We start from the raw sequence: 57671 nt of genomic DNA on the forward strand, positions 1-57671 counted from the left end.
ATGAAGTGATTTCCCCGCGGCTGCCCCTAAGGAGGAGTGTGGTGAGGAAACCTTCCTGTTTGACAGAGACAAGGTCTGCCTGATCCAGAAGCCGAGAAAGCTGTTCTTCTTTCAGGATACATTGTAGTTTCTGCGTTTTATACTGCATGGAATGAATATCTCTGGACAGCAGTACACCACCTTTGTGCAGGATGCCGATTTGGTCACAGAAATCTTCCAGTTCCTTCAGATTATGTGAGGCAATGACCGGAGTCAGAGGGCGCCGCTTCATTTCTGATTTGATCAGGGCCGTCACAGACTGCCGGATGACAGGGTCGAGACCGTCAAATACTTCGTCACAGAAGATGTAAGGTGTTTCTGCACATATAGAGGCAAAGACGGCAATCTGTTTTTTCATGCCTTTTGAAAACGTGCGTATCTTGCGAAACCTGTCAAAATCAAAATCATCCAGAAGGTCCAGATAGCGCCCTAAGCAAAATGATGGGTAAAGGCCCCTGTAAAAACGCCCCATAGCTTCAGGGGACGCATTGGGGAAAAAATACTGCTTGTCAGATAAATAGAAACAGTTTTCTTTCACACGGGGATTGTCCCAGATATGTATACCGTCAATCAGGATCGTGCCTCCGTCTGGTTTTAAGATACCTGACAGCATGCGGAGCAGAGTGCTCTTCCCGGCACCGTTTGTCCCGAGAAGGCCGAACACCTGACCCTCTGGTATTTCGAGGGAAACGTGGTTCACTGCCGTGATGTCCTGAAAAGTTTTCGTTAAGTCGTTGATTTCTATCATATTCATTCTCCTCTCCGGGTCATTGTAACATAAATTCCCGGAGAGGAAAAGGAGGGCACTGTCAGACCGGGGATACAAACAGGGCGAGATCGGGAGGGTAGTACGTGAAGATCAGAAAACTTACTCCGAGCACGAGTACACAGATAAAATAATAGAATGTGTGTGTTCTGCGTTTATCTGCCAGAACGCACCGGCAGCGTACATACAGCCCGGCCGCTGCACTGATGATAAAGGTGAGGATATCAAGTGGGAGATTATGAGTGCCCAGAATCCCGGTATACGTATAGAAAATGACAGGAATAAGCAGTGTCCCGGCCAGAATACCAGCCAGATCGGCCTTAAGCAGGCGGGGATAGGATTTATAGAGAAAGATATATTCCACAAGAAAAAAGAGAAGCATTGGGAAATACGCAAGCTTCATATGTTCCCATGTGGATTCGCTGACAGGGGCAAACAGGCCGAGGACGAAGTTCTGTCCGGACCATTCATATACAAAGTGCATAAGGCAGCCGGCGGAACTGACAAAAAGTATTCCCGCCAGTGAACAGAGACACAGTTTTTTATGTTTCCGGTAAAAATGTTTCATAACAGCCTCCAGATGGATTGTTTTTCCAGATAGTATATACATAATACACATAATCTATACATAGCATCTTTTGGGCAATCAACGTATAGTCGAATAATGTTGTAATTTGTCGAATTAGAACATGATTCATATGAGATTGTGATACAATTAACTATATCAAAATATGTGGTGCGATACAGGCAGAGCAGAGGAGGGTATTATGAATAGCCTGAAACGGGAGGACCTTGAACCATTAAGAAAGCACCTGAAAGATTTATCAGAATTCATCTGCAGTTCTTATATCGGGGAAGTCCCATATTTTTTCAGATTTATTGAGAATATGTATAATAATCTGGAAATATGTGTCCTGGTTCAATATGAAGGCTGGGAAAGGATAGAATCTCTTTTAATCAGAGACTGGTCTGCTGCAAATCAGACATTGATCGGGATTCCAGATTTTGACATCGCACAGGATGATCCGGAAGTAAAGGAAGTTTTGGTATGCCGCTTCATTGAACTTATTTCTGGTGTGGAGAATTACCTTAAGCGGTGAGAATGGAAAAGAAAAACTGCTCATAAAGGGACAATCTGTCATACGGTCTGCCAAAAGCAAGGCAGAGCGCCGGGCAGGTTGTTTTTTCATTACTTTGCATAAATTATCATATAAAATGAAACTATTCAGAAGGGTGCACCGTCTAATGATTGTAAGCAGCCGACATTACAGGAGGGAAGGAGGGATTTATTTTGAAATACCTCGTTAAAAAAGCACAAAAACGTGACGACCAGGCTTTTGTTGAACTGATGGAGCTTCATAAACAAGATATGTATAAGGTGGCCAGAAGTTATCTGCGTTCCCCGGAGGACATTGCAGATGCCATTCAGGATACGATTATCACATGCTATGAAAAAATTGACGGCCTGAAAGAGCCGAAATATTTTAAGACATGGCTGATACGCATACTGATCAATAAGTGTAAGGATATCATAAGGGCCGGGAAACATGAGTCTCTGCTCGAAGCATTTCCGGAGCAGGAGGAGGTATGTATGGCATTTCAAAATTGTGAATTCGAGGAGCTTATGAACCAGCTGGAAGAGAAATACCGGATCATACTGCTTCTATATTATGCGGAGGGATTTAAGATCAGGGAGATTGCCCAGATTCTTGAGTTGGAAGAGAACACAGTAAAAACAAGGCTCGTCAGGGGACGGAAGCAATTTGAGAAAGTCTACAGACTGGAACCAGCGGTTTCAAGGAGGTAATGAGCATGAAAAAAGAATATTCCAAGAAAGAAATAAAAAGAATCTTAACGAGTGAAGCAGAGATCCCCGGGAATGTGAATAGAGGGATCGCAAATGCTTACAGTGAAATCGGGATGGATACAAAAGTTACGATGAGATATGCAAAGAAGCACCGCGTACTGACTGCCGTGGCTGCCGTAGCGGCACTCGTTGCGGGGCTGTCGATTGTGACCGTGGCTGCGAATAAGTTCTTATCGGCAAACCTCGTGGATAAGGAAGAGGATAAGGTCGGATACAACCTTCAGGTGGACAGGGAAAAGGAGGCGCATGAGATAAAAGTCGAAGCTACCTATATGCCGGAAGGGTATGAATTTGCCAAAGACGGACCTTATGCCGGGAAATGGCGTAATGAGGCTACAGACAAGAGTATGCTGGTCGAGGGCTTCAATGCGGCAGATCTGGACCGGATGGAGCGAATAAACGGTAACGCTTTTATGGACTATCCCCGGGATGAGCACATGAAGAATCTGGAAATCAGTGGAATGAAGGCGGATGTATTTGTCAGTGACGGTTTTTATACAGACAGTGATGATACAGCGAAAAATATTTATCTGTTTAACGAGGAGTTTGGTTATGGTATCTGGATATCATGCAACGATAACCTGCCCGCCGAAGAACTGATAAAAGTGGCTGAAGGATTGAAAGTAACGGTGCTGGATTCTGTAGTTCCATATGCAACAGATGAAGAAATTGAGAAAGATAAGGGCGGTTCGCCGGACTGGGAGGCCTACTATCAGGCCGGTGTTTCCAAGGATGCCATTTATGGGATCGGTGATGAAGTAAAGAACCCGCTATATGACCCGGATGATGCAGAGTCGGCAAAGTTTGAAGAGGACATGCGTTTTACTGTTGAAGATGTCCAGATTAAGGATGCCGTTTCACTGGATGAATATCCGGCTGAAAATTATCCTGATTATGACGCGGCTGCTCAGTGGATAAACCCGGACGGAACCCTGAAGCTTCATGACAGATACAGACTCAGCAGTGAGGGAAAGATTGATGAGGAGTCTCTGGAACAGAATATAGCGTCAAAGTTTGTTGTGGTAAAGATGAAGGCAAAGAACTGCAGCAGGGAAAAGGGAAGGATGAATGAGGAAATGGGGATTCCGATGGCACCGGACCTGACAAATCTGGTTCCGAGAGACGATGGAAATTATTCTTATGCTCCGGATTTTTATTATTCGGCCAATGAGGATTATCATTTACAGTGGGGTTCAGCTAATGGCAGCAGTTTCCCTGTATATTTTGACGGGATGACACATACAGAAGGGATAGAACGGCAGAAATCGGCATATTTCAGGACAGTGGAGCCGGGCGAAGAACTGGAATACACATTGATTTATGTTGTGGATGAGGATCATCTCGACAATTTGTACCTCTGGTTCTACTCTGGATCCGGCTCAACAAATGACTCCATTCTACAGCCTTATGTTAAGATTAATTAAAAGGAGGTAAGATCATCTTCTGCATGCTGAAATAAAAAGGTTGGATTTGCTGCTTCAGATGTTGTTTACACAGACTGAAAAATCTCATATAATAGTAAGGGGCGGGGAATCATCCCGTCCCTTTACTATGACAGAACCAGGAGTCAAAGCGATTGCGCAGGCAGGAGCAAAGACTGACATATGGCAGAGATGCAGGAGGTAGGAACATGCCGTCATTTTTGAAAGATATCACACCATTTTACGGAACAGGGGAACGGAATCAGGATGGTCAGAGTCTGGAGGAGTTTCTGGATGATTATAATCCTTATAGATACAAGACGCCGAGTTGTACGACCGATGCTGCCGTCTTTAGCTGCAGCGGGGAATTGAAGCCTTCTTTAGAGGGATTAAAGGTCCTGCTCGTTAAGCGGAGCAATCACCCGACGATCGGATTCTGGGCTCTGCCGGGAGGATTCATCGATCTGGATGAGAATCTGGACGATACGGCGAGACGGGAACTTCAGGAAGAGACCGGTGTTGAGAATCTGGTTATGGAACAGATCGGTGCATACGGGGATTATGACAGAGATCCGAGGGCGCGTGTCATTACAACAGCTTATATGGCGCTTGTAGATGAGAAGAATGTGCGCGTGAAAGCGGGGGATGATGCGGCTGATGCAGTCTGGTGCAGTGTCTCTATGGATTGTGTGGAAGAATCTGTGGATGAAGATACTATAAGAAGAATCTATAAGCTGCATTTTCTGAATGAGGAAAAGAATCTGGACACCAGCGCGGAGATCCTGCATGTCTGTCACAAGGGACTGATCAGGGAAGAAAAGTTTACGGCCCGAGAGCGGGGGATGATTGCAGGGGACCATGCGGCGATTATTGCGCAGGCCATGACCATATTAAAAGGAAGGCTGAATGACTGATTTTAAAAGAGCAAGGGATTTGATTTCATGATAAAAGGGTATGTACAGTAACGATTTCCGTACATACCCCTTTTTATTTCATAAGCGAAGCTCTATTTTATTTTTTTCGTCTGGTTTTCGTGACCATCAGAATCATGCCGAGGAACAGGAAGGCTATGACCATCCAGGTGATGAAGATGGCCGGGCCCTGTTTGCTGAACATATCATAGTATCCTTTCAGGTAGATGATTACGACGATCCACGGCAGGACATAGGTCATATAACCACGTACTTTTTCCGGAAATTTCATACCCTTTCCGCTGTTTGCCTCCCGGATAAAATTTTTCCAGCCCCATCCGTTTTTATGGGTACAGAAGAGCAGGTATACGACGGAACCGAGCGGCAGGATATTATTCGATACCAGGAAATCTTCGAGGTCCATAACATTTGTCCCTGTCCCGAGCGGCTGGAATCCAGACCAGACGCTGAACCCGAGTATACATGGAATGCTTAAGACCGTAATCAGGAGTATGTTGATCCCTACTGATTTTTTCCTGCTGAAATGGAACAGATCCATGCCAAAGGAAACAATGTTTTCAAATACGCCTACAATAGTAGAGAGCGCGGCAAAGAACAGAAACAGGAAAAACAGGGATCCCCATACCCGGCCGCCCGCCATTTGTGTGAAAATGTTCGGCAGGGTAATGAATACGAGGCCCGGGCCGGCAGCGGGTTCTACATGGAATGCAAAGCATGCGGGGATGACGATCAGCCCGGCCATTAATGCAACAAAGGTGTCCAGAATCACAATGCTTAAGGACTCCCCGGTCAGAGAACGGGATTTGTCCAGATAGCTTCCGAAGATTGCCATGCCGCCCATACCGATACTCAAGGTGAAAAACGCCTGGCTCATGGCACCGAATACAACGTTGCCGATCCCGTTTTCCATCATCTTATGAAAATCCGGCACTAGGTAAAAACGCAGTCCTTCACTGGAACCTGCCAGTGTGACAGAACGGACTGCAAGCACAACCATAATCGCAAGCAGGCAGAGCATGGTTACCTTCATGATCTTCTCCACACCCTTCTGCAGCCCGATGCTGCAGATACCAAACGCAATCAGAACAACGATAACGGTCCACAGCATCAGCGTTCCGGGCGATGCCAGCATATTTTCAAAGCTGGACGATACCTGGTCCGAGGTAACACCGGCAAAGTCCCCCTTTGCCATACGGAAGCAGTAGTAAAGCATCCACCCACCCACCATCGAGTAAAACATCACGAGTATGTAATTACCGGCAATCGCAAACCAGCGCGTAAAGTGCCAGCGCGTTCCCTCCGGTTCAAGGGCATTATAAGAAGTAGCAATGCTTTTCTGGCTGGCGCGGCCGACACTGAACTCACAGACAATGATCGGCATTCCAAGAATTGCAAGGAAAATCAGATATATCAGAATAAAAGCCGCACCGCCGAATTTCCCCGCCATATACGGGAATTTCCAGACGTTCCCCAGTCCGATGGCACATCCGGCAGAAACCAGAATAAACCCAAGGCGGGAACCAAATTTTTCTCTTTTCATACAAAACCTCCCAAGTTATCAGAAAACGGATCGCAAAGGGGTCAGACCCCTTTGAAATTCTTTTTCGCTTTAAACCACAACAGTATATCACAATGTCGTGGAAAAGGAAATGAAAATATTGTTTTCCGGTCCTTGTCGTTGCATACATTTTATGGTAAGATAGTTGGCAGAATGTTAGTACTTGAGGAGGAAACTATGGCAAACGAGACAGTTTCAAAGAATTTTATTGAGCAGGAAATAGACAAAGATCTGGCAGAAGGTGTGTATGACCATGTCTGTACAAGGTTCCCGCCGGAGCCGAACGGGTACCTGCATATAGGACATGCCAAGTCCATTCTCTTGAATTATGGACTGGCACAGGAATATAATGGAACATTCCATATGCGTTTTGACGATACGAACCCGACGAAAGAGAAAGTGGAGTTTGTGGAATCAATTAAGGAAGATATTCAGTGGCTTGGGGCAGACTGGAAGGACCATCTGTATTTTGCATCCGATTATTTTGATCAGATGTATGAATATGCGGTGAAGCTTATTAAGAAGGGCAAGGCGTATGTATGTGACCTCTCACCGGAGGAAATCCGTGAATACAGGGGGACGCTGACGGAGCCGGGCAAGGACAGTCCCTACAGGAATCGTTCTGTAGAGGAAAATCTGGAATTATTCCAGAATATGAAGGATGGAAAGTACAAGGACGGGGAAAAGGTCCTGCGCGCGAAGATTGATATGGCATCTCCGAATATCAACATGAGAGACCCGATCATTTACCGTGTCGCACGTATGTCCCACCATAATACGGGGGATAAATGGTGTGTGTACCCGATGTACGACTTCGCCCACCCTCTGGAGGATGCGATTGAAGGAATTACACATTCCATCTGTACTCTGGAGTTTGAGGATCACAGGCCGCTGTATGACTGGGTAGTCAAAGAGTGTGAATTCGTCCAGCCGCCGAGACAGATTGAATTTTCAAAGCTGTACCTGACAAATGTTGTGACAGGGAAGCGTTATATTAAAAAACTTGTGGAAGACGGCATTGTGGACGGCTGGGATGATCCGCGCCTCGTATCGATTGCGGCCCTGAGGAGAAGGGGGTTCACGCCGGAATCGATCAAGATGTTCATTGACATGTGCGGCGTGTCCAAGAGCCAGAGTTCTGTCGATTATGCAATGCTGGAATACTGCATCCGTGAGGACCTGAAGATGAAGAAGCCGCGTATGATGGCTGTATTGGATCCGATCAAGCTTGTGATTGACAACTATCCGGAAGGAGAAGTTGAGTATCTCGATGTGGCTAATAATCTGGAGAATGAAGAACTTGGCAGCAGGAAGGTTCCATTCTGCAGGGAACTTTATATCGAAAGAGAAGACTTCATGGAAGAACCGCCGAAGAAGTATTTCCGTCTGTTCCCAGGCAATGAAGTCCGTCTGATGCATGCATACTTTGTAAAATGTGAAAGCTTTGTAAAGGATGAGGATGGGAATGTTACTGAGATTCACTGTACCTACGATCCGGAGACAAAGTGCGGAAGCGGATTTACAGGAAGAAAAGTAAAGGGGACGATCCACTGGGTACCGGCTCCTTATGCGGTAAAAGCGGAAGTCAGACTTTACGAGAACCTCGTGGATGAAGAGAAGGGGGTTTATAATAAGGAAGACGGTTCCCTGAACCTGAACCCGGATTCTCTTAAGATTTTGAAAGACTGTTATGTGGAGCCGAGTTTCGGTGATGCGAAGGCCTATGACAGTTTCCAGTTTGTCAGAAACGGTTATTTCTGTATTGACGCAAAAGATTCCGCACCGGACGCGCTTGTGTTCAACCGGATTGTTTCGCTTAAGAGTTCGTTCAGATTACCGAAATAAGGAAGCAAAAGTAAACAAGTATCGGGGCATTTCTCTCTGTTGGCAGCCTGCCGGACAGAGATGCTGCCCGGACAAAGAAAAGGGCAGGTCTTGAACAGAAAGAAGACCTGTCTTTTATCGTGAAACGGAGTGCCTGTCAGGATGAATGAGTTGACGATAAATCTCCAGCCCAAGTCGGAGATCCCTTTGTATGAACAGATTTATAACTATATTAAGAAAGATATCCAGTGTGGCCGGATCTTAAGTGGTGAGAAACTGCCTTCTACGCGGTCACTCAGCAAGTATCTGGAGGTGAGCCGCAGTACAGTGGAGCTTGCTTACGAGCAGCTTCTGTCGGAAGGCTATGTAGAGGCGGAGCCCTGCAGGGGATACTTTGCATCCCAGATTGAGGAATTGTACCAGCTTAAGCCGGCATCCGGGGAAATCGCTGCCGAGCCTCAAAAGGAGAAACGGGTGTATCCCTATGATTTTACGCCAAATGGGGTGGATCTGAAGAGTTTCCCATACAATGCATGGAGAAAATTATCGAGGGAGTGTCTGTTAGACGACAGGGCAGAGATGTTCCGACTCGGTGAACCACAGGGGGAATATGGTCTGAGAAGTGCGATATGCGGATATCTCCATCAGGCAAGAGGTGTAAACTGCCGTCCGGAACAGATTATAGTGGGAGCCGGGAATGATTATCTGCTGATGCTCTTAACGACCGTGATCGGGCAGGAACACAAGGTGGCCCTTGAGAACCCAACCTATAAGCAGGCATACAGGCTGTTTAAAAATCTGTCTTATGAAGTCTGCACTGTGGACATGGATGAGAAAGGGATGGAGATCGCGAAGCTCACGGCGTCGCAGGCAGACATCGCATTTGTCATGCCGTCCCACCAGTATCCACTGGGGATCGTCATGCCGATCAAACGGAGGATGTCGCTGCTGAAATGGGCAAATGAGCAGGAAGGGCGCTATATTATCGAGGATGATTACGACAGCGAATTCCGGTATAAAGGCAAACCGATTCCTGCACTCCAGGGCTATGACAATCATGATAAAGTGATTTATATGGGAACCTTTTCGAAATCGATTGCCCCTGCGATCCGTATGAGCTACATGGTTCTTCCCGGGCCCCTGCTGGAGCTGTACCGGGAGCGGAGCAGTTTCTTAAGCTCCACGGTGTCGAAGGTGGACCAGATGATTCTGGAGAAGTTTATCGAAGACGGCTATTATGAGAGGCATCTGAATAAAACAAGGGCACTGTATAAGAACCGCCACGACACCCTGCTCGGGAGCCTTAAGAATCTGCAGGACCGCTGTGAAATTTCAGGGGAAAACGCGGGCGTGCACCTTCTGCTCCATTTCAGGAACACAATGAAGGAGACAGAACTGATGGAGCGGGCGGCTGCGAGGGGAGTGAAGGTCTATGGACTCTCTGAATATTTTATCGGGCCGCATAAAAATGATCAGGCTACGATTCTTTTGGGATATGCCAATATGAATGAGGAAAAGATTCAGGAGGCGGTCAGGATACTGGACGAGGTCTGGCGTTAATACCGCGGTGGCAGAGGAAAAGAAAAACAGGATTGAGGAAAAACCTCAACCCTGTGATGATTACATAAACTATTCTTTTTCTTCAGCCGGAGCTTCAGCGGCTTCTTCCTTACCGGCAGGTTCCTCTGCTTTCGTATCGGAAGCGGCATCTGCCGTCCGTTTGAGCGGGACATATTCCCTATCTGCAACAGGCTGTAGATCACTGTCTAAGTCAAAATCTTCTTCTTCTGTAGAGTCCTGGGTGTCTTCACAACAACTGTCATTGCATCTGCCTTTACAGAAATATGCTATAATGAGGCCGATTGCAGAACCGATAGCTGCAAGACTTATGAACCATTTAAAAAACTTTTTCAATGAATAAGTCTCCTTTCTATGGGATAAATAACTGTAATTCTTTTCTATTGTAATACTTTTTGTTCATAATTACAATATTGGAAATTAAAATAAAGGTAACTGGTTGAAATGTAATAAGAGATAACATATCTGGACCAACGGAAATTTAACATCTGATAAAGGAGCGTGCACAAAGATATATGAATAATAAAACGGCAAATAAAGCAAAAAAACAGGCGAAGAAAGGCATTTTAAGTGTTGTATTCAGCCGGACTGCATTGATTTTTCTTCTGATACTGGTGCAGCTTTTGATGATGGTAGGAATCGCGACATTTCTGAGAGATTATATCATATACGTTTATAGTGCAATCAATATACTGGGGGCCGTAATCGTTATTTATATTATCAACCAGAGGGGAAATCCGGCGTTTAATATGACCTGGGTGCTGCTGATCCTGATATTTCCGGTATTTGGATGCCTGTTCTACATTTATGTCAAGTCACAGCTTGGTACAAGGTATATCGGCAAACGGCTGGCGAAGTTAAAGCTTGATACATATCCATATATGGAACAAAAGCAGGAGATCATCGACGACCTGAGGCTGAGTAAGCCTGCAAATGCCAATCTGGCACACTATATGAAGCACCAGCTCTGTTTCCCTACATATAGAAATACAAAAGCAACTTTTTTTGCCTGTGGAGAAGAAAAGTTCCCGGTGCTGCTTGATCAGCTTGAGAAGGCGGAAAAATTCATCTTTATGGAATATTTTATTGTAGGGGAAGGGTACATGTGGGATACGATTCTGGATGTACTGAAAAGAAAGGTGAAGGAGGGGGTGGAAGTTCGTTTCATGTATGACGGAATGTGCAGTATTTCCCTGCTTCCCTACAATTATCCGAAGACTATCCGCAAATATGGCATACAGTGTAAAATGTTCAGCCCGATCCGGCCAGTTTTATCCACAACACAGAACAACAGGGACCACAGGAAAATATGCGTTATAGACGGAAAGGTTGGTTTTACGGGCGGAATCAATCTGGCAGATGAATATATCAATAAAAAGGTCCGTTTCGGCTACTGGAAGGATACTGCAATCATGCTGGAGGGTGATGCGGTGCAGAGTTTGACGATGCTGTTTCTTCAGATGTGGAATGCGACGGAGCTGAAATACGGGGAGGAATATAAAAAATACCTGACCTCGATGTCACAGGAGCTTCACAGGGAACTTGGCTTCATGCTCCCTTACGGCGACAGTCCATATGATAACGAGGACGTCGGGGAAGAGGTCTACTTCCATATACTCAATCACGCGAAGAAGTATGTACATATCATGACACCGTACCTGATTCTGGACAATGAGATGATGGATACACTGACGAGAGCCGCCAAAAGCGGGATCGAGGTGGCAGTCATTATGCCGCATATCCCTGATAAATGGTATGCATTTGCCGTGGCAAAAACATTTTACCGGGAGCTGATAGAGGCAGGAGTACAGATATATGAGTTCACACCGGGCTTCGTCCATGCCAAAATATTTGTGTCGGATGATGACACAGCAACGGTAGGAACCATCAATCTGGATTACCGCAGTCTGTACCTGCATTTTGAATGTGGTGTATTCATCTATAACAACCCGGTCGTCAGAGACATTGAGGCCGATTTCCAGAAAACACTGAAGCAGTGCCAGCGGATCACGATCACAGATTTGAATAAGATAAGCCCGTTTATGATGATCTGCGGACGGGTATTACGGCTGATTGCCCCACTAATGTAACTGGAAGTGCACTTTTTCAGAGGGGTCTGACCCCTTTGGAGTTGCTCACGGCACGGTGTGAACAGTAACAAATATCAATCATATTTGGCAAAAAATCGGAAATAACGTTTTACATAATGAAAAAAGTATAGTATAATTCATAGGGCGGTTTGTTCAGCAGGAACAAGACCGCCGGAGTATTTCTGGTTCTCTCACGGATCAGGATGCGGATTGAAATAAGCGATAATGTACGCAGGAGGGTTTGAAATGGTAAAAGCAGTAGTAGGTGCTAACTGGGGCGATGAAGGAAAAGGCAAGATCACAGATATGCTTGGAAAAGAAGCCGACATCATTGTCCGTTTTCAGGGGGGAGCGAATGCAGGCCATACGATCATCAATGATTATGGAAAGTTTGCGCTGCATACACTGCCGTCTGGTGTATTTTATGACCATACAACCAGCATTATAGGTAATGGCGTGGCACTCGATATCCCTGTTCTGTTTAAGGAAATCCAGTCTATCGTTGACCAGGGGGTTCCGGCTCCTAAGATTCTGGTTTCTGACAGGGCGCAGATCGTGATGTCATACCATAAAAATTTTGACGCATATGAGGAAGAACGTCTGGCAGGCAAGTCTTTTGGCTCCACAAAGTCAGGTATTGCACCGTTCTATTCTGATAAATATGCGAAAATCGGTTTTCAGGTAAGCGAACTGTTTGATGATGATCTGCTGAAAGAAAAAGTTGTTCGTGTGGCAGAACAGAAAAATGTTCTGTTGGAGCATTTATACCACAAACCACTGATTAATCCTGACGATTTATATAAAGAATTACTGGAATATAAAGAGATGATCGCGCCATATGTATGTGATGTTTCTCTGTATCTTTACAATGCTTTAAAGGAAGGGAAGAATATCCTTCTGGAGGGACAGCTTGGTTCTCTGAAAGATCCTGACCACGGTATCTACCCGATGGTTACCTCTTCCTCTACCCTTGCAGCTTACGGCGCTATCGGAGCAGGAATCCCGCCGTATGAGATTAAGCAGATTATCACTGTATGTAAGGCTTATTCCAGCGCGGTAGGTGCTGGTGCCTTTGTCAGCGAAATCTTTGGCGACGAGGCTGACGAATTGAGACGGCGCGGTGGAGACGGTGGAGAATTCGGGGCGACAACGGGACGTCCGAGACGTATGGGATGGTTTGACTGCGTGGCTTCCAAATATGGCTGCAGAATGCAGGGGACGACTGACGTAGCATTCACAGTACTGGACGTACTGGGGTATCTGGAAGAGATTCCGGTATGCGTCGGATACGAAATTAACGGTGAAGTTACAACAGACTTCCCTGTGACACATCTTCTCGAAAAAGCAAAACCGGTACTCAAGACACTTCCGGGATGGAACTGCGATATCCGCGGGATTAAGAAGTATGAAGACCTTCCGGAGAACTGCAGGAAGTACATCGAGTTTGTTGAGCAGGAGATCGGATATCCGATCACATTGATCAGCAATGGACCGGGACGTGACGATATTATCTATCGTAAATAACCACAATTGTTAATAGTTTGAATTTATAATGAAAAACAGAACGCTGGGTGTGAAATGCACTGGAGTTCTGTTTTTTTTGCCTTTTTTGTGGTAATTACATGAAAACTATTGACCTTGAAGCAGGTTCAGGGATTACAATAAAGCCAGAAAGAGAGAGGAGGATGGCTTATGAAGATCAAAGATGTTGAGAAGTCTGTCGGGATCACAAGTGCCAATATCAGATTTTATGAAAAAGAAGGCCTGATCGCCCCGCGGAGAAATAATGATAATAACTACAGGGAGTACACAAAAGAAGATGTGGAGCGGCTGCAGCAGATAAAGTTTCTACGTGTATTGGGCGTTTCCGTTCAGGATTTGAGGCTGCTCTTCCAAGGAGAGTATGAGCTGGATGAAATCATTCAAAAACGGCAGGAGGAAATGGAAAAAGAAGCAGAACATCTCCATGAACTTCAGGAGGTCTGCAATACAATATTGAGAACAGGTGTAGATCTGGATCATCTGAATTTCTCCATTCTGGATGAAAAGAGTGCTGGTATAAGAGACCGGCTGGAGCAGGTATTGTACGAAGATGCGGCGGAAGTGGAAATCACAAAGGAGGAGTATTATCGCTATATATGGAAATGGCTGGCAGCGGCCCTGCTGCTGGATACAGTACTTTGTTATCTTTTCTCGGGAGTGATGGAAAAGATCCTATTAATGGGAAGCGCTGAAGTCCATCTGGGTCCGTCCATGATATATCTGGCGAGAGACTTTTGGATTGTTCCGGTTTTGTTGCTGCTCGCCGTGTTCACGGCACTGTCTACAATCTGGACGGCTAAAATGTGGGCACTGTATATGAATTTTATATTAGCGGCGCTGGAACTGCCTTTGTTTGTATTTACGCTGAAATGGATTGTCGATAAAGATTTGAGCGGTATTCGCTTCAAAAGTGCAGGATTATTTGCAGCAGCGGCCCTTTTTGTGGTCATCTTCGGACTGTGTCTGGACAGGTTTGAAAAAATGGACAGAAACTGCGGGTACGGTGCATTGGGAGCACTGGTCTATTCAGGGGGAATCGGCCTGTTGTACTACTTCAACGTGAAAGACTGGGTGTACTGGAGCGTACTCCTGCTGGCCTTTCTGATGTATATTTCCGTAACGACCGTGATGGGGAGCAGGGATAGGATTTCGTATACGAAGTTCGCGGGAATCGTTACGGCAATTAATACTGTTAACTTTGTCGCAGTGATGATTGCGGCCTATGGAAACACAAAAAGCTGGCGCAGGGACGGAAAAGTATTCCGATAGGAAAAATAAGAAATTAATAATATTTGATAATAGAAACTTTAGATTTCTTCCATAACTCTGACACAATTGAAAGGTACAATGAATTCATGCTGACGGGGATGAAAAAATGATTGCCAAATATCGTTTTTTTCAGCATATTTCAGGGTGAGTATTCATATAATAGTAAAGCTGAGGCTTATTAAGAAAAGGAGGTATTTTCATGCGTCAGAACAACAATGGAAGAACTCAAGAGATCATTTCGATGGAAGAATACCTGGTAAGAAGACAGGAAAAGAGAAGGGCTGAGATTGCCAGCGAACCAGCAGGCAAAAGCAGAGCAGCAGATATGAACGCCGCTCTGGAACTTGCACAGATGTACGTATAAGAGGTTACTGATCCTCATCTGGGTCATCCGGTCTTTTCTTTTGAGACAGACGATAAACTAAATTATAAGCATACAACAGAACGGGCAGTAAAATGGTAGCTGCGATGGAAGCCTTAAGCAGATCCATAGATGCAGAATGGTCAACAAAAGCGAAAATCAACGTACTGCCGTATAAACATATGAGAAGAACTGCGCCAATCAGGGCAAAAATGCGTTTAGATTTTTTCATAATAAATCCTTTCTATCCAATACATAATGTAAAGATAGATTTATTATAACTAAAAAGAGCGTGTATTTCAAACAGGAATTGAGGGAATGTACGCGAATGTGGTGAACTTTAATGTATTCCCGCTTCGCAGACTTCCCTCAAATTCATGTTTACTATCAGGAAATTTTGTTATATAATGGGAGCACGAGCGAAATTAAGATAAAAGGAGTTATATACAATGAGTGAGAAATGTTTATTAGATCAGTGGCGTGATATGGCCTACAACAAGGAACTTTCAAAGGACCAGCTGGAGCAGTTCTGGGGAACATATTTCAATATTGAAAAGGGAATTTACGAGCAGCTTCTGGATGCTCCTGATGTAGAAGTAAAAGGAACTGTAGAAGAACTGGCTAAGAAATACGGACAGGAAGTCCTGACTATGGCAGGATTTCTGGATGGAATCAATGACAGCCTGAAGGTTCCGAACCCGATTGAGACGATGGATGCGTCTACGGAAGTAAGTCTTGCATTTGACAAGGAAAAGCTGTACAAGAACATGGTTGATGCAAAAGCGGACTGGCTGTATGAACTGCCACAGTGGGACAATCTGTTTGACGAAGAAACGAAGAAACGCCTTTACCGTGAGCAGAAGCAGTCCGGTACGATCCGTAAGGAGAAGAAGATTGGAAGAAATGATCCATGCCCGTGCGGAAGCGGCAAGAAGTATAAAAAGTGCTGCGGGAAAAACGCATAACAGCTGATGAAGTTATATTTTTTCCTGACAGGATGTTTTTGTCTGATATATTACTTGATCCTATGTTTGTACTCGAGAAAATGGAATTCAACATTCACTGTTTTCTGGCCGCTTCTCGGAGCGGTGCACCTGATTCTTGGTTTTCTGCCTCTGGCGGGAGAAATCAGGAGGGGACTGGCCGTTTTACTAATACTGATATGGGCCGTGTTTCTGTTCGTTGAGGCGCAGATTATAAGGGTTATGTTTAAAAATCTCCAGGACTCTGTCCCGTATATCATTGTACTCGGGGCACAGGTGCGGGGAAGGCGGATTACGGATTCGCTGAAACGCAGACTAGATGCGGCCCTGATTTATCTGGAACAAAATCCGGAGACTAAGGTGATTGTGTCCGGCGGACAGGGGAAGGGCGAAGACATATCCGAGGCGGAAGCGATGGCTGGGTATCTGCAGTTACACGGGATTCGTGAGGAACGGATTATACACGAGGATACATCTACATCGACGTGGGAAAACATGAAGAACAGCAGCCGCATCATCGGGGACTTAGACTTAGGGACTGCAGTTGTGACGAATAATTTCCACCTATACAGGGCACTTCAGCTCGGGAAAAAGGTGGGATTTCAGAATCTATACGGGATCGCGGCAAGCTCCAGCCCGGTCTTCCAGATCAACTATCTTGTGAGGGAATTCTTTGGAGTCGTTAAAATATGGCTTTTAAAAGCAGCCGGGCGGTAGCATTCCTTCATCGCGGAAAGTGGTTGACAAATTTTGAGAAACTGTTAAAATATTAATGCAAACAGGAAATCGGTGTAATCTTCCGGCCAGACCGGAAACTGGTAACTATAGAAATAAGTCTGTAAGGCGTAGTCTATGAGCAACCCTCAAAGATTACCGCCTTTTTCTTTTTATTAAAAAAAATACTCCGCAGGCATGTCCGTCTGGCTCATTGCCCGCGGGAATAAAAGGAGGACTTATTTTATGCCAAAAACAAGATTACAGGGAATTTTATTTGGAGTGTTGATGTCCATTACAATGGCATATGGTATGGAAGTATACAATATAGCTGTAAAGATGGGCTATCATACCATGCCTGGCGGATTCAGCAATATGACAAACAGGGTATTTCTGGATGCACTGGTCGAGGCCGCATATATGTGGATTTTTGTATTCATTTTTTCAAACCTGTGGGGGAACCGGCTCGGACACAAACTTGCCGAACGGGTCATCCGCCACGGGCAGGATAATCCGTTCTATATCACGCTCATGATTTCGGGCTGTACCGTGCTGGTGATGTGCCCGACGATGAGTCTGGTTGCCGCAATTCTGTTTAATGTCATACTGGCACACGCACCAGTCAGCCAGCTTCCGGCCATATGGGCCGGGACCGTGATTAAAAACTTTCCGATGGCGCTGCTCTGGAACCTGTTCGCAGCAGGCCCTCTTACACGGCTGATCTTTAGGAATCTCATAAAGGCGGGCCGTATAGTGAGGGAAAGAAGAACACCGGGACTCGATTACGAAAATCTGGTTGACAAAAATAACCGTGATGTTATAATGGACCTAGATTCGAAATAGTAATAAATGAATGCGATGACGAGACGAGTAGAATGTGAAAGGATACAGAGAGGGAAAGCCCCGGCTGGAAGCTTCCTATCGTGGAAACATTTGAAAACTACCTCCGAGCGGCTGAAAACAGTCCGGTGATTCCGTTACCATCAACTATGAAGTGGTTCTGGCACATATCTGCCAGCTCAATTAGGGTGGAACCGCGAGGCTTTTGATGACTCGTCCCTTTCTGTATTTTTTACAGGGAGGGACTCTTTTTTATTTCATAGGCGAAACTTTATTTTTATTTCTTATTATAAAAATGAGCTTATCTTGAAAGGAGTGAGAATTTGAAAAGTATTTATGATAGTTTTGAATTGAATAATGGTGTAAAAATCCCCTGTGTCGCATTCGGCACCTATAAAGCGGCAGAAGGGAAGACTGCCGGGGTGATCGGTACCGCGATAGAGGCAGGATACCGATATTTTGATACGGCGTCTTTCTATGGAACGGAAGCATATCTGAAAGAGGCGATGGAAAACAGCGGAATTCCAGGGGACGAATTCTTTATTGCATCTAAGGTATGGAAGGATGAGATGGGGTATGAGAACACGAAGAAGGCGTTTTATGCCACACTGGACAGGCTGGGAACGGATTATCTGGATCTTTACCTGATCCACTGGCCGCTGCCCGAGCCGGGATACGCAGATTGGAAGGCACTGGATCTGGATACATGGAAGGCGATGGAGGAACTGTATAAGGAAGGGCTGATCCGTGCAATCGGGCTGAGTAATTTCCTGCCGCACCATATTGAGAATATCTGGCAGAACTGTGAGATATACCCGGCAGTGGACCAGATCGAATTCCATCCCGGATATTCACAGGAGGCTGTCCTTTCTTATTGTCAGGATAAGGGGATTCAGGTTCAGGCATGGAGCCCTCTGGGCAGGGCGCGCTTATCGGAAGAGTCCCTTATCCTTGAACTGGCAGAAAAATACGGGGTTTCTGCTGCCCAGCTCTGTCTCAGGTATGCACTCCAGAGGAATGTCATACCGCTTCCGAAGTCTTCCTCGATAGAGCGGATGAAACAGAATCAGGATATATTTGATTTCGAAATTACTGTGGAAGACATGTACAGGCTGGCAACAATGCCACAGACAGGATGGTCAGGAGAACATCCGGACAGGGAAAGAGTATAAAAAATAAAATAGGAAAAGAGAGGAAAAAGAATGAAGATTACATTAAAAGATGGATCCAGCAGAGAATATGCAGAGAGCAAATCCGTAATCGAGATTGCGGCTGATATCAGCGAAGGCCTTGCAAGGGTCGCAACGGCCGGCGAAATCAACGGAGAAGTCGTTGACTTAAGAACGATGGTTGACCAGGACTGTGAACTGAGTATCCTGACATTCCAGGATGAGAAAGGAAAGGGCGCGTTCCGCCATACTGCGTCTCATATCTTGGCACAGGCAGTCAAGAGATTATATCCGGATACAAAGCTTGCGATCGGACCCTCAGTGGCAGATGGATTCTATTATGATATTGACAGAGAAACTCCACTGACTGCGGAAGACCTGACAAAGATTGAGGCCGAAATGAAAAAAATTGTAAAGGAAAATCTTCCAATTGAGCAGTATACGAAGCCAAGGGAAGAGGCTATCGCATATTTTAAAGAAAAAGACGAACCATATAAAGTAGAACTGATTGAAGATCTGCCGGAAGATGCAGTTATTAGTTTTTATTCCCAGGGAGAGTTTACAGACCTGTGTGCAGGTCCCCACCTGATGACTACGAAACCAGTAAAGGCATTCAAGCTTACAAGCCTTGCTGGCGCTTACTGGCGGGGGAGCGAAAAGAACAAGATGCTCCAGAGGATTTATGGCACGGCATATCCAAAAAAGGCAGAACTGGATGAGTATCTGACCATGCTGGAAGAAGCAAAGAAGCGTGACCACAGAAAACTTGGAAAAGAGCTTGGACTTTTCATGATGAGGGATGAAGGACCGGGATTCCCATTCTTCCTTCCAAAAGGAATGGTTTTGAAAAATACCCTGCTTGATTACTGGAGAGAGATTCACTTAAGAAACGGCTATGTGGAGATTTCAACCCCGATCATGCTGAGCCGCCACCTCTGGGAGACATCAGGACATTGGGACCACTATAAAGACAATATGTATACAACGGTAATTGACGAGGAAGATTTTGCCATCAAACCGATGAACTGTCCGGGAGGAATTCTGGCTTACCAGTCAGAACCGCGTTCTTACCGCGACCTACCTCTTCGTATGGGAGAACTTGGCCTTGTACACCGCCATGAAAAGTCCGGACAGCTCCACGGACTGATGAGAGTCCGCTGTTTCACGCAGGATGATGCCCATATCTTCATGATGCCGGAACAGATCCGCGATGAGATCAAGGGCGTTGCCAGACTGATTGACGAGGTTTACAGTCTGTTTGGCTTTAAGTACCATGTAGAACTCTCTACCCGGCCGGAAGACAGCATGGGAAGTGATGAAGACTGGGAAATGGCAACAGATGCCCTGCGTGGTGCGCTGGATGATCTGGGACTTCCGTATGTGGTAAATGAAGGAGACGGCGCATTCTACGGACCGAAGATTGATTTCCATCTGGAGGATTCCATTGGAAGAACTTGGCAGTGTGGTACGATCCAGCTTGACTTCCAGCTGCCGCTTCGTTTTGAACTGGAATATACAGGGGCCGACGGAGAAAAACACAGGCCGATCATGATTCACCGTGTTGCATTCGGTTCAATCGAACGTTTTATCGGTATTCTGATCGAACATTTTGCAGGAGCATTCCCGACCTGGCTTGCACCGGTACAGGTGAAGGTGCTGCCGATTTCTGACAAATATATGGACTATGGCAAAAAAGTCATGGATACATTAGCTGCGGCGGGAATCCGGGCAGAGCTTGATACGCGTGCCGAAAAAATCGGATATAAGATCCGGGAGGCACAGATGCAGAAGGTTCCGTATATGCTCGTCGTGGGGGCAAAAGAAGAAGAGGACGGGCTTGTATCAGTCAGAAGCCGGTTTGAAGGTGACGAAGGCCAGAGCACACTGGATTCTTTCCTTACAGATATCAGGGAAGAAATCGCGAAAAAGACTGTGCGCGAAGTGAAAACACAGGAATAATTTCAGGATCGGCGGGGCATAATGATACTGATTTCATTAATAAGAAGGAGGTATGATCATGCCAGAATTAAAATGTACTGTACAGACATGTGTACACAATAAGCAGTTTTTATGTGACCTTGATAAAATTCAGGTAGGCGGAAACCAGGCTAAAACAGCAAGAGAAACATGCTGTGACAGCTTTCAGGAGAGGAAAGGGGACAGCGTTTCCAATAGTTATACAAACAGCTACAGCGATGTAACAGGAAAGGCTTCAGACTGCAGCTGCATCGACTGTAAAGCGACAGAATGTATGTATAACGACAACTGTGAATGCCATGCCGGTAAGATCAGCGTAGAGGGAAGCAATGCCTGTCATTGTGAAGGAACAGAATGTGCAACATTTAAGTGCAAAGGCTGAGAAGAGTAAAACGCTTGGTAAAAGTGGAGATTGAAAAAGCAGGTGCCGGTTTGAACCGGTATCTGCTTTTTTACGCAGTCCACCTATATTTTGTTTTTTCAGGAACAATATTCTTTCCCCGGAGTGATGCTTCATGGTTGACTATAATAAGCGGAACGCGCTATAATCATAATATCTGTAAAAAGGAAGGAATTGTATTAAAAAATGAGCGAATTAAAAGAAAGTCCGGAGAAAGAGCAAAAAAAAGAAAACAGCGGTTATTATGCGGCAAGACCTTCTTTTGGTAATAGCGGCCCGTCCAAGTTAAGGCAGAAGTTCAGCAGGGGGATGACAATTTTCGTTGTTATTGCTGCCTGTATTGTTTTTTATTTTGCCCTGCTTAGGCTTCCGGCCATATCCGGGGTATTTAAGGAAATATTCCACGTTCTGAAACCTGTCGTCTATGGTCTGGGGATTGCGTATCTTCTAAACCCTATTGTGAAATTTGTGGAAGCACACTTAAAGCCTGTTCTGGAAAAGAAATTAACAAAGCCAAACCAAATCCATGCGATTGCGCGGGGGACAGGAATATTTGCGGCCGTCGCGGTCCTGCTCCTAGTGATCATTGCCCTGTTTAACATGATGATACCAGAATTATACCGTAGCATCAGGGATATGGTGGTGACGGTTCCAAGTCAGCTGAACCAGCTTGTTGATACGATCATGGAGATGAATACGAAGAATACAACGCTGAATCAGCTGCTGACGAATATCCTGAAGGAAGCCACGGATTATGTCCAGAACTGGATGCGTACAGACCTGCTGACACAGATCAACATCGTGATGTCGAATCTGACCGTCGGTGTGATCAATATTGTCAGTGAAATACTGAATGCACTCATTGGGATTATTATATCGATTTATGTCCTGTTTAGTAAAGAACAGTTTGCAAGCCAGTGCAAAAAAGGGGTATATGCAATTTTTAAGCCCTCACATGCAAACATGATTCTTCATCTGACAATCAAGAGTAATGAAATATTTGGCGGGTTTATCATAGGAAAGATTATTGACTCTATTATTATCGGGGTTTTGTGTTTTATCAGCCTTTCTGTCTTAAACATGCCTTATACACTGCTCGTCAGCGTAATTGTAGGTGTTACAAATGTCATCCCGTTTTTCGGACCATATATCGGAGCGATTCCGAGTGCAATTCTAATTATGCTGTCAGATCCGAAGATGGGAATTTATTTCATTATCTTTATCCTGATTTTACAGCAGCTGGACGGAAATATCATCGGACCAAAGATCCTCGGGGACTCCACGGGTCTTTCCGCCTTCTGGGTAGTGTTTGCAATCCTGTTAGGCGGGGGACTGTTTGGATTCGTGGGCATGATTCTGGGTGTTCCGACTTTTGCAGTAATCTACTATATTGTGAACATGCTGGTAAATCACAGACTGGAAAAAAAGAAGCTTCCTACGGATACGGGCTCTTACGGTGAGAGGAGTTTTGTAGATTCGGACGGGACATATGTACATTCTGATGACAATCCCGAAGTAGCGGAGCCCCGGGAACATTCAAAGGATAAGAAAGAGCCGGAAGATCAGGGGAATTCGGATGAACTAAATAATAGGAAAGAACAGAAGACGAAAGAAGAAAAGGAGAATAAAGATGCCGATAAGAGTACAAAATGATTTGCCGGTAAAAGAAATACTGGAACAGGAAAATATATTTGTCATGGATGAGTACCGCGCTGCACATCAGGATATCCGTCCGATCAGTATAGGGCTCTTGAACCTGATGCCTTTAAAAGAAGATACAGAACTTCAAATTCTACGGTCCCTGTCTAATACGCCGCTGCAGGTGGATGTGACTTTTGTGCGTGTAGGCAGCCATGTGTCCAAGAATACATCAACGAGCCATATTTACAAATTTTATGAGGCGTTCAGTGATATCAGGAATAAAAAGTTTGACGGATTCATCATCACAGGAGCCCCGGTAGAACAGATGCCTTTCGAGGATGTGGACTACTGGGAAGAACTCAAGGAAATCATGGAGTGGACAAAAACCAACGTTACTTCAACACTACACCTGTGCTGGGGTGCACAGGCAGGGTTGTACTATCATTACGGGATTGATAAAGTAAAACTCCCGCATAAAATGTTCGGAGTATTCCGCCACCATGTCAGAAACCGTAAGATTCCACTCGTAAGGGGATTTGACGACATTTTTTATGCGCCTCATTCCAGACACACGACCGTACCGCAGGAACTTCTGGAGGCGGATGAGAGGATAACTATTCTGGCCGATTCAAAAGAGGCGGGCGTTTTCCTCTGCATGGCGCAGGAGGGGCGTCAGATTTTCGTCATGGGACATCCGGAATATGACCGCATAACACTGGATACGGAATATAAGAGGGATAAAGGCAAGGGACTGGATATCCAGGTGCCTGTCAATTATTATCCGGACGATAATCCGGAGAACAAGCCGGAATTGATATGGAGGGCACATGCGAATAATCTATATACGAACTGGCTCAATTATTATGTTTACCAGTTGACGCCTTATGATTTGTATGGGACGCCGTTTTAATATATTGTCCCTGCCATACCTCTAAGTTCAGTTGATAATTTAATAGACTTTACACTAGCCAGTGTGGTATAATACATAACACACTAACTAAATCAATACATACCATACAAAGTGAGGTGAGATATATGGCATTATCAAGTGAGGACTTACAGGCGATCAGCCAATTATTTAACAAACGTTTTGACGAGATAGATACAAAGCTATCCCAAATGGCAACCAAGGACGATATCCAGAGATTAGACAATCGGGTCAGTACATTAGACGATAAAGTCAGTACATTAGACGATAAAGTCAGTACATTAGATGATAAAGTCGATGCCACAAAGCAAGAGCTTATTGACCGCATAAATAAGCTGGAGACAGATGTACTCAATACTTGTTTAGGTTATACAGATGAACAAAACGAGATAATCACAAAAAAGCTTGATGATATTCAGAGTACGGTCAATACGGCTGCCAAAATCAAGACGATAGATAATTCTGTATATGAAATAATTAATAAACGCTTTGAGAAGGTGCAAAAGGAGATAGACGAAATCAAGTTAATGATATCATAAGCACCATAACTACATATACCACGCAATCAAAGAGTGTAATGCCCATTAAGTTATTATGGGGTTACACTCTTTTTATATTGTCATACTACAAAGAAAGCTGCTAATTTAAAAAGCTCTATACAGATAGTTCAAGATAATTAATCCCAACGTTCATTTAATTCCATTTACTTATCATCAAGCGAAAGTTAAAATAAGACTATCGAAAACAACAAAAGTTCCGCGGACGGTGAACCAACAAGAGACAGGTAAACTTTCGTAATCGTTCAGACAGGCCTGCCTGAACGGTTACAAATTTTCTGATAAGAGGAGGAAAGAGGAATGAAAAAAACGGCGATGAAGGCGACAGGCATCATTCTGGCGGTGTCCCTGTTAGCCGCTGGCTGCGGCTCATCAGGCGGTTCTTCGGAGGACGCGAAAAAGAACGATGGGGGAAAGAAAGAGAATGTGACACTGACGGTTGAGGCGAGTCAGGAAATAGTAAACAATATACCATATGCATTCAGCGAAGAGAATATAAAAGCCTTTGAAGAAAAATATCCGGAGATTAAGGTGGAGCTGGTACTGAACCCGGATGCACAGAATACGTCTATACTCCAGACGAAACTGGCTTCCGGACAGCCTTCGGATTTAATTTGTTACAATAAGGTTTCGGCAGAGAATGAACTCGAAATCGCAAAAAACTGTGTTGATTTGTCGGGAGAGCCATTTGTAGGGAACCTTGCGGATAAAGAGATATTAACGGCACCTGACGGAAACATTTATGGATTTGCTTTCGCAGTAAAAACAGGTGGAATGGGAGTTGTGTATAATAAGGACCTCTTTGAGGAGAAGGGGATAGAAATTCCAAAGACCTACGATGAATTTACCGCAGTGTGTGCGAAACTCAGTTCACAGGGGATCACCCCGTTTTATGGACCTTTTAAAGATGTGTGGACGTTTCAGATGTGGACGACTTCGACATGGGGGTATTACGCGGCAAAATCAGAGCCGGACCTTTGGGACAGGCTGAATGCAAATGAGATAGGCTGGGATGAGGTTCCTGCTTTACAGGAAAGTCTGGAAAAGGCTTACAATCTCTATAAAGACGGTTATATGCAGAGCACCGTCCTCTCAGATGACTATAATAGTATTCCGGCGGCCATGAGCAGCGGGGAGTATGCGATGACGGTAGGTTCCAATACGACAGTCAGAGATTTGCTGAATGCATATCCGGATATTCAGTTTGACATGTTTCCATATCCGGTGTATGAGGGTGAAGAGGAATACCTCACGATCAGCCAGCTGGATGCAGAATTTTTCATACCGAAAGATGCAAAACATATTGAGGAAGCAAAGAAATTCCTTGATTTTATGGCACAACCAGAACAGTGCGACACGGCCCAGAAGGCAGCCTCTTTTGTCCCGAATGTGAAAGGGACAAAGGAACCGGAATTTGATGATTTTGAAGGCCGGCTGTACGAGGAATATAATAAAACAGGAAAGACAGTGCTGGAAATGAATGCCTATATGAAAGTGGATCTGAATGACCTCTGGGTATATTTCCAGGATATGTTCGCAGGAGCTAAGACACCCGAAGAAGTACTCTCAGCGTGGGATGCTACTTTCGAGGAATTGATGAAAGCAAAAGGGATAGAGAATTTCTAAATGTCTTAATAAATATCAGGCACCGGACAGTACGGTCAAAGTATTTATGATAAGTACTTTAAGGTGCCTTTTTCAGGAAAGGAATGGTACATGCAATGCGCCGGAACCGACATATATATACATATCTCCTGACCTTGCCTGCATTGCTGTTATTCGGGATTTTCTTTGTGGCTCCCAGCATTTATGGTATTTATTATTCCCTGACCGACTGGACCATAGGGAAAGATGCCATCAGTTTTGTAGGAATTGATAATTATAAAACTATTTTTCAAAGCAGTGAATTAAAACATGCAATATACAATACTTTCTTATATGCTGTTATTGTCGTAATCGGAAAGAACGTGAACGGACTTCTTCTGGCTCTGGCAGTGAATACAAAGATGAAACTCAGAGGATATTTCAGGGTCATTTTTTTCCTGCCCTGTGTCATTTCTACGATCATTATCGGGCTCGTATTCGTCCCTATCCTTCATCCGAATGGTATACTGAATGATTTTCTGGGGAATATCGGTCTGGGATTTCTGAAGCAGGGATGGCTGGTAGATACAAAGATCGTAATGATTTCCATTGCCGGGGTATCTATCTGGCAATGGAGCGGATACCATATGGTCGTCTATCTGGCAGGCCTGCAGGGCATACCTGAATCCTATTACGAGGCGGCCAAGATAGACGGGGCTACAGCCATGCAGCGTTTTAAGAGTATTACATTCCCAATGCTGGCGCCGGCATTTAACATTAACATGCTTCTGAGCCTGATTGGCGGGCTGAAAGTATTCAGTGAACCATATGCACTTACGAACGGGGGACCGGGGAATGCATCCCAGGTAATCGCGCTGGAGGTATTCTCAAAATTCGGAAGAGGGCAGTGGGGACTAGGGACGGCCCTGAATGTGACACTGGCAATATTTGTATCAATTATTTGCATCCCGGTACTGTATAATATGAGGAAAAGGGAGGTGGAAGAATAGTGAGTACAAGACATAAGGAACGTCTTATGAGGGTTGTGTTACAGGTGGTGATGATTCTTGTATCGCTGCTGATTCTTATCCCCCTTTTGATCATGCTGCTGGGAGCATTCAAGAATTCGGCCGAAGTGACGGCATTTGACCTGGCATTGCCTCAAAAATGGCTGTTTGAAAATTTCAAGGCGGTATTTGAACAGGGGAAATTATTGCTGGTTTTAAAAACAGTATTTTTATTACCGTTATTTCTACCGGAATTACCATATTGGTCAGTTCACTGGCGTCGTTTATACTTGCGAGGAGAAGCAGCAGATTTTCCAGATTCCTGTATTATTTTTTCTTTATAGGAACTATCATACCGATGCAGATCATGCCTACAATACGACTGTTTACCGTACTGGATATTTACGGCGGCTATCTGAATGTCATTATTTTATATACGGCAATTAATATACCGTTCAGCTGCTTTCTGTATACCGGCTTTATAAAAGGGATTCCGCGGATTTTAGACGAGTCTGCATTTATAGAGGGGGCTTCTACATTACAGACTTATTTCCATATTATTCTCCCGCTTTTGAAATCCTGCAACATTACCGTGCTGATTCTTTTATTTACAGGAATATGGAATGAAATTAATATACCGCTCTACTTCTTAAATGATCCGACGAAGAGGACACTGCCGCTTTCTGTTTACCAGTTTTTTGGAATGTACGGCGGCAGCAACTGGAATCTTGTGTTTGCAGACCTGACGCTGGCAGCACTTCCCGTCATTCTGATGTTTTTGTTTATGCAGAAACAATTCATAAGCGGGCTGACAGAAGGGGCCGTGAAGGGATAAGGAACAGGAGGAAAGCAGTATGAACTTTAAATTCAGGACCAAACTTTATGCCGTATTTTCAATTATCATTATATTTGCAGCTGCATCATTCAGCCTGTTTATCCGTATGCATATATTCAGGCAGATTGAAGAAGAGACAACCTATAATGATATGCAGCTCTGCCTGAAGGTGTCTGAAAATGCAGACACCTATATTGAAAAACTGGATGACATTACAAAAAAATTAATCTCAGACCCGGGACTGCTGCAAATAATGAGGGACGTAAAAGGCAATCCTGAAGTGCTGACAGATTATGAGGAACTGAAAAGGGGCAGGGAAATCGCTTCGATTGTATCTAATGCGATTACCCTGACCTCATTTCCGCATGTAAATGTATATCTGTACAGTCAGGATGGTTCTTTTTCTTATGTATATAACCAGAATCAAAGTAATTTTGAGGCAGCGATTCAGACAGATGGCAATGCAAAGAAGCTGGAAAACAAAGAACTGGTTATCTATGCGGACAATGGAAGAACTGTGGAAGAAAACAGAGAGCCGTCGATATCCTTTATGAGGGCTATCTTTGATGTGGGTGCGAACCAGTATGGTTACATAGAAGTTCAGTCGGATTACAAAAAGCTGGACGAAATCTGTAACATTAATCGTATCGGGAATGTCATGCTTATGAACGACAGGGGAGATATTGTATATCCGTCAAGCCCGGTTACTGAAAATGTACAGCAGGTATTAAGCGGCAGTCCGGCGGATGAGAAAAACAGTGTGTTCAGTGTGGGGGATCATATGTATTTCTACGCCGCCTCGGACTATTCCGGCATTAAGACATACATACAATATCCGAAAGATACCATTTATTCCTCTATGCGGCTTCTGCAGCATACGACCGTGATCTTCTTTGTATGTGTAACACTGGCAGCAATATTAATGGTTGTGATTTCCTCAAGGATGCTGGTAAAGCCTCTTTCGGAACTCCGCAACAGCGTTTTGGCCGTTACCTATGATAATATGGGGCTTTCGATTGACAATGTATATAATAATGAAATTGTTGAGCTTAAGGATGCTTTCCAGAAGATACTGGATGATCTGAAAATGAGTGCACAGAGGGAAATTGAATCAAATAAGGCAGAGACGAGGGCAAAACTTTCCGCACTCCAGGCACAGATTTCACCACATTTCATCCATAATGTATTATATTCCATCAGCATCGCTGCGGGGGAGGAACGTACTGACGATGCCCGGATCATGTGTAAACAACTCTCGGATATGCTGAGGTATACGGTAAATTCCAACGCACACAAAGTGGAGCTGAGAGAAGAAATAAAATGTATTACAAATTATCTTTCACTGCAGAAGCAGTATTATGAAGATTTCCTGAATTACCATATAGACATACAGAAGGAAGCAGAATCAATAAAAATCCCGCGGCTGAGCATCCTGCCCTTTGTGGAGAATGCGATACAGCATGCATTTGAAGGCCGGAAACCGCCTTATCAGATTTTACTTACAGCCAGAATATCGGCCGGAAGCTGGTTTATCGAAATCGAAGATAACGGAAAAGGATTTTCAGAAGAAAAGATAAAAGAAATAGAAGACCGGTTTCAGGATGAAAACCTGGTACTGGATGTGGAAGCAAAAAGTGATGACGAACCGGGACTGGGAGGGATGGGGATATTAAATACGGTATTGCGCCTGAAACTGTTTTTTGAGGGGAATTTCGAATTTCATATATTCAATCATGTGCCGGAAGAGGGATCCACTGTCCGTCTGAGCGGCAGGTGTGATACGGGTGATGTGGAAAAACCTGAATAGTAACGGGAAGATAGCAGATGGGAGGAATGGGAATGTATAAATTTCTGGTGGCAGAGGACAGCAAAGTGATCTTAAGGGACATTGTCCGCCTGATAAAGGAAGCCGGCTATGACTCTTTTATCAAGACTGCATATGATGGGGAAACCGCATTAGAAATATTGAAAGAATATGAACCGGATATCATTATAACAGACATTAAAATGCCGGTCATAGACGGACTTACACTTATACAAAAGGCGAAGGCCCTGTATGCCGGGGTGAAGTGCATCATCATCAGCGGATATGCAGATTTTACATTTACCCATGAAGCCCTTATGCTGCAGGTTGATGATTACGTTATGAAACCAGTGGATGCAGCGGAGTTCAGGGATATTCTGAAAAAACTGACGAAGGAGGCAGACCGTAATAAAGTGCAGAAGGAAGAGGAGGTTTTGCAGAAAATCATTCAGGAAGGGATTTTAGTCAATGACGGACGGCTCCCGGAACAGTATGTGGCTGCACTGATACGGGTAGGCCTTTTCCAACAGTATTCGGCACCGTTATCAAAGGAACTTGTCAGCGGAATTATGGAACAGAACTGTGCAGTTTCAGCCTTCAGGATTGTGAACACAAAATTAAACAGCGAAAAAATAGTAATATTTGATCTGGAACATATCTCGGCAGAGCAAATAACACAGCAGGCAGGTCTGTTACTGGCAGAGCTGAGAAAGAAGTATACACGCGTCAACATTATCTGTTCCGCAAAACAGGAGGACATTGGCAGCCTCAATGCCCAGTACACCCGGCTTTCCAACCATCTTGGAAGGCTGGTTATGCTGGATGCAGGCAGGGTATATAAAGACGACGGTAATCCAGAAGAAAGAGGGGCGTATATCAGGCAGAAAGAGGAAATTGAGGTATTCCAGAAAAAAATGGAGCGGATTCTCAAAAACAGGGCAGTTCATGATTACCGGAAAGAAATCCATAAAAGTATCCTTTATTGGGAGGAAAAGCAGTATACGGTCGTGGTACTGCGAAAATTCCTCCAGACGCTTCTGGATGAAATATTCATTGCAGCGGGCGGAAGTCTGGGGCTGGCGGAAGAACCGGGAACACTTGCAGATAAAATGCTGAACGACTGTAGAAAGTATGAGGAATTAGAGGAGTGTCTGCAGGGATACGCAGATTTCTTGTCGGCGGGTAAAGAGGAGAGGAACGGGGTTTCCATTGAGATTGCCTGTAAACTGACAGAATACATGCAGACGAATCTCTACAAGAACCTGTCGCTTCAGGAAATCGCAGATTACTTTGAAATTTCCCCTTCCTATATCTGCAGAATTTTCAAAGTATATTACAACGATACCCCAATCAGTTATTATAACAGGATCAAAATCGAAGAAGCCAGAAAAATGCTGGATGAATACCAGAATATGAGGGTAAAAGATATAGCAGAGATGCTGGGGTTCAGTGACCAGTATTATTTCAGCAAGGTATTTAAACAACAGTTTGGCGTCAGTCCGCTCGTTTATAAAACACAGGTTAAGAAGGACGAAAATTAGCCCCATACGTTCAAAATATTCCCTCCTTCGAGTCTAGTATATTCCATTTACCATAAAACATTTCAGACGTATAATTTGTTCAAGAAACAGGAACGAAAAGGAGGCTTCTATGAGTAATTATGGTATGAAAGCAGTGGAATTCGGATTAGAATATCCACCTATGGGAATTGGGAAAAGACGCACACTTCTTCCTTATAAAAGTGTGAGCAGCCTGTATCCCGCAAAAGCGGATGAAGATGTCCTTGTGACTGCAAACGGCAGGCAGCGGATTGACATTGTGGGGAATCCTTATCATGAACGCGTGATTTACCGGCGCGAACGGATTATGGATATGCGTTGGAAGGACACTCCTGATCCTCCGGATGTGGCCTATGCGATTCCGGAGGCAAGGAAGCTTTTAAAGCAGGGACGGTTTGAAGATGCAGCAAAAGTAATGGATAAGGCGACAAAAGACGCGGGGTATGATAAATGGATTGACAGCCGTCCGTTCGGTGTTGAATTTCCACGGCTTCATCCACGGCTGCATTCTGTGATTGAATTGCTGACGGATATAAAAGAGGGCAGGAACTGCCATGACTATCTGCGGTATCTGGATATGATGTCGGGGGAGGCAGTTGTACGCTGCGAGGATGATAACGGGGGGATTCTCAGGAGGTCCTTTGTTTCATTCGAAAAAGAAGTGACAGTACAGGAAATGAAACGCTTAAACGGAGAAGCGCTTGACGTGGACATGCGTTTTGTCGCTCCGGGCGGCTATGACAATCCGGACCACTTTGACCAGTTCGTGCTTGTTACTTATAACGACATGTATGAAATTGAAGGAAGTGATGTGGAGATTACAACGTCACCTGACAGCTGCACGGTATCTCTGGCATATGACCCACAGTTCGGGGAACGCGGGTACTGCTGCTGTTCTGTCGTCCGTACCGATGGTGAGACATCTTACCGGGAGGGCGGTTACATACAGGTTAAACATGCACATCAGGTTACGATTCTGTCCCGCACTGTCAAGTATGAAGAAGCATACCGCCATTCGCTGGCAGCAGGGGTGCTTGAAGAGGTAAGACAGATTCAGGATTCATATGAGGATATGCTCTCTGCCAACCGGATATACCTTGCCCCGCTGATGGAACGCTCCGAAGTCAGGCTTGGCGGGGACTGGGCACTGTCCGCGGAGGAATTGCTGAATGAACAGCATGGAGGCGGGGAACTGAGTGCCATGATGCTGGAAAAGCTGTATGATATGGGGCGGTTTTTCCTGATTACAGATACCGGGGATGACCCGCCATCTTTGTTCCAGCATAATATTAACACGAACCTGCAGGTATGCTCCGGCAATATGACCGGACTGCCGGAAATGATGGATATTTATTTCAGGTTCTACGAAGAAAAATTTGATGATTTCCGTCTGAATGCCAAACGATTTTATGGGGCGAGGGGAGTACTTGGAAATATTCACTGTGATTATAATTCCGGTAAATTTTACCAGTTCTCCATCGTATATCCCCACTACTGCTGGACTGCGTGTCTGGGATGGATATACAATGAGTTCTGGGGGCATTATCTGGTCAGTGGGGACGAGAAGTTCTTACGGGAACGTGTCGTGCCGGGCCTGAAGGAAATTGCATTGTTTTACGAGGATTATCTTTCCGATGTTGATGAGAATGGAAAGGTACTGTTTTATCCAAGTTATTCACCAGAAGATCCGTCCATGAATGACTATCATGTTCCATTCCCGAAAAATGTTTATGCGATGAATGTGAATTCTCTGATGGATGTGATGGTCTGCAGAGAGGTTTTGGACAACCTGCTGGAGGCGTGTGAGATTCTGGGGCTGGATGAACCGGACCTTCCGAAGTGGAAGGAACTTCGAGGCAAACTGCCGGATTATCTGATGGATGAAGACGGGGCGGTTAAGGAGTGGTCCTTTAAATATTCCGGGGAGAATTATGACCACAGACATGTATCCCATCATTATGATATCTGGCCGGGCCGGGCAATTTCACCGGAAAAAACACCGGAGCTTGTCAAACCGTTTATACTTTCAAACAGGAAGCGAGGCCATCAGGATGATTCTGCACATGGCGTTATCCACAGATATTTTACAGCCGTAAGACTGGGTGATCTCCCGGATGCAATTCATAATTTCAGGACTTTGATGGAGCATGGGTATGTAACCCGGACACTGAATACGGTGCATTACCCGTACCGGGTATTCTGCCCGGACCTGCTGGGTGCAATGCCGGCCATGATTCTTGAGATGCTGGTATATTCAGACGAGGGATTTATTAAGCTGCTGCCGGCAGTGCCGAAAGATTTGAGTAAGGGAAGCCTGCACGGAGTCTGGCTGTATACATTTGCCAAGATTGAGGAAATGGAGTGGGATTTGGAGAGCGGACAGGCGTCTGCCACGATCTCATCCATGAAAAACCAGACGATAGAGTTTTCCTTCCCTCTGGGATATAAAGAATTAAGGATAGACGGTAAAGTATACGGGGAATGCGGCAGTAAATTTGAATTAGAACTTAAGAAAGATGCGGCAGTAAAACTGGATTTCAGGATGATTTAGCCGTATTGGAATATAATATCCCGGAACCTGACGGCTCCGGGATAAAATTCTATAAAGAGGAGAAGAAATATGGGAATAACGGAAGTCTACAGGGCACCGGAAATCCGTGATGTGGAGATCAGGGATGATTTCTGGTCACAGTATATAGAGCTGGTGAAGGATACAATGCTCCCATATCAATGGGAAATATTAAATGACAGGATGCCGGGGGTCGAGTTAAGCCATGCCATACAGAATTTTAGAATCGCGGCAGGGCTGGAGGAAGGCGAGTTTTATGGTGAAGTCTTTCAGGACAGTGATCTGGCAAAGTGGCTGGAAGCCGCGGCATACAGTCTGGAAGGTGAAGCAGAACCGGAGCTGGAGAATGTGATAGATGAAATCATAGACGTCATAGCACAGGCACAGCAGGAAGACGGTTATCTAGATACGTATTTTTCGATCGGCCGGAAGGAACAGGAATGGACGAACCTTTATGAGTGCCATGAAATGTATTGTGCCGGACATATGATAGAGGCAGCAGCCGCCTACTATAAAGCAACGGGAAAAAGAAAACTGCTTGATGTGATGTGCCGGTGTGCGGACAATATCGCAGAAAAGTTCGGACCAGCACCCGGTATGCCAAAAGGTTATCCGGGACATCAGGAAATAGAACTGGCACTGGTTAAGCTGTATGAAGTGACAGGAAATGAGAAATATATCAGCCTTAGCCGCTGGTTTCTGGAAGAGCGGGGAAAGGAACCCAATTATTTTGTACAGGAATGGGAGGGGACGAGAAATAAAAGAACCTTTAAAACGGGGCTGCCCTCAGATCCTCCGGACCTTTCCTACAACCAGTCCCATATGCCTGTGTTCAGCCAGAAACATGCCGTGGGCCATGCTGTGAGGGCAATGTATATGTATGCTGCAATGGCAGATGTTGCGAGAATAACGGAAGATGAAGAGATGTTCCTTTCCTGCAGGCATCTCTGGGAAAATGTCGTGAACCGTCAGATGTATATTACAGGTGCGGCAGGTTCTACCCATACAGGGGAAGCCTTCACTTTTGACTATGACCTCCCGAATGAGACTGCATACGCGGAGACTTGTGCATCTGTCGGATTGATTTTTTTTGCACACCGGATGCAGAAGGCAGATATGGACGGAAACTATGGGGATGTCATCGAAAGAATCCTGTATAACGTAATCTTAAGTTCCATGTCACGCGACGGGAAACATTTTTTTTATGTAAACCCTCTGGAAGTCTGGCCGGAAGCGAATGAAAAGAATCCGGACCGCAGGCATGTAAAGCCTGTCCGCCAGACATGGTTCGGATGTGCGTGCTGTCCGCCCAATATTGCCAGACTCCTGACATCACTCGGACAATATATCTATTCTTATGGCAGAGATACCCTGTTTATAAATCTCTATATAGCAGGTGAAGCCGGTGTAAAAACAGATTCCGGGGAATATAAGATACGTCAGGAGGGCAATTACCCGTGGGAAGAGGAAATCAAAATAACGGTTCAACCGGTACCGGACTGTGCCTGCCAGATTGCCCTGCGTATACCGGGCTGGTGTGAGAACTTCGAGATACAGTCGGATGGGAAACCAATCGCATACCGGGTGGAAAAAGGATATGCGTATCTTGAAAAAGCAGTTGCAAAAGGAGAGGAAATCCGTCTGTTTCTTTCCATTCCGGCAAAATTGATACAGGCAAATCCGAAAGTAAGGGCAGATGCGGGGAAAGCTGCGATTCAAAAAGGACCGGTTGTATATTGTCTGGAACAGGAAGACAACGGGGAAAACCTTTCTGCCATAAGACTGGATGCGAAAAGCAGGTTTAAGACGGTCAGGGGTGCCGGACTTCCCGGCAGTATACCCGCGGTCATGACAAAAGGCTACAGGACGCTGGAGGAGAACTGGGAAGGGGAGTTATACCGCCCGTATGTATTGCGGGAGAGAGAAATTGACGTCATTGCCGTGCCGTATTTTATGTGGGGAAACAGAAACACCGGTGAAATGCAGGTCTGGATTCGTGTGTGAGGAGGATAGATATGGTTCATTATCAAAACCCGGTGATTCCGGGATTTTACCCCGATCCGAGCGTATGCAGGAGCGGTGAAGATTATTATCTCGTGAACAGTTCCTTTGAGTTTTTCCCGGGAATCCCCCTGTTCCACAGCCGTGACCTTGTACACTGGGAGCAGACCGGGCACGTGCTGACAAGAAAATCACAAGCAATGCTGGAAAATTGTCCGGCGTCGGGTGGGATATGGGCACCCACAATCCGGCTTCATAATGGAAGGTTTTATGTTTCGGCAACGAACTTCAGCTATGGCGGGAACTTTTTTGTATGGACGGATGACATAGAAGGAGAATGGTCCGACCCTGTCTGGGTCAGTCAGGGAGGAATCGATCCATCGCTGTTTTTTGATTCCGATGGATGTGTATATTTGTCCAGTACCTATGACCTCTCTGACGGTCAGGCGATCGGACAATGTCAGATAGATATCCAGACCGGCAGGATGCTTACAGGGACAAAAATCATATGGGAGGGCAGCGGCGGTAAATATCCAGAGGGACCGCATATGTTCCGGAAGGATGGGTGGTATTACCTGCTGGCCGCCGAAGGGGGAACAGAATATGGGCATATGGTGACCATCGCAAGGGCGGCTTCACCGTGGGGCCCGTTCGAAAGCTGTCCAGATAATCCGATCCTGACCCACCGCGATACAATGCTCCATCATTTTCAGGCGGTCGGGCATGGCGACATAACAGATACTGCAGACGGAGAGTACTGGATGGTCTTTCATGGAATCAGAACAAGCCAGTATATGCTCCACCATTTGGGAAGAGAAACCATGCTGGCCCCAGTGACATGGAACGAAGAAGGCTGGCCTGTGGTCAATCAGGGACGCAGGATTTCGAAAGACATGGAAGTGAGGTCTCTTCCGGCAAAGGATTATAAAGTAAAAGAGGATGCTGATACTTTTCATCCGTCAGGTCTTCCGAAAATGTGGAACTACCTGAGAAACCCGGATATGAGTATGTATAGTTTTACGGAAAGGCCCGGGTGTCTCAAACTTACCGGAGGGGAGGCTGTCCTCAGTGACATTGCGTCCCCCACATTTATTGGAAGGCGGCAGCAGCATTTCTGTATGAGGGCTGAAGTATGGGTTGACTGTAACCCACAGAGTGAATATGAGAATGCAGGTCTCACTATTTTTCATACAAACGAGCACCATTATGACCTTGCAGTTACAAACAGAGACGGGAACAGGTGTGTCATACTCAGGAAGAGAGTGGGAGATATGCAGACAGAAAGTGAACTGTTGTATTTAAGCGGGCACGGGAATATTTTTCTCAGGGTGGAGTCCGATAAGCTGGAATACCGGTTTTTTGCAGGGACTGATGACAGAAGCCTTTCGCTGGCTGGAACAGGACGAACGCAGTTGATGTCAACAGAGTGTATGCCGATGACCTTTACCGGGTGCTATGTGGGACTGTTCGCGGAGAAGGGGTGCTGCGGGTGGTTTGAGGAATTTAAGTATAGTGCGCGTTACTGTTCACACCGTGCCGTGCACCTAGCTGCACGGCATCGGGGCCAATAAAGTGATGATTTCGGGGCATCTGGTCTACGCTCCGCTGCGGTCCGTGCTGAACATGCGCCACTGGCGCATAGCACCCCTCGCCGCAGGCGACTTTTAATGGGCAGATGCCGTTACTGTGCGCATCAGGAGGGTAATCCTGTAGAACTATAACTATTGATTATGGTGATAAATATGTTTATAAATTTCGCAATATGTCTCCAGCATAATATGGATTTTGGTGAAGATGATTTTGAAGCTGTTATGTTAAAATACCCTGTCATTCATATTCCATTTAACGATTTAATGCAGCCCTGCCATTCTTATGACGATTACATCGGGCGGATTGAGAAACAGCTGCTTGCAGACCTTAAGGCGGCTTATCCTGATGTTAATATGAAGGGGAAACATCTGTTGCCTCAGCCCTGCTGAATATTCTGGCAGCAGATGACACGGCACGGTTTATTTTCGTGCTGGATGAATGGGATTTCATTTTCCATCAGTCCTTTGCATCAGAAGAGGATAAGAAAAATTATCTTCTGTTTTTGCGGAATCTCCTGAAAGACCGCCCATATGTGCTTTTGGCATATATAACTGGAATTTTGCCTATTGCAAAGTATTCCAGCGGTTCGGAGTTAAATATGTTTGTAGAGTATACGATGGCTTCCGAAGAAAAATACTCGCAATATTTCGGATTTACAGAGGAAGAAACGGACATGCTGTTTGAGCGATACGAGAATTCTGCGATAAAGCCTAAGCACCTGACGAGGGAAGGAATGAAAAGTTGGTATGACGGGTATCACACAAAATCCGGCAGACGGATATATAATCCGCGTTCTGTGGTTACTTCTTTAAAAAATAATAACTTTGGAAATTACTGGACCAGTTCCGGGCCGTACTCTTCTTAGCTATAACAGTGAAGCGGAACTGACAGCAGTTGTAAACCTTGTTTATCTTGCTGCCCGGGACAACTATCGGATAGAACGAGAGGATAAGGCTGGCATAGGATATGCCGACTTCATTTTTTATCCAGAAACTGACAAAAACGCTGACTGTATTATATTGGAGCTGAAAGTTGGAGCCACGCCGGAAGCTGCTATACAGCAGATTAAAGACAGGAAATATGCCTTGCGCTTTAGGGGGAAAATAGGGGAGCCCCAAAGGTATACGGGAAGGATTCTGGCTGTAGGAATCAGCTATGACAAAGAAGGGAAAAAGCATTCTTGTAAAATAGAAGTAATAGAAGACTGAAATGAATGACCTATTTTTGAAATACTTGAAAGACCAGAGCTAAAAATGTTATGATACAATCATCAAGTGAAAGACATGATGAGGGATTAATACATTGAACGAAAGAGGTTTTCAAATCAGCATTTTCGAGCATATAGAGGAAGAATTTCAGTTTCAGTACGATGCAAGGCTGTTTTATGTTATTGACGGGAAACTTTGTGTGGAGATTGATGAAACGAATTATCTCTTAGAAAAGGAAGACGTGATCCTTGTCCATTGCGGCACTGGTAAATGCAGACTGTCTGCCAGACGTGCGATTATCTGCGAAGTTAGTTATGAGAACCAGATGCTGCTGGGGGTAATGGGGGACCTGAAAGGCCGCTTTTTTTGCAATAGTGCCGTCGATACGAGAAGGTCTTACAATGAATTGAGAAACGCGCTGAAGAATCTGATTTACCAGCGGACAATACAGTCACATAAGACAACAAGTTATGAGAGCAGTATGGTATATCAGATACTGGATATTCTGGTCGAGAACTTCTGGACTGCCAGCAGGAATCTTGCTGACAATGAAAATTCTGTGGATTACAAGCTGCAGAAGATTATTCAGTTTGTGAATCAGAACTACAGTGTACATATAAGCCTTGCGAAGGTAGCAGAGGAATTGTTTGTGTCCACTTCGACCCTGTCCCGCATCTTCCATAAGCAGACGGGGGTCTATTTCGCGGAATATGTTACAGAAGTCCGCCTTAAACATGTCGTGTCAAAATTAAGGTATACAGACGAAAATGTGACACGGATCGCTGTAGACTGCGGCTTTTCAGGGGCACCGGCGTTAAATAAGGCATTCCGTGAGAAATATCAGGTATCCCCGACCGATTACAGGAAACAGTTGCGCGAGGAAGAAGTGTTAAAAGAGGAATCGGTGAGAAGGCTGCAGGATAAAATTCTGAAGGAGACTCAGGCGTCGGGAAATGATGCGGCAAAAAGGGTATGTGAAGAAATCCGTGTTAGTGAGAGTGTTCCCTATAAGAAAAACTGGAACAAAACAATAAATATCGGTTCCGTCTTCCGATTATCCGAGGTGAATATCCAGTTCCAGACATTGGAATTAGTAAACGGGCTGGGATTTTCCCACATAAGGCTATGGAATGTCTTTTCGAAAAAACTGATGATTACAGACGGAAAGACAACAGGACACTATAATTATAATCAGATAGATGTGATATTTGATTTCCTTGTATCGAATCATATTCACGTTTTTCTGGATTTTGGAAACAGGCCGGATACCGTAATCAAGGGTGAGGGAGTCGCACTATTTTATGAGCAGGAATGTATAGAATTTGAATCAAAACGAATCTGGGGTGCCAGTGTAAAGGATCTGATTCTCCATCTGCTGAAACGCTACGGAAAAGAAGAACTGGAACAGTGGGTATTCGAACTGACATATAATGTTGTGAAGACGGAAGTACAATGCTATAAAGATGAAAACTTCCAATACATTGAAGCATTTAAACTGTTTTACCAGATTATCAAACAGGAACTTCCGAATGCATGTGTCGGGGGCTATTCGGCATTATTAGGAGATGGCAGGGAGTTTTTCCGGTCATTTCTGAAGAACTGTAAAAAAGAAAGATGCATCCCGGATTATGTATCCATTATATTGTTCCCTTATGAACAAGTACGGCAGGATAAAAAATATATCTATAAGAGGAATCAGGAAAAGAATCTGGAACTGCATGAAATCGCTGCCTATAAAAAGATACTGGAAGAGGAGAGCGCAGAAGACTGTAAACTAATCATCACAGAATGGAATAGTTCATTATCCAGCAGGAATTATATGAATGACAGTTGTTTCCGTAGTACATATCTGGTAAAAAAAATAAGTGAAATCTGGGATTCAGTTGATATGGTCTGCTTTTGGGTCGGTTCCGACTGGATCAGCAGTTATTATGACACGAGGGGAATTGTCAACGGCGGGGCCGGCATCATAACAATGGATAATATAAAGAAGCCGGTATGGTACGCTTTTTCCTTTTTAAACTCTCTCGGGGAGGAATTGATCAGTAAGGGGGAAAACTATATCCTCACTAAAAAAGAGGATAACAGTTTTATTCTTTTGTGTTTTAATTACAAAGAGTTTGGCTACAATTATTTTCTTCAGAATGAAGATGACATTGATCTGATGAGAATTGCCGAATTATTCGAAGACACGGGGCAGATGGAACTTGAATTAAAACTGACCCGGCTGGAACGGGACTGCAATTATATAGTAAAGAAGCGTCAGGTAAACAGTGAATATGGGTGTGTCCTTACAGAGTGGATGAAATTTGACTGTGCCGTTAACCTTGACAGGTCGGATATCAAATATATCCAGGCTATGAGTATTCCACATATGGAACGGTATACCATAAGTTCAAATGACCATACACTGACATTATCAACAGAAATGAGAGATCAGGAGATTGCATTGTTCCACATATATAAAGAACGTTAAATCTGAAGTCAAAAAGTTTATGCTTATAATACAGCATAAGCTTTTTTTTGCTGCTTTTTTAATTTATTTTATGATATTAAATGGGGAAATGGTATGCAACAAAACGAGAAAAATGTTGCAAGCTAAAAAGCAGCAGCGAGAAATATTGCAACAGAATCCGGATATTGTAAAATCTGGGAAAAGCAAAGCAGAGAAAAAGAAGATAAGATAATAGCAGATAGAAAAAACAAAGCGTAAGGAAAGGAGAAAACAATGGCAATTGCAATGAGAGTCAATTACACAGATGTACTAAGGGACGGTACACTGAAAAATTTTTATGTCAACGGGGAAAAGATGGGGTATCAGTTTGATATCCGGCTCAGCTATTACAGAGGGCATTTCCTTTCAGTTATTGACGAATTGACATTGAAGGTTGATGGAAGGGAAGTAAAAGAGGAGGATATTATTTTCTGCCTCCACGGTAAGGAATTTGGTGTTAACCAGTTAAAAGGAGCCACATCTGAATTCTGGGGAATCAAAGAACCGGCAACGATCCGGGTATTTCAGAAAGACGGTCTTGAAACAGGTAACCATGAAGTCGATTTCCACATGATTTTCCGTTCACCATATATGCCGATTAGTGAGACGGAATTCATGCCGATAGACAGTTCAGAGTGTAAAGTCATGGACATAAAGTAGGGAGGAAAGAAAAGTGGGAAATGTAAAATTAGGAGTTACGTTATATTCCTTTACGAAAGAATACTGTGAAGGAAGTATGTCAATGGAAGACTGCATCCGCACAGCAAAAGAGATGGGTGCGGAAGGATTTGAAATTGTTGCAACACAGATGATTCCGTCTTATCCTTATATCAGCGATCAGTTTTTAGGAGAGATAAAGGCAATCTGCCAGAATTACGATATTGAAGCAGTGTGCTACGGTGCCAACATGGACTGCGGTATGAGAGCGGACAGAAGGCTTACCGAGGACGAGATGGTAGAGCGCGCGATCATGGATATCAGAAGTGCAAATAAAATGGGATGTAAGGTCATCCGCCAGCAGTATCTGTTAAGTCCGAACGGACTGGCAAGAATTGCACCTTATGCAGAGGCATACGGCGTAAAAGTAGGAATAGAGATTCACAATCCGGAGACACCGAATACACCGGTTATTATGCAGTACAGGGAAGCAATCGATAAGAGCGGGTCTGGTTATATCGGATTTGTACCGGATTTTGGATGCTTTGCAACGAAACCGAACAAACCACACTGGGATCAGGCACTGAAAGACGGAGCAGATTTAAAACTACTCGAGATGGCAAGAGACATGAGATATGATGCCGTACCAATGGATGAGGCACATGCAAAGCTGACAGAAGCGGGGGCAACGAACAAAGAACTCGCGATCCTTCAGGAAATGTACGCATTCCTGCAGTTTAAGAAGGACTGCAAGGCAGAACTGGAAGGATTGAAGGAAATCATGCCGCATTGTTTCCATATGCACGGTAAGTTCCATTACCTGTATGAGAATCTGGAAGAGGCAAGCATTCCCTATCAGGAAATCATGAAGGTCATTAAAGAATCAGACTTTAGCGGATATATTGTTTCCGAATATGAAGACCATGAATCAGGTAATGCCTTATTAATGACGAAACGCCATCAGCAGATGATGAGAAATATTCTGAAACAGTAAGAGAGGAAAAGTGAAATGAACGAGATGAAGAGGGCGACAAAAGCGGCAGTTATATGTTATGGATTTGGAGATATGGCATCACAGTTTGTCTGGACATTCGTAGGCTCTTATTTAACTATTTTCTATACAGACGTAGTCGGACTGGCACCGGTTGTGATTTCTACAATTATGCTGGCTGCACGTATCTGGGATGCATTTAATGATCCAATGATGGGGGCGATTGCAGAGCGTTCACGTTCTAAGTTTGGACGGTTCAGGCCGTGGATCGCATTCGGCTGCCCTGTCCTTGCAGTATTCGGGGTACTTACATTTACAAACCCGTTCAGCGGCACATCAACCGCAGGAATACTCTGGGCGGCAGTTACATATATCATTGCCGGAATGCTTTACACATTAGTTAACATCCCTTATGGTGCACTTCCGGCAGTCATGAGTGAGGATGCAGGACAGAGAACAAAAATGAATGTTTCGAGAAACATCGGAATGAATGTCGGTATGTTAATTGTTAATGTAGCTACGGCAGGACTCGCGTTACATTTCTCCCAGGCAGGGGCAAAAGTGGCAGATGGTCATGGGTATATGATGACCGCAGTGGTATATGGTATTGTTTCCATCCCTCTGTTTCTGATTGTATTCTTTACAGCCAAAGAGGTCATTATGCCGACAGAAAAACCGGCAAAATTCTCAATGAAAGATACAGTCGGCAATCTGGTAAAAAATAAGTACCTGATGATTGTTTCCTTAGTTATGCTGCTTGTTATGACTGCTTATATGGGCAGGATTGCCGTAACGGCCTACTATGTAATCTATTGTTTAGGTTCTTATTCCCTGATTGCAGTAATTATGACGATTCCATCCATTGGCAGTATTATCGGTTCGCTGTTTGTCCCGATGCTGACAAAGAAATTCGGTAAGCGGAATATATTTATACTTTCTGCAATCGTAGATGGGATCGCCCTGCTTATTATTTACTTCATCCCATTTGATAATATGCCGCTGATTATCGCCGGCCACTGCCTGTTTGGTATATTTAATTTCGCTATGCCGTTATCTCTTTCAATGGTTGCAGATTCTGTAGATTATATGGAATATAAGACCGGTGTAAGAACTGATGGTACGGCATATGCAACTTACGGGCTGGCAACCAAAGTCGGCAATGCAATCGGAGGGAGCGCGGGTGTACTTTTACTTGCAGCATTTGGATATGTTGCAAATGCAGAACAAACCGTGGCAACTCAAAATGGAATTAATGTCGTTGTAAATCTTGCCCCTGCAATCTTATATTTCCTCGCGGCACTTGCATTGCTGCTTTGGAAGATGACGGATAAAGAGGCGGATGAAATGAGACAGGAATTATCAGAAAGAAGAAATAAGAAAAATGTGGAGGCTGCAAAATGAAATTAGGGTTTGTATCAGCTATTTTAGACCAGTCAACATTTGAAGAAATGATTGATCAGGCATCTGAACTGGGATATGAGTGTGTCGAAGCGGCCTGCTGGCCGGCTGGCAAAGCAGAGAGAAGGTATGCGGGAGTCAGCCATATTGATGTGAATAAAGTTATGGAAGATGATGCTTATGCAAAGTATGTGATGGATTACTGCAAAGAGAAGAACGTGGAGATTTCATCACTTGCATACTACCCGAACACGATGGATGCGGATTTAGAAAAACGCAAAGCAGCGGTGGAACATCTGAAGACATTAATTACCGCCAGCCATAAGCTTGGAATTGATATGGTTACGACGTTTATCGGACGTGACCAGTCAAAAACAGTAGAAGAAAATCTGGAGCTCGTAAAAGAAATCTGGCCGCCGGTCATGGAACTGGCCAAAGAAAACCATGTGAGAGTTGCGATTGAAAATTGCCCGATGTTATTCGGGCAGGACCAGTGGCCGGGTGGACAGAACCTCATGACAACACCGGCTGTCTGGAGAAAAGTGTTTGAGATACTGCCATATGACAATCTGGGTATCAATTATGACCCTTCCCATTTTGTATGGCAGATGATCGATTATATCAAACCGATCTATGAGTTTAAAGACAAGATTTTCCACGTGCATTATAAGGATATCAAGGTTTACAAAGACCGCTTAGACCAGGTAGGAATTATGGGATACCCGTTAGACTTCATGTCACCGAAGCTTCCCGGGTTAGGAGATGTGGACTGGGGAAAATATGTATCCGCGCTGACAGATATAGGGTATGACGGATATACATGCATCGAAGTTGAGGATAAGGCTTTCGAGGGTACGGCAGAGGCCGTATTAAAATCACTGAAACTGAGCAAAAAATATATGGAGCAATTTGTGATTTAAGGGAATCCTTAATGATTTCCGATAGTTATGATTTTAGAAAGGAAGAAAAAAGATGAAAAAATTAAAGGTAGCAATCATTGGATGTGGAGGTATTGCCAACCAGAAACACCTCCCGGCACTTAAGAATAATGCGGATATGAACGAAATCATTGCATTCTGCGATGTGATTGAAGAAAGAGCAGTAAAAGCTGCAGAGGAATTTGGTGCAGAAGGTGCAAAGGTTTATACTGATTACAACGAACTGCTTGCAAATCCAGATGTTGAGGTTGTACATATCTGTACACCGAATGTGTCACACAGCGAAATTGCAATCGCAGCATTTGCCGCAAAAAAACACGTATATTGTGAAAAGCCGATGTCACACAGCCCGGCCGAAGCAGAAAAGATGGTGGAGGCATGGAAAAAATCTGGCATGCAGTTTACGATCGGCTACCAGAACCGTTTCCGTGCAGAAGTACAGAATTTACATGCTGCATGTGAAAAAGGTGAACTCGGAGATATATACTATGGGAAAGCTCATGCAGTCCGCCGCAGGGCCGTTCCGACATGGGGCGTGTTCATGGACAAACAGCAGCAGGGCGGAGGGCCGCTGATTGATATCGGAACACATGCCCTTGATATTACACTCTGGTGTATGGACAACTACGATGTGGACAGTGTATCCGGTTCCGTATTCTATAAACTGGGCAACCTGCCACAGGCAACGGAAGGCAACTTATTCGGGGCATGGGACCCGGAGACTTATGAAGTAGAAGACTCCGCAATGGGATTTATCAAAATGAAAAACGGGGCCACAATCAATCTGGAAGCAAGCTGGGCACTGAATATGCTGGATTCCAGAGAGGCATCCACGACACTCTGTGGAACAGAGGCCGGAGCAGAGATTCACTCTGGAATGAGCTACCCGAAGAATGAATTGATTTACAACCGAGGCAGAAACGGACAGCTGATGGAGGAGACAATCTCCCCGACGGGAAGTATTGCATACTTTGGCGGCGGCAGCGGTGAAGAAGGAACCATCGACTGCAAACAATGGCTGGAAGCAGTGGCAAATGGTACAGAGCCGCTCGTAAAACCGGAGCAGGCACTGGCTGTAACTAAGATTCTGGATGCAATTTATAAATCGGCAGAGGAAAAAAGAGAGATTAAATTCTAATACTTTGTAGAATAGGGGATTGATTATGTTTCATTATGATAGAAAAGGACCGAAACGTGGAGTGGCATTATATAGTTATTCAGCTGAGTATGGCCTCACAAAAACATTGGAGGACTGCTTTGAGGATGTACATGATATGGGGGCCCACGGAATTGAGATTCTGGCAAACACCCACATCGAAAACTATCCGTATCCGACAGATGAATGGGTGGAAAACTGGTTCCGCCTCTGCGATAAATACGAGGTGGTCCCGGTGGAATACGGGAACTGGATTGATTCCCATGTGTTAGGTTTCAGGGACCTTACAACAGAGGAATCCTATGAGATGCTTGCCAGGGACATGCGTCTTGCACACAGGCTTGGATTCACAGTCATGAGAACAAAGATGCCGGTCATTACGGATGCACTCGATCCGGTGGCAAACTGGAAAGAAATTATAAAGATGGCTCTTCCGCTCGCAGAGGAACTGGGAATTCAGATGTGCCCTGAAATCCATACGCCAACAAACCTGAAAAGCAAGATGGTAATGGATTATGTAGATTTTATGAAAGAAACCGGTACAAAAAATTTCGGCTTAAATATTGATTTCAGTGTTTTCCGCACAGAGTTTGGTGAAAATGACTATAAAGACCCGAACTATGTGGCGAACACTCCGGAAGACTTAATCCCATTACTCCCATATGTATACTGCTGCCATGCAAAATTCATTCAGATGAACGACGAGTTCGAAGAGACAACGATCCCATATAAAGAAGTGATTCAAGTACTCAAAGACCATAACTGGAACGGATATCTCCTGAGTGAATATGAAGGGGCAGATAAATATGACCCCGGATATGAGGTTGGGCAGACGCTTCGCAGACAGCACATTATGCTGAAGAACTACATTGGGGATTAGGAGGAAATAAGATGGAACGAGAAGTAATCCAGTCAGTGGGATTTCGCAATATAAAAAAGGACGGGAAGATAACAGGCTTTCAAATGAAGATAAGGCTTCCTTATTACCGTGGAGTATTTTTAAGCCAGTTAAGGCCGGGCACCTTGATTGTAGACGGTCAAAGGTATGAAAAAGAAGACATCATCTGGAATATCAAAGGCGAAGACTATACTTATGAAGAAATGAAAACCAACTATGATACCCATTGGGCGGTTACCACACCTGCGGTATTAAAGGTTCAGAAAGAAGGCGGACTGGCACAGGGCTTTCATGATATTACATATGGCTTCTGTTTTACATCTTCATACATGCCTCCTATGATGCAGGATACACTGGACCCGGATGAAGAAAGTGAGATTTTTATGCCTGAATTCGGGCATCACGTGAACCACAGACATCTTCTGATTGTATAGGGTCAGGCAAGCAGCATGCCTTTAACGGACAACATAAAATGATAGAAAGAAGGAAACAAAAATGAGTATAAAATTTGGTATTATCGGACACGGTTTTATGGGACACGAGCACGAGACCATGCTGACTCAGATGGATGGAATCGAAGTAACCGGAATCTGTGATATCCAGCCGAAACAGCTGGAAGATGTAAAGGAAGGAATCATCCGGTACAATTCAGCGGAAGAAATGCTTGCGAATCCGGATATACAGGTAGTGATCATTGCTGCCAACAATAACCAGCATCTTGACCTTGTAACAAAGGCAGCCAATGCGAAAAAAGATATCATCTGTGAAAAGCCGGTCGCTATGAGTGTAGCAGAGCTAGACGAGATGATGAAAGCTGTGAACGAAAATGATGTGAAATTTACGGTACACCAGCAGAGAAGGTTCGATCCGGATTTCAGGACAATCAAAGAAATCTATGATCAAAAAGCGTTAGGCGATATCTTTACAATTAAGAACCAGTTATATGGATTCAACGGTAACATGCATGACTGGCACGTTTATATTTCAGAAGGCGGCGGAATGTTATTCGACTGGGGTGTTCACTTGTTAGACCAGCTTCTCTGGATGATCGATGCAAAAGTGACTTCTGTGTTTGCCACTATGAAGAATGTAATAAATGAAGAAGTGGACGACTTCTTTAATATTCAGCTTGTATTTGAAAATGGAATCACGGCAGAGGTTGAACTGGGAACTTACTACTTAAAAGATCAGCCGAAATGGTTCGAACGTCACTGGTTCATGGGCGGAAACGAAGGTTCTGCTTATGTAGACGGGTTCGACCCGGAAGGCAGGATTGTCAGAACAACCGGACTGCTGACGAACGTCAAAGGCTCAAGGACAATGACGGCGGCAGGACCAACGAGGTCATTTGGCAATCCAAGAGAAGGCTTGATTGTAACAGAAGAACTGCCGGAGGTTCATACATGCCATGAAAACTATTTCGAGCAGTTTATAAAGGCTTACCACGGCGAAGAAGAATTTTTCGTGAAGGTTCCTGAAGTACGGAGAGTGTTAAGGCTGATGGAAGCAGTCAGGGAGTCGGCGAGGACGAAGAAATCGGTTGATTTTGAATAGTGTAAAAAAAGTGATAGCTGATCTCTTCCTTGCAAATGCTAAAACTCCAATGTAAAATAAGTATAAGCTATTTTACAAAGGAGGCAGATCAATGGCAAAAGAAGACAGACCAATGAAAAATTGTTATGAGATGAAACTTTCTGACAGGAAATTTGGTGATTTATACTTATGCTTTTGCGGTTATGCGGATTGTTCCCCATTACATAGTTTCGGTCCGGCTGTGCGCCCTAACTACATTATTCATTACATATTAAAAGGAAGAGGATGTTATCATATAAGCAATACACGGTATGATTTGAAAGCAGGACAGGGCTTTTTGATTGTGCCTGATATTCAGACATTTTATCAGGCCGATGAAAAAGATCCCTGGTCCTATCTTTGGATTGGATTTGCAGGGAATAATGCGGAGGATTATTTAAGAGATTTGGGGCTGAATAGCAGCCAGCCTGTTTTTAGCTGCAGCAGGGGGGCTGAGTTAAAGCTTACGATCCTGAATATGCTGAAGAATAACACTTCCACAATATCCAATCAATATCTTTTAGAAAGCCTGCTCTATTCTTTTTTTGCCATTTTGACAAAGGATATCGAAATCCCCTCTGGGAAAAAGGAAAGTAAAGAAAACAGGTATGTACGGCAGGCAATTGAGTATATACAAAATAATTATTCGAACCCGCTCCATATATCAGACATTGCAGACTATGTCTGCATAAACCGCAGTTATCTTTATACCCTGTTTCAGCAAAACCTTGGTATGTCTGTACAGGAGTATCTGACGAATTTCCGGCTGACACGCGCAACAGAGCTTCTTGTCCTCACAGAACTTTCAATTGAGGGTGTTGCCATGTCCTGCGGTTACAAGGATGCCCTGGTCTTTTCTAAAATGTTCAAAGCCCAAACCGGAATTACGCCTTCAAGCTATCGGCGCAATCACCGGCAGGAGGTCAAGGACAGCCTGATTAAAAATCGTGACAGGCTGGATGAACTGCAGACTCTTTTGTAGTCTGCAGTTATTTAACATTTTGACTGTTTTTCTTAACAAATCATTCTAACCCAATTCTAAAATCCTGTCTATAATTACCTATATCGAAGGAAATATGCGCAGTTTCCCCAATCATAATTTAAGAAATAGGATATGGAGGAAATTTTTATGAGTACAACAGGTAAACAGGCTTCTGTGCCGCAGTATAAACACGTATCTACACGTGAAAAGTTATGTTTCGGCGTCGGTGCCATCGGCAAGGATGCTATAGTGAATATGGTCGGTTCCTTTCTGATGCTATATTTAACGGATACACTGTACCTTGCACCGGCTTTCGTAGGCACACTCTTTTTTGTGGCACGTATCTGGGATGCTGTTAACGACCCGATTATGGGGATGATAGTTGATAATACCCGTACCAGATTCGGAAAATTCAGAATCTGGCTTATCGTCGGAACATTAGTTAATTCCGTAGTTTTTGTATTTTTGTTTACAAGCTGCGGGCTGAAGGGGACTGCCTTGTATGTCTATGTTGCCGTGGTTTATATAGTGTATGGGATGACTTATACCATTATGGATGTCCCTTACTGGTCATGGCTGCCTAATCTGACCAATGACCCCCGTGAACGTGAAAGGGTTTCCGTTATTCCCCGGTTTTTTGCAAGTTTTGCAGGATTTATTGTTGCTACATTTGGACTATATATCATCAATGGACTTAACAAATTGACTGGTAACGACAACTTGTACCATGAACAAGGGTTTACCATATTCGCGATTATCATTGCTGTTATATTTATCATAACCATTGGAATTACTGTTTTTAATGTAAAAGAAGATTCAACATTGGATTCTAACGTCCAAAAAACAAGCCTGCGCCAGGCACTGCACATCATCGTCAAGAATGACCAGCTCCTTGCATTCATCGGTTTGCTGCTGACATATAATCTCTGTACACAGATAGCCAAAGGTTTTGCGGTATATTATTTTAAAAATGTCTGCGGCAATGAATACCTTTACTCCATTTTTGGGTTTGCGATTATTGCAGAAATGCTCGGCCTTATCTGTTTTCCTAAAATCGCGGGGATGATCAGCCGGCAAAAAGTATTCGGACTTGCATGTATATTGCCGATTATTGGTCTTAGTGCCTTAGGAATCATGGGATTTATCGCACCCTCCAGTAAAATTGTAGTCATTATCTGCTGTGCGTTCCTTTTCTTCGGTTCTGGCTTATCTCTGGGAGTTACAACCTGCTGTATGGCCGATGTCATTGACTATGGAGAGGTTAAATTCGGAGTCCGCAATGAAAGCGTTACCTGTTCCACCCAGACTTTTCTCATGAAAGCTGCCATGGCAGCGGCAGGCGGACTTACAGGCATAGGGCTTCAGATCATTGGATACAATGCAAAAGCCGCTGTTCAGACGGCAGGAACACTCCTCGGTATCAGAGTATTGATGATTGTGATACCGATCATACTCATCATAATGAGCTATTGCATTTACAGGAAGTTTTATAAGCTAAAAGGAAAAACAATGGCAGAAGTTACAGAAAAAGTCAATGCCATACATGCAGCACAGAAAAAAATTGGAATGAATGTATAAATTCAGCAGGAGGAACATTATGAGTATCATATACCATGAAGGCACACAGACCTTTCACTTATACAACGACACGATAAGCTATATCACCACCGTACTGCCTAACAGACATATGGGGCAGCTTTATTTTGGCAGAAAAATCCATGACAAGGATAACTTTTCTTATCTGCTTGAGATGTGTCCCCGCCCAATGAGTTCACATCCTTATGAGGGGGACATTTTGTTTTCGCTGGAGCATGTAAAGCAGGAGTACGGTGTATATGGCACGACGGATTACAGGCATCCGGCCGTTGAAATTTCGCAGGAGAACGGCAGCCGCCTCAGTGATTTCCAATATGAAAGTTACCATATCATTCCGGGCAAACCTGCCCTCGCAGGGCTGCCTGCAACCTATACCGAGGATGACGGGGAAGCTGAGACCTTACAATTGGTTTTAAAAGACCCGGTTACCCATATAAAGCTGGAACTCTTTTATACAGTATTTGTCAGAGGCGGTGCTCTGGCCAGAAGCGCCAGACTCACCAATGAGGGCAATGAGCCTGTGCATCTTACACGGGCAATGAGCCTGTGCATGGACCTGCCGGATAAAGACTATGAATGGATCCAGTTCTCAGGAGCCTGGGCGAGGGAACGCCATATGAAAACAAGGAAACTGGAACAGGGGATTCAGGCCATAGACAGCCTGCGCGGCAATTCCTCCCACGAACATAATCCGTTTCTTATACTAAAACGTCCAAATGCCGATGAATCTCACGGCGAGGCAATTGGATTCAGCCTGATATACAGTGGGAATTTTCTTGCACAGGCAGAAGTGGATACTCATGACACTACCCGTATATTGATGGGAATCAATCCCTGCGGTTTTGACTGGAAACTGGATCTTGGAGAAACCTTCCAGACACCGGAAGCTGTTATGGTATATTCTTCCGACGGACTGAACAAAATGAGCCAGACCTTCCACAAACTCTATCAGAAACGCCTTGTCAGGGGGTATTGGAGAGATAAGGAGCGTCCTATCCTGAATAACAATTGGGAGGCCACTTATTTTGACTTCACAGAGGATAAGCTTGTGACAATTGCAAAAAAAGCGAAAGAAAGCGGCGTGGAGCTCTTTGTTCTGGATGACGGCTGGTTTGGTGCACGCAGCAACGACTATGCAGGTCTTGGAGACTGGGTTGCAAATCTTGAGCGGCTGCCGAATGGAATTACTGGACTTGCCGAGAAGATCGAAAATCTGGGCTTGAAATTCGGCCTGTGGTTTGAGCCGGAGATGGTTAACGCTGATTCTGACCTTTACCGTGCCCATCCTGACTGGATTTTAAAGACTCCCGGACGCAGCATTTCTCACGGAAGGAACCAGTATGTACTTGATTTTTCCAGAAAAGAAGTAGTGGACTGTATCCATGACATGATGGCAAAAATCCTTTCAGAAGCCAAAGTATCCTATATTAAATGGGATATGAACCGGAGCATAACAGAATGCTATAGCGGGGCACTGCCCTCGGACCGTCAGGGAGAGGTCTTCCACCGGTATATACTCGGTGTTTATGATCTGTACGAAAGACTGACCAGTGAATTCCCCCATGTCCTGTTCGAGTCCTGCGCAAGCGGCGGAGGGAGGTTTGATCCCGGAATGCTGTATTATGCACCCCAGGCATGGACAAGTGACGATACCGATGCGGTAGAACGCCTGAAAATACAGTACGGCACCTCTCTGTGCTACCCAATCAGCAGTATGGGAAGCCATGTTTCAGTGACTCCGAACCATCAGGTACTTCGGGAAACCCCTCTTCATACAAGGGCAAATGTGGCTTACTTTGGAACATTTGGATATGAGCTTGACCTCAACAGACTGACTGAAGAAGAACAGGAGGAAGTAAAACAGCAGATTGCTTTCATGAAGGAATACCGGAAATTAATTCAATTCGGTACGTTTTACCGCCTGAAGAGCCCGTTTGAAGACAACGTGACAGCATGGATGGCCGTAAGCGAAGACAAGAAAACAGCTGTGGTTGGCTGGTACCGTGTATTAAACGGAGCCAACCTTCCATATAGCCGTATTAGGCTTCAAGGATTGAATCCTGACTGCTGTTATTTAAATCTGACTAACCATACAGAAAATTATGGCGATGAACTGATGAACTTAGGATTGATTACCACAGATGCGTCTTGTGGTGAACTTCCTCATGACGGATCTATATGTGGGGACTTTGATTCAAAAATCTTTGTGCTCAAAGCAAGGGAATAGGAGAGTATGCTGATATCCTGAATATACTCCCGAAGACTTTGGGCTCTGTACTTGGTGGTTTTTAATGAGTAGATACAATTATTTTATAAGCACAGTATCCTTTTGATAAGGTTTGGAACAAATGATTGTGCTATAAGTTGGAATGCCGTATAATGTAATCAGTACAGTGGAAAATAAGCAGTATTAATGTCTGCTTGAAAGTTTGGAAAACAGGAGTGTGCAGCATGGGCAAGTATTTTAATACGGAAGGTGTCTGCCTGCCGGATTTACATTACATGGTTGAGGTCAACAGGCAGTTAAGAGAAATTAAGAATCTTGTAGATGCCGGGAAATATTTTACGATCAACAGGGCGAGACAGTATGGGAAAACAACGACTATTCGTCAGCTTGTGCGGGCGCTTTCCCCAGATTATATTGTATTTTCAATTAGTTTTGAGGGGATGGGTGACTTTGTTTACAGGGATGACACCAATTTCTGCAGGGAATTTAGCGGACTCCTATGTGATACGATAGAGTATGGGGAAACAACGGAGGTTCCGAAAGAGACTTTTCAGATCTTATCTGAGTATGCAAAAGGCGAGAAACAGCTGTCTTTCAGGGAATATTCAAATGTGATTTCACAGATGTGCAGGGATAGCGTAAAGCCGGTTATTCTGATAATTGACGAGGTGGATCAGGCGAGTGGAAGCACAACATTTTTAAGTTTTCTTGGAATGTTAAGAGATAAATATCTGAAACGAATTGACCGTCCTACTTTCCAGTCAGTTATTTTAGCAGGAGTACACGACATTAAGAATTTGAAACTAAAGATGCGTGGTGATGAGGAACAGCAATATAATAGTCCTTGGAATATTGCTGCTGATTTCAATGTGGATATGAGCCTGTCAATGGACGGAATTGCAGAGATGCTGGAGAAATATGAAGAAGACTGGCATACAGGTATGGATGTCATGGAGATGGCAGGGATGATATCTAATTATACATCTGGTTATCCTTATTTGGTTTCACGTCTTTGCAAGATTATAGATGAAAGAGTTTCCGGCAGTGAAAAATATCCGGATAAGCGGTCAGCATGGAGCAAATCGGGATTTCTGGAGGCTGAAAGGATTCTTTTGCAGGAAAAGAATACATTGTTCGAATCATTGATTCATAAACTGACGACTTATCCGGAAATGGACGAAATGCTGTATGCCCTGTTGTTTTCAGGCAGAGGGATTGCGTATAATCCAATGAATCCGGCTATTGATATTGCATCAATGTTTGGCTTTGTTAAAAATAGGGATGGAATGGTAGAGCCAGCGAACAGGATATTTGATACATTACTCTATAATTACTACCTATCTGCAAACGAGATGCACGAGAAAGATATCTATAAAGCATCTTTAAAGGACAAAAACCAGTTTATTACAGGTGGACAATTAAATATGCGGCTGATATTAGAGAAGTTTGTGGAGCATTTCACAGAATTGTATGCCGATAGTGATGAAACATTCTTAGAAGAAGAGGGCAGAAAATATTTCCTGCTTTATCTCAGGCCTATAATCAATGGAATTGGGAATTATTATATTGAGTCCAGAACAAGAGGAATGCGGCGTACAGATGTGATTGTTGATTATCGAGGCGAGCAGTCAATCATTGAAATGAAGATATGGCATGGAGATGAGTATAATCGCCGAGGAGAGGAACAATTAGCTGAATATCTGGAGGATTACAAGAAAAGTAAAGGGTATATGATTAGTTTTAACTTTAATAAAAACAAACAGGTTGGTGTACATGAAGTATTCGTTAAGAATAAAGTTTTAGTTGAAGCAGTCGTATAAATATATATCAGAAAGAAAAATATGGGAAACATATCCCCACCGGAAAATTCAATGCTGTCAAGCATTGATTCCGGTGGGGATATTCTTTTTGGGGATTGCAGTGGTTCAGCAGTTAAGTTCAAAATAAAGATGTCCGAATTAACCAACTACAGTTGTCTACTGAAGCCATATTCTGATTCAGTAATAGCCTTTATAATAAAAACCAGTAAATAATTCAGGAGGAAATACAATGATCAAAGGTATATCACACATTGGATTTGATGTGAAAAACATGGAGTCAATGCTGGACTTCTACTGCAATGCGCTGGGGATGAAGAAAAAATTTTCCATGACTTTTTCTCAGGCCCTTAGAAAAATGCAGTCGGAACCACAAGCGGAGATGAATGAAGAACTTACGGGATTTATGCAGTATCTGGGTCAGATGGGGGATAAAGAATGGTTTGTATATCTGGAGATGGCACCAAACCAACTGATAGAGTTATTCTATCAGTACGGGGAGAAAAAGGAACTGCCAGATATCAAACAGTATTATGGATATCAGCATTTTAGTCTTGAGGTTGATAATATTCATGAATTGTGGGACAGAGTATGCCAGTATGGAATAAAACCGGACAGTCCTATACGGAAAGGGGTGGATGGGACATACCAGTTCTGGCTGACAGATCCGGATGGCAACCATTTTGAAGTGATGGAGTATACAAAGGAATCATTGCAGATAACAGGAGATGAATAATATGGTAAAAACAGTAAAAACCGCAATCGTAGGATGCGGAACAATCAGTGAGAAGTATATGGAAAATCTAAAGAACAAGTTTTCCATAATAGATCTGGCAGGATGCTGTGATGTGAATGTTTCATTGTCAGAAAAAATGGCCGGGAAATATGGTATTCAACAGATGTCAATGGAAGATATCCTTAATGACAGCAGCATTGAAATGGTGGTGAATCTGACACCTCCCAGTGTACATTATTCAGTCATTAAACAATTGCTGGAAGCTGGCAGGCATGTGTATACAGAAAAAGTCCTGTCAATTGAATATGAACAGGCAAAAGAGCTTACAGAACTTGCTGAAGAAAAAGCCCTGTATCTGGGGGCAGCACCAGATACTTTTCTGGGTGCGGCAATTCAAAATGCAAAAGATATTGCTGACAGCGGGATGATTGGAGAGGTCAAATCATGCCATGCTTTTGTAAACAGAGATTACAATACACTCAGCGAATTCATCCCCTATTTATCGAAAAAAGGGGGGAGCATCGGTGTAGATGTAGGTATTTATTACCTGACTGCACTTCTTTTTCTATTAGGCCCGGTTTCGGCAGTAACAGGTATGAAAAATAAACCGGTGGAGCGTATGCATAGATTTCCTTTTATGGGGAATTATGGAGAAACATATGAGACAGAAGTTGAAAGCATTCTCACAGGCATGATGGAATTTGAAAATGGTGCACTGGGAACAGTTCATTTCAATTCAGACTGTATTTTTCCGGAAATGCCTGGATTAACGGTCTATGGGACGGAAGGAATTCTAAATATGGCAGATCCAAATGGATTCGGAGGGGAAGTCTCTGTTCTAAGAAAGGGGCAGGATACCCCTGTTATCATTCCATCTAACTATGGATATGCGGAAGAAAGCCGTGGCCTGGGTGCGGCAGAGATGGCATGGGCCATAAGGAATCAAAGAAAGCACAGGGCAAATGCAGGGCTGGCCCTTCATGCAGTAGAAATTCTGCACGGGTTTACGCAAAGCAGTGAGAGTGGGAGGTATTATAGAATGCAGAGCACATTCGAGAAAATACCGGGACTGAAGCCGGGGTATCTGGATAGAAATTATCCCGGAAATAACGCTGAGGGTTCGATTGTTTAAACTATTGGAGTCTTTAAAATGAATGAAGAGATTACATAAGGGGGAAAAGAATGAACAGCAGTAAAATAAAGTTTAGTTTTATGACGACTGCAATGCTTCTTCAGGCATTAAGCAGGGAACATGGTATGGCAGATATTGCGGATTTAAAGAAGCTGTATAAAGAAATATTAAAGACGGTATCCGATGCAGGTATCCATACAGTAGAGATAACAACTCTGGAACTGGAACTGTTTGGAAAGGATTATGTCCGGAAAATACTTGCCGGGAATCATCTTACAGCAGGGGGCATGGTTCATTTTGATACGTTTGCCGCCGTGAATAAAGAAGAGGCAGGGCATATAATTGAAAAAGCATGCAGAGCTGTGGACGAGGCAGAAAGCCTTGGGGTAAAAATAGTGATGCTTGCACTTGCAGTGCAGGAGGATATTTCTGGATATAGTATGGAAGAACTTGCGACTGCATTG

52 protein-coding genes (2 of these 52 cut by a window edge) are annotated in these 57671 nt (G+C 44.2%); 47 read left to right on the forward strand and 5 right to left on the reverse strand.

Annotation, left to right across the window (positions count from 1 at the left end):
* Together DWX43_RS11270 and DWX43_RS11275 are read right to left on the reverse strand one after the other, a co-directional pair.
* Positions 1-787, reverse strand: partial view of an ATP-binding cassette domain-containing protein gene (locus DWX43_RS11270; RefSeq protein ID WP_118620337.1) — the 5' portion only. Its footprint begins 113 nt before the window's first position; the window shows 787 of its 900 coding nt (coding positions 1-787); its start codon is at positions 785-787; the stop codon falls past the left edge of the window.
* Positions 788-848: 61 nt separating this feature from the next.
* Positions 849-1373 (reverse strand): DUF6512 family protein, encoded by a 525-nt coding sequence (locus DWX43_RS11275; RefSeq protein WP_118620338.1) that lies wholly within the window; start codon positions 1371-1373, stop codon positions 849-851.
* Positions 1374-1572: 199 nt separating this feature from the next.
* Between DWX43_RS11275 and DWX43_RS11280 the strand changes: the two genes are divergently transcribed.
* The 4 genes from DWX43_RS11280 (at position 1573) to DWX43_RS11295 (ending at position 5007) form a co-directional block, all read left to right on the forward strand.
* A complete protein-coding gene (locus DWX43_RS11280) occupies positions 1573-1905 on the forward strand; it encodes a hypothetical protein (RefSeq protein WP_109730551.1) in 333 nt (110 codons plus the stop codon).
* A 191-nt stretch (positions 1906-2096) separates the two neighbouring features.
* Positions 2097-2612, forward strand: a complete 516-nt coding sequence (locus tag DWX43_RS11285) for a sigma-70 family RNA polymerase sigma factor (protein ID WP_109730550.1) — start codon at positions 2097-2099, stop codon at positions 2610-2612.
* A 5-nt stretch (positions 2613-2617) separates the two neighbouring features.
* Positions 2618-4096, forward strand: a complete 1479-nt coding sequence (locus DWX43_RS11290) for a DUF4367 domain-containing protein (protein WP_182440670.1) — start codon at positions 2618-2620, stop codon at positions 4094-4096.
* 206 nt (positions 4097-4302) lie between these two features.
* Positions 4303-5007 carry an NUDIX hydrolase gene (locus DWX43_RS11295; protein WP_118620340.1) on the forward strand — a complete coding sequence of 235 codons (705 nt, stop codon included), beginning with the start codon at positions 4303-4305 and terminating at the stop codon, positions 5005-5007.
* A gap of 97 nt (positions 5008-5104) precedes the next feature.
* Here the strand turns inward: DWX43_RS11295 and DWX43_RS11300 are convergent, their stop codons facing one another.
* Positions 5105-6565, reverse strand: a complete 1461-nt coding sequence (locus tag DWX43_RS11300) for a sodium-dependent transporter (RefSeq protein WP_118620341.1) — start codon at positions 6563-6565, stop codon at positions 5105-5107.
* A 195-nt stretch (positions 6566-6760) separates the two neighbouring features.
* Here DWX43_RS11300 and DWX43_RS11305 point away from each other — a divergent pair, with 195 nt between their 5' ends.
* A complete protein-coding gene (locus DWX43_RS11305) occupies positions 6761-8428 on the forward strand; it encodes a glutamine--tRNA ligase/YqeY domain fusion protein (RefSeq protein WP_109730546.1) in 1668 nt (555 codons plus the stop codon).
* Positions 8429-8569: 141 nt separating this feature from the next.
* On the forward strand, positions 8570-9967 hold the full coding sequence (locus tag DWX43_RS11310) for a PLP-dependent aminotransferase family protein (protein ID WP_118620342.1): 1398 nt from the start codon (positions 8570-8572) through the stop codon (positions 9965-9967).
* Positions 9968-10036: 69 nt separating this feature from the next.
* On the opposite strand, the gene DWX43_RS11315 is transcribed toward DWX43_RS11310, so the two are convergent.
* A complete protein-coding gene (locus DWX43_RS11315) occupies positions 10037-10321 on the reverse strand; it encodes a hypothetical protein (RefSeq protein ID WP_109730544.1) in 285 nt (94 codons plus the stop codon).
* 179 nt (positions 10322-10500) lie between these two features.
* On the opposite strand from DWX43_RS11315, the gene cls reads away from it, so the two are divergent.
* The 4 genes from cls (at position 10501) to DWX43_RS26945 (ending at position 15250) form a co-directional block, all read left to right on the forward strand.
* Positions 10501-12075, forward strand: a complete 1575-nt coding sequence (gene cls / locus DWX43_RS11320) for a cardiolipin synthase (RefSeq protein WP_118620343.1) — start codon at positions 10501-10503, stop codon at positions 12073-12075.
* Between the two features lie 246 nt (positions 12076-12321).
* Positions 12322-13599 (forward strand): adenylosuccinate synthase, encoded by a 1278-nt coding sequence (locus DWX43_RS11325; RefSeq protein ID WP_109730542.1) that lies wholly within the window; start codon positions 12322-12324, stop codon positions 13597-13599.
* Between the two features lie 168 nt (positions 13600-13767).
* Positions 13768-14886 (forward strand): MerR family transcriptional regulator, encoded by a 1119-nt coding sequence (locus DWX43_RS11330; RefSeq protein ID WP_118620344.1) that lies wholly within the window; start codon positions 13768-13770, stop codon positions 14884-14886.
* Positions 14887-15085: 199 nt separating this feature from the next.
* Positions 15086-15250 (forward strand): hypothetical protein, encoded by a 165-nt coding sequence (locus tag DWX43_RS26945; RefSeq protein WP_181368620.1) that lies wholly within the window; start codon positions 15086-15088, stop codon positions 15248-15250.
* A gap of 4 nt (positions 15251-15254) precedes the next feature.
* Here the strand turns inward: DWX43_RS26945 and DWX43_RS11335 are convergent, their stop codons facing one another.
* On the reverse strand, positions 15255-15479 hold the full coding sequence (locus DWX43_RS11335) for a hypothetical protein (RefSeq protein WP_109730540.1): 225 nt from the start codon (positions 15477-15479) through the stop codon (positions 15255-15257).
* Positions 15480-15696: 217 nt separating this feature from the next.
* On the opposite strand from DWX43_RS11335, the gene DWX43_RS11340 reads away from it, so the two are divergent.
* From DWX43_RS11340 to DWX43_RS11510, 37 genes are all read left to right on the forward strand, one after another.
* Positions 15697-16212, forward strand: coding sequence for an SEC-C metal-binding domain-containing protein (locus tag DWX43_RS11340; RefSeq protein ID WP_109730539.1), 516 nt, complete (start codon positions 15697-15699; stop codon positions 16210-16212).
* A gap of 66 nt (positions 16213-16278) precedes the next feature.
* Positions 16279-16947, forward strand: a complete 669-nt coding sequence (locus DWX43_RS11345) for a YdcF family protein (RefSeq protein WP_242995984.1) — start codon at positions 16279-16281, stop codon at positions 16945-16947.
* Between the two features lie 243 nt (positions 16948-17190).
* Positions 17191-17787 (forward strand): DUF2798 domain-containing protein, encoded by a 597-nt coding sequence (locus DWX43_RS11350; protein WP_109730537.1) that lies wholly within the window; start codon positions 17191-17193, stop codon positions 17785-17787.
* A 320-nt stretch (positions 17788-18107) separates the two neighbouring features.
* Positions 18108-18956, forward strand: coding sequence for an aldo/keto reductase (locus DWX43_RS11355; protein WP_118620345.1), 849 nt, complete (start codon positions 18108-18110; stop codon positions 18954-18956).
* A gap of 30 nt (positions 18957-18986) precedes the next feature.
* Positions 18987-20912 carry a threonine--tRNA ligase gene (gene thrS / locus DWX43_RS11360; RefSeq protein WP_118620346.1) on the forward strand — a complete coding sequence of 642 codons (1926 nt, stop codon included), beginning with the start codon at positions 18987-18989 and terminating at the stop codon, positions 20910-20912.
* Between the two features lie 58 nt (positions 20913-20970).
* The gene (locus DWX43_RS11365; protein ID WP_109730534.1) at positions 20971-21312 is read left to right on the forward strand and encodes a DUF1540 domain-containing protein; all 342 of its coding nucleotides are present in this window, start codon (positions 20971-20973) and stop codon (positions 21310-21312) included.
* Positions 21313-21516: 204 nt separating this feature from the next.
* Complete coding sequence (locus DWX43_RS11370) at positions 21517-22983, forward strand: AI-2E family transporter (RefSeq protein WP_118620347.1); 1467 nt, start codon at positions 21517-21519, stop codon at positions 22981-22983.
* On the forward strand, positions 22961-23881 hold the full coding sequence (metA, locus tag DWX43_RS11375) for a homoserine O-succinyltransferase (protein ID WP_109730532.1): 921 nt from the start codon (positions 22961-22963) through the stop codon (positions 23879-23881). The genes DWX43_RS11370 and metA overlap by 23 nt, the downstream gene beginning before the upstream one ends.
* Positions 23882-24006: 125 nt before the next feature.
* Positions 24007-24438: a hypothetical protein gene (locus tag DWX43_RS11380; RefSeq protein ID WP_118620348.1), complete on the forward strand. Its 432-nt coding sequence runs from the start codon at positions 24007-24009 to the stop codon at positions 24436-24438.
* 318 nt (positions 24439-24756) lie between these two features.
* Complete coding sequence (locus DWX43_RS11385) at positions 24757-26082, forward strand: ABC transporter substrate-binding protein (RefSeq protein ID WP_118620349.1); 1326 nt, start codon at positions 24757-24759, stop codon at positions 26080-26082.
* A gap of 167 nt (positions 26083-26249) precedes the next feature.
* A complete protein-coding gene (locus tag DWX43_RS11390) occupies positions 26250-27050 on the forward strand; it encodes a sugar ABC transporter permease (protein ID WP_242995980.1) in 801 nt (266 codons plus the stop codon).
* The gene (locus DWX43_RS27185) at positions 27050-27391 is read left to right on the forward strand and encodes a hypothetical protein (RefSeq protein ID WP_207666088.1); all 342 of its coding nucleotides are present in this window, start codon (positions 27050-27052) and stop codon (positions 27389-27391) included. The genes DWX43_RS11390 and DWX43_RS27185 overlap by 1 nt, the downstream gene beginning before the upstream one ends.
* On the forward strand, positions 27310-27882 hold the full coding sequence (locus tag DWX43_RS11395) for a carbohydrate ABC transporter permease (protein WP_207666089.1): 573 nt from the start codon (positions 27310-27312) through the stop codon (positions 27880-27882). Before DWX43_RS27185 ends, DWX43_RS11395 begins: the two co-directional genes overlap by 82 nt.
* A 19-nt stretch (positions 27883-27901) precedes the next feature.
* Entirely contained in the window at positions 27902-29689 is a 1788-nt protein-coding gene (locus DWX43_RS11400) for a sensor histidine kinase (protein WP_118620350.1), read from the forward strand.
* A gap of 32 nt (positions 29690-29721) precedes the next feature.
* Positions 29722-31227, forward strand: coding sequence for a response regulator (locus tag DWX43_RS11405; RefSeq protein ID WP_182440671.1), 1506 nt, complete (start codon positions 29722-29724; stop codon positions 31225-31227).
* Between the two features lie 109 nt (positions 31228-31336).
* Positions 31337-33796 carry a glycoside hydrolase N-terminal domain-containing protein gene (locus DWX43_RS11410; RefSeq protein WP_118620352.1) on the forward strand — a complete coding sequence of 820 codons (2460 nt, stop codon included), beginning with the start codon at positions 31337-31339 and terminating at the stop codon, positions 33794-33796.
* A gap of 69 nt (positions 33797-33865) precedes the next feature.
* Complete coding sequence (locus DWX43_RS11415; RefSeq protein WP_118620353.1) at positions 33866-35818, forward strand: beta-L-arabinofuranosidase domain-containing protein; 1953 nt, start codon at positions 33866-33868, stop codon at positions 35816-35818.
* 11 nt (positions 35819-35829) lie between these two features.
* A complete protein-coding gene (locus tag DWX43_RS11420; RefSeq protein ID WP_118620354.1) occupies positions 35830-37386 on the forward strand; it encodes a glycoside hydrolase family 43 protein in 1557 nt (518 codons plus the stop codon).
* Between the two features lie 171 nt (positions 37387-37557).
* Complete coding sequence (locus DWX43_RS27615; RefSeq protein WP_330582243.1) at positions 37558-37794, forward strand: hypothetical protein; 237 nt, start codon at positions 37558-37560, stop codon at positions 37792-37794.
* A 38-nt stretch (positions 37795-37832) separates the two neighbouring features.
* The gene (locus tag DWX43_RS27620; RefSeq protein ID WP_330582244.1) at positions 37833-38270 is read left to right on the forward strand and encodes an AAA family ATPase; all 438 of its coding nucleotides are present in this window, start codon (positions 37833-37835) and stop codon (positions 38268-38270) included.
* The gene (locus DWX43_RS27625) at positions 38230-38613 is read left to right on the forward strand and encodes a PD-(D/E)XK nuclease domain-containing protein (protein ID WP_330582245.1); all 384 of its coding nucleotides are present in this window, start codon (positions 38230-38232) and stop codon (positions 38611-38613) included. Before DWX43_RS27620 ends, DWX43_RS27625 begins: the two co-directional genes overlap by 41 nt.
* Before the next feature lie 94 nt (positions 38614-38707).
* Positions 38708-41089, forward strand: coding sequence for a helix-turn-helix domain-containing protein (locus tag DWX43_RS11430; RefSeq protein WP_118620355.1), 2382 nt, complete (start codon positions 38708-38710; stop codon positions 41087-41089).
* Between the two features lie 252 nt (positions 41090-41341).
* A complete protein-coding gene (locus DWX43_RS11440; RefSeq protein ID WP_109730507.1) occupies positions 41342-41767 on the forward strand; it encodes a DUF6379 domain-containing protein in 426 nt (141 codons plus the stop codon).
* A 13-nt stretch (positions 41768-41780) separates the two neighbouring features.
* Positions 41781-42758: a TIM barrel protein gene (locus DWX43_RS11445; RefSeq protein WP_109730506.1), complete on the forward strand. Its 978-nt coding sequence runs from the start codon at positions 41781-41783 to the stop codon at positions 42756-42758.
* A 15-nt stretch (positions 42759-42773) separates the two neighbouring features.
* Entirely contained in the window at positions 42774-44156 is a 1383-nt protein-coding gene (locus DWX43_RS11450; protein WP_109730505.1) for an MFS transporter, read from the forward strand.
* On the forward strand, positions 44153-45073 hold the full coding sequence (locus tag DWX43_RS11455) for a sugar phosphate isomerase/epimerase (RefSeq protein WP_109730504.1): 921 nt from the start codon (positions 44153-44155) through the stop codon (positions 45071-45073). Before DWX43_RS11450 ends, DWX43_RS11455 begins: the two co-directional genes overlap by 4 nt.
* A gap of 52 nt (positions 45074-45125) precedes the next feature.
* On the forward strand, positions 45126-46229 hold the full coding sequence (locus tag DWX43_RS11460; RefSeq protein WP_118620357.1) for a Gfo/Idh/MocA family oxidoreductase: 1104 nt from the start codon (positions 45126-45128) through the stop codon (positions 46227-46229).
* A 25-nt stretch (positions 46230-46254) separates the two neighbouring features.
* Entirely contained in the window at positions 46255-47127 is an 873-nt protein-coding gene (locus DWX43_RS11465) for a TIM barrel protein (protein ID WP_118620358.1), read from the forward strand.
* Positions 47128-47138: 11 nt separating this feature from the next.
* Positions 47139-47579, forward strand: a complete 441-nt coding sequence (locus tag DWX43_RS11470) for a DUF6379 domain-containing protein (protein ID WP_109730501.1) — start codon at positions 47139-47141, stop codon at positions 47577-47579.
* Positions 47580-47640: 61 nt separating this feature from the next.
* Complete coding sequence (locus DWX43_RS11475; RefSeq protein ID WP_118620359.1) at positions 47641-48699, forward strand: Gfo/Idh/MocA family oxidoreductase; 1059 nt, start codon at positions 47641-47643, stop codon at positions 48697-48699.
* A gap of 91 nt (positions 48700-48790) precedes the next feature.
* Positions 48791-49699, forward strand: a complete 909-nt coding sequence (locus tag DWX43_RS11480) for an AraC family transcriptional regulator (protein ID WP_243099297.1) — start codon at positions 48791-48793, stop codon at positions 49697-49699.
* Positions 49700-49846: 147 nt separating this feature from the next.
* Positions 49847-51277, forward strand: coding sequence for a melibiose:sodium transporter MelB (melB, locus tag DWX43_RS11485; RefSeq protein ID WP_118620360.1), 1431 nt, complete (start codon positions 49847-49849; stop codon positions 51275-51277).
* Between the two features lie 19 nt (positions 51278-51296).
* Positions 51297-53522, forward strand: a complete 2226-nt coding sequence (locus DWX43_RS11490) for an alpha-galactosidase (protein WP_118620361.1) — start codon at positions 51297-51299, stop codon at positions 53520-53522.
* Between the two features lie 224 nt (positions 53523-53746).
* Positions 53747-55342, forward strand: coding sequence for an AAA-like domain-containing protein (locus tag DWX43_RS11495; protein WP_118620362.1), 1596 nt, complete (start codon positions 53747-53749; stop codon positions 55340-55342).
* Positions 55343-55571: 229 nt separating this feature from the next.
* A complete protein-coding gene (locus DWX43_RS11500; RefSeq protein ID WP_118620363.1) occupies positions 55572-56075 on the forward strand; it encodes a VOC family protein in 504 nt (167 codons plus the stop codon).
* A 1-nt stretch (position 56076) separates the two neighbouring features.
* Entirely contained in the window at positions 56077-57207 is a 1131-nt protein-coding gene (locus tag DWX43_RS11505; protein WP_118620364.1) for a Gfo/Idh/MocA family oxidoreductase, read from the forward strand.
* A 50-nt stretch (positions 57208-57257) separates the two neighbouring features.
* Positions 57258-57671: the 5' end (the start) of a sugar phosphate isomerase/epimerase family protein gene (locus tag DWX43_RS11510; protein ID WP_118620365.1), read on the forward strand. 471 nt of this gene lie beyond the right edge of the window; the window shows 414 of its 885 coding nt (coding positions 1-414); it begins with the start codon at positions 57258-57260; its stop codon lies off the right edge, out of view.

The organism is Clostridium sp. AF19-22AC (genome assembly GCF_003479085.1).
GTDB lineage: Bacteria > Bacillota > Clostridia > Lachnospirales > Lachnospiraceae > Faecalicatena_A > Faecalicatena_A orotica.

What these genes read in the sequence shown, in the direction of transcription:
- DWX43_RS11275 (WP_118620338.1), bottom strand. Translation starts at nt 1,373, where the DNA reads ATGAAACATTTTTACCGGAAACATAAAAAACTGTGTCTCTGTTCACTG.
- DWX43_RS11280 (WP_109730551.1), top strand. Translation starts at nt 1,573, where the DNA reads ATGAATAGCCTGAAACGGGAGGACCTTGAACCATTAAGAAAGCACCTG.
- DWX43_RS11290 (WP_182440670.1), top strand. Translation starts at nt 2,618, where the DNA reads ATGAAAAAAGAATATTCCAAGAAAGAAATAAAAAGAATCTTAACGAGT.
- DWX43_RS11295 (WP_118620340.1), top strand. Translation starts at nt 4,303, where the DNA reads ATGCCGTCATTTTTGAAAGATATCACACCATTTTACGGAACAGGGGAA.
- DWX43_RS11300 (WP_118620341.1), bottom strand. Translation starts at nt 6,565, where the DNA reads ATGAAAAGAGAAAAATTTGGTTCCCGCCTTGGGTTTATTCTGGTTTCT.
- DWX43_RS11305 (WP_109730546.1), top strand. Translation starts at nt 6,761, where the DNA reads ATGGCAAACGAGACAGTTTCAAAGAATTTTATTGAGCAGGAAATAGAC.
- DWX43_RS11310 (WP_118620342.1), top strand. Translation starts at nt 8,570, where the DNA reads ATGAATGAGTTGACGATAAATCTCCAGCCCAAGTCGGAGATCCCTTTG.
- cls (WP_118620343.1), top strand. Translation starts at nt 10,501, where the DNA reads ATGAATAATAAAACGGCAAATAAAGCAAAAAAACAGGCGAAGAAAGGC.
- DWX43_RS11325 (WP_109730542.1), top strand. Translation starts at nt 12,322, where the DNA reads ATGGTAAAAGCAGTAGTAGGTGCTAACTGGGGCGATGAAGGAAAAGGC.
- DWX43_RS11330 (WP_118620344.1), top strand. Translation starts at nt 13,768, where the DNA reads ATGAAGATCAAAGATGTTGAGAAGTCTGTCGGGATCACAAGTGCCAAT.
- DWX43_RS26945 (WP_181368620.1), top strand. Translation starts at nt 15,086, where the DNA reads ATGCGTCAGAACAACAATGGAAGAACTCAAGAGATCATTTCGATGGAA.
- DWX43_RS11335 (WP_109730540.1), bottom strand. Translation starts at nt 15,479, where the DNA reads ATGAAAAAATCTAAACGCATTTTTGCCCTGATTGGCGCAGTTCTTCTC.
- DWX43_RS11340 (WP_109730539.1), top strand. Translation starts at nt 15,697, where the DNA reads ATGAGTGAGAAATGTTTATTAGATCAGTGGCGTGATATGGCCTACAAC.
- DWX43_RS11350 (WP_109730537.1), top strand. Translation starts at nt 17,191, where the DNA reads ATGCCAAAAACAAGATTACAGGGAATTTTATTTGGAGTGTTGATGTCC.
- thrS (WP_118620346.1), top strand. Translation starts at nt 18,987, where the DNA reads ATGAAGATTACATTAAAAGATGGATCCAGCAGAGAATATGCAGAGAGC.
- DWX43_RS11365 (WP_109730534.1), top strand. Translation starts at nt 20,971, where the DNA reads ATGCCAGAATTAAAATGTACTGTACAGACATGTGTACACAATAAGCAG.
- DWX43_RS11370 (WP_118620347.1), top strand. Translation starts at nt 21,517, where the DNA reads ATGAGCGAATTAAAAGAAAGTCCGGAGAAAGAGCAAAAAAAAGAAAAC.
- metA (WP_109730532.1), top strand. Translation starts at nt 22,961, where the DNA reads ATGCCGATAAGAGTACAAAATGATTTGCCGGTAAAAGAAATACTGGAA.
- DWX43_RS11380 (WP_118620348.1), top strand. Translation starts at nt 24,007, where the DNA reads ATGGCATTATCAAGTGAGGACTTACAGGCGATCAGCCAATTATTTAAC.
- DWX43_RS11385 (WP_118620349.1), top strand. Translation starts at nt 24,757, where the DNA reads ATGAAAAAAACGGCGATGAAGGCGACAGGCATCATTCTGGCGGTGTCC.
- DWX43_RS11400 (WP_118620350.1), top strand. Translation starts at nt 27,902, where the DNA reads ATGAACTTTAAATTCAGGACCAAACTTTATGCCGTATTTTCAATTATC.
- DWX43_RS11405 (WP_182440671.1), top strand. Translation starts at nt 29,722, where the DNA reads ATGTATAAATTTCTGGTGGCAGAGGACAGCAAAGTGATCTTAAGGGAC.
- DWX43_RS11410 (WP_118620352.1), top strand. Translation starts at nt 31,337, where the DNA reads ATGAGTAATTATGGTATGAAAGCAGTGGAATTCGGATTAGAATATCCA.
- DWX43_RS11415 (WP_118620353.1), top strand. Translation starts at nt 33,866, where the DNA reads ATGGGAATAACGGAAGTCTACAGGGCACCGGAAATCCGTGATGTGGAG.
- DWX43_RS11420 (WP_118620354.1), top strand. Translation starts at nt 35,830, where the DNA reads ATGGTTCATTATCAAAACCCGGTGATTCCGGGATTTTACCCCGATCCG.
- DWX43_RS27615 (WP_330582243.1), top strand. Translation starts at nt 37,558, where the DNA reads ATGTTTATAAATTTCGCAATATGTCTCCAGCATAATATGGATTTTGGT.
- DWX43_RS11440 (WP_109730507.1), top strand. Translation starts at nt 41,342, where the DNA reads ATGGCAATTGCAATGAGAGTCAATTACACAGATGTACTAAGGGACGGT.
- DWX43_RS11450 (WP_109730505.1), top strand. Translation starts at nt 42,774, where the DNA reads ATGAACGAGATGAAGAGGGCGACAAAAGCGGCAGTTATATGTTATGGA.
- DWX43_RS11455 (WP_109730504.1), top strand. Translation starts at nt 44,153, where the DNA reads ATGAAATTAGGGTTTGTATCAGCTATTTTAGACCAGTCAACATTTGAA.
- DWX43_RS11460 (WP_118620357.1), top strand. Translation starts at nt 45,126, where the DNA reads ATGAAAAAATTAAAGGTAGCAATCATTGGATGTGGAGGTATTGCCAAC.
- DWX43_RS11465 (WP_118620358.1), top strand. Translation starts at nt 46,255, where the DNA reads ATGTTTCATTATGATAGAAAAGGACCGAAACGTGGAGTGGCATTATAT.
- DWX43_RS11470 (WP_109730501.1), top strand. Translation starts at nt 47,139, where the DNA reads ATGGAACGAGAAGTAATCCAGTCAGTGGGATTTCGCAATATAAAAAAG.
- DWX43_RS11475 (WP_118620359.1), top strand. Translation starts at nt 47,641, where the DNA reads ATGAGTATAAAATTTGGTATTATCGGACACGGTTTTATGGGACACGAG.
- DWX43_RS11480 (WP_243099297.1), top strand. Translation starts at nt 48,791, where the DNA reads ATGGCAAAAGAAGACAGACCAATGAAAAATTGTTATGAGATGAAACTT.
- melB (WP_118620360.1), top strand. Translation starts at nt 49,847, where the DNA reads ATGAGTACAACAGGTAAACAGGCTTCTGTGCCGCAGTATAAACACGTA.
- DWX43_RS11490 (WP_118620361.1), top strand. Translation starts at nt 51,297, where the DNA reads ATGAGTATCATATACCATGAAGGCACACAGACCTTTCACTTATACAAC.
- DWX43_RS11495 (WP_118620362.1), top strand. Translation starts at nt 53,747, where the DNA reads ATGGGCAAGTATTTTAATACGGAAGGTGTCTGCCTGCCGGATTTACAT.
- DWX43_RS11500 (WP_118620363.1), top strand. Translation starts at nt 55,572, where the DNA reads ATGATCAAAGGTATATCACACATTGGATTTGATGTGAAAAACATGGAG.
- DWX43_RS11505 (WP_118620364.1), top strand. Translation starts at nt 56,077, where the DNA reads ATGGTAAAAACAGTAAAAACCGCAATCGTAGGATGCGGAACAATCAGT.